Origin of the sequence: Pseudomonas sp. 5P_3.1_Bac2, assembly GCF_025465995.1 — a bacterium.
Lineage (GTDB): Bacteria > Pseudomonadota > Gammaproteobacteria > Pseudomonadales > Pseudomonadaceae > Aquipseudomonas.
In genome coordinates this window covers 229,965-287,635 of the sequence record NZ_JANLNY010000002.1, presented here as the reverse complement: position 1 = coordinate 287,635, position 57,671 = coordinate 229,965, and the positions used below count along the sequence as shown (strand labels likewise).

Below are 57,671 nucleotides of genomic sequence, written 5' to 3'. Positions count from 1 at the left end.
TTGGCCTGTTGGCCGAGCGCCTAAAAGCTGAAATCGGCGGCCTCGATGTACTGATCAATAACGCCGGCTACGGCGCCATGGGACCGCTGCTCGATGGTGGCGTGGAGGCCATGCGCAAGCAGTTCGAGACCAACGTGTTTTCCCTGATTGGCGTCACTCGCGCGATGTTCCCCTTGCTGCGCCAGAACCGAGGCTTGGTGGTGAATATCGGCAGTATCTCCTCCCTGCTGCATACTCCGTTCGCCGGCACCTACTGCGCTTCCAAAGCGGCGGTGGATGCCTTGAGCAATGCCCTGCGGATGGAGTTAGCGCCGTTCGGCATCGAGGTTATGCAGGTGCAGCCAGGGGCGATTCAATCCAGCTTCGGCGCCAACGCCAGCCAGCAGGCGGAACAGTTGATCGATGAAGCCTCGCCCTGGTGGCCCATTCGCGACGGCATCCGCGCCCGCGCCATGGCCTCGCAAGACAACCCGACCCCGGCCACGGAGTTTGCCGCCAAACTGCTGCGCGCCATTCAGGCTAAACCGCGCGCGCTTAGTGCGCATCGGCCATGGCAGCCGCAGCTTGCCCTGGCTGGTACGTCTGGTGCCTACCGGCTTGCTGCAAGCCATTATGAAAAAACGCTTCGGATTAAACCGCAGCCTGTAATTGAGAAACCATGAAGTCAGTCAATTCCAACCCCGTCGCCATCCGCTCCCTGGCCTTCGGCGCCGTGCTGGCGGTGATGCTGCTTAACCTGCTGCTGCGTACCGTCGGCAAACTCAGTGGCCTGGTCGCCACCTTGGCCGTGGCAGCCTTAACCGGCGTCGGCATACGCCTGTGGGTGCGCCTGCGTTATCAACGCAATCTGTACAGCAGTGAACGCTGGCGTGTGCTGGGGCTGTACAGCGCTGTACTAGCCTTGCTGTATCTGGGCTTGTTGCTCAGCATGGCGCTGCAGAATGACCCTAGTCCCATGGCGGTGCTGATCTTCGGCCTGCATTACTTCTGCTACCCGCTGCTGGCCTGGCTGATCACTCAGCCGACCTTGCCTCACGCCTAAATAAAAGTCACCGCGCGGTACTCGCGGGGTGGCTTTTATCGCTCAGGCGCGCTACCTGCCAAGGCGTTTACTGCGGCTCTGCGACGCCCGTGGTGTCACTGATCAGCGACTGCGCCTGAAGCACTGGCGGCTTAGGCGGCACATGGGGCAGCTCACGCAACTTGGCCACGGCGCTGGCCGTCACCGCGTCAGCCTGATTACCCCAACTGCCGCGGATAAAACTCACCACATCGGCCACTTGCTGATCATTCAGGCGCCAGGCAAAACCGGGCATGGTGAAGGTCGATGGCGCCGTGTGAGTGGCCGGCAACGTGCCGCCAGCCAGCACGATATGAATCAGCGAAGTGGCATCCTCACTCTGCACCACCGGGTTGCCGGCCAGTGCAGGAAACACCCGGCTATAGCCCTGACCATCGGTGCGGTGACAGGCGCCGCAGTTATCCACATACAGCGCGGCCCCCGTTTGACTGTCGTTGCCCTGCCACAGCGCCTTGGCCACTTGCTCGTCCACTTTAAACGGCTGATCGTGCGCGTTACTCGCCGGTAAACTCTTCAGGTAACGGGCAATGGCGGTGAGGTCGGTATCATTTAAATACTGCAGGCTGTGCACCACCACATCGCTCATACCGCCAAACACGGCGGAACGCTCACTGCGCCCGGTCTTCATAAAGGCCACCAGTTGCGCCTCAGACCAACTGCCCAAGCCGTCCTTGTGGTCGCCGCGCAGACTCTTGGCGATCCAACCTTCCAGCGGTGCGCTGCCGGATAAGAACTCCGCGCCATCGGCCTCACTCAGCGCCTGCTCCTGCATGGTCAGGGCCCGTGGTGTATGGCAAGCGCCGCAGTGACCAAGGCCTTCCACCAAATAGGCGCCACGCGCCAGTACCGGGTCTTGAGTGCTGGCCGCCACCGCCTGCACCTCTGGAGCGAACAGGCCGCGCCAAATCGCCAACGGCCAACGCATGCTTAACGGCCAGGGAATATCGCTGGGCTGATTGCTCTGCTGCACCGGCGTCACGCCGTGCATGAAGTAGGCGTACAACGCCTGCATATCGGCATCGCTGACCTTGGCATAGGACGGATAAGGCATGGCCGGATACAGGCTGCTGCCATCCTTGCCGATGCCCTGGCGCACCGCCCGTTCAAAGTCTTCGTAACTGTATTGGCCAATGCCCGTGTCATCGGGGGTGATATTGGTCGAATACAAGGTGCCGATAGGGGTTTCCATGGGCAGGCCACCGGCAAATGGCTGACCGCCTTTCGCCGTGTGACAGGCCACGCAGTCGCCGGCGCGGGCGAGGTATTCGCCTTGCTCGATCAGCTTCTTATCAGGGCCATCGGCGGCATGCAGCACGCTGCTGGCGAGCAGGCCGAGGGCGGCAATTAACGTCTTGTTCATGCGCACGCTCCTTATGCCTGCACCAGTGGGCCGGGGTTCTTCAGGTACTGCTCGCGGATCGCCCGCGCCGACCAATAGGTCAGCGCTGCCAGCAAACCGGTAGGGTTATAACCCAAGCCCTGAGGGAACGCCGAAGCACCGGGCACGAACACGTTGTGCACATCCCAGCTCTGCAAATAACGGTTCAGCGCGCTGGTTTTCGGGTCGCTGCCCATGATCGCGCCGCCGTTTAAATGGGTGGTCTGGTAGCTGTTGGCATCGAAATGGCCGCCGTTGACCTTGCTCGCTGCGCTGATCACTTTAGGCCCCATGGCCTCGGCGATTTTTTGCAGGCGCTCGAGCATAAAGCGGTTCATCTTGACGTCGTTGTCCTGCCAGTCGAAGGTCATGCGTAGCAGTGGCAGGCCGTAGCTATCGGTGTACTGCGGGTCGAGATCAAGGTAGTTGTCGCGATAGGACTGATGGGCGCCGTGGGCGTCCATGGCCAGGCTATGCGAGTAACTTTCGGCCACCGCTGCCTTCCAGGCGCTGCCCCACTTCGGCGTGCCCGGCGGTACTTTCAGTCCGGCGATGGGTTTGCTGCCGGCCTGGTTGACCCAAAACGGCGAGCCACCGACAAAACCGTGGGGACCGTGATCGAAGTTATCGGCGTTGAAATCATCGATGGCGATGCCATTGCCGCCCGCGCCAATAAAGGGATTGGTGAAGTGCTGGGAGGGCTTAAAGAAAGCACTGACGGTGGACATATTCTGGTAGGCGAAATTACGCCCCACCACGCCCTCGTTGCTCACCGGATCGTATGGTTTGCCAATGCCAGAAAGCAGCATCAGGCGCACGTTATTGAACTGGAAGGCCGACAAAATCACCAAGTCCGCCGGCTGCTCAATCTGCCGCCCCTGGCTGTCGACATAGGTCACGCCGGTGGCCTGGGTTTTCGCGTCGTCGAGATTGACCCGCAGCACATGGGCGTTGTTGCGCAGCTCAAAATTCTTCAGGCCACGCAGCGCCGGCAAGATGTTCACATTGGGTGACGCCTTGGAATACATGTAGCAGGCATAGCCGCTGCAATAACCACAGAAGTTACACGGCCCCATTTGCGCGCCGTAGGGGTTGGTATACGGCCCTGAGGTGTTGGCCGAAGGCAGGTTGTAGGGGTGATAGCCCAGCTCGCTGGCGGCCTTGCCGAATAGCTGCGCCGACACCGTATTCTTCTGCGCCACCAGCGGAAAATCGTTAGAGCGATCCGCCGCGAAGGGATTACCGCCCTTATCGCGACCGACTACTTCGCCCTTGATCGACCATGCCGTGCCGGAGGTGCCGAAGACCTTCTCGGCAAAATCAAAATACGGCTCCAGCTCTTCATAGCTGACGCCAAAATCCTGAATGCTCATGCCTTCAGGGATAAAGTTTTTGCCGTAACGCTCTTCGTAGTGACTGCGCATGCGCAGCTCCACGGGATCGACCCGAAAGTGCACGCCGGACCAATGCAGCCCCGCGCCGCCGGTGCCCGTACCGGGCAAAAAGGCGCCGAACTGGCGGTACGGTACGGCCACGTCATTACGGGTATGGCGCAAGGTCACGGTCTCGCGGGAGATGTCCATAAACAGCTTTTTGCGCGAGTTATAGGTCAGCTCATCCATGGTCTGCGGATACACCCCATCGGGGTAGGTATCGCGCGCCGGGCCACGCTCCAGCGCCAGCACCTGTAAGCCGGCCTCAGTCAACTCCTTGGCCATGATGGCCCCGGCCCAGCCGAAACCGACGATCACTGCATCGACTTTTTTCATTACCCGCATGACTTAACCTCGCTCGCCGCTGATGGACACCGGCGGGTAGGCATAGCGCTCGTCGCGCTCGACCCAATCCATAAAATCTGCACGGGCTCCGGGGAAGCCAATCAGCTTCCAACCGGCCAGCCCTTGGTTGCCACCGTGAATGGGGTCGCTGAAAAAACCTTCGCAGGTATTGCTCCACAGCATGGCGAAAAAGGTCGGCGCAGGGACGTCCTCGAAGCTCGCCTTGCCACTGTCGAGGTCCTGTAACACCTGCTCCTGCTGCTCTGCCGCAAGCTCGGTAAAGGGCTTGCCCCATTGCAGTTGGCAATAGGCATTACTCGCCTCGATGCCTAGGCGGTAGATCTCCTGCGGGCTGAGCTTGAGCTGGTAACCCAACTCCTTAGGCGCGTCGGGCTGAAACGGCCCCTGCATAAACCACAGGCCACCGCTGCCATAGCGGGTGTTGAGTTGACGGTCGATAAACTCCGCCACGCCGCTATCCGCAGCGCCTGGGCCTAAGTTATCGGTGGGAATCAAACGGGCCACCGCGGCGTTGATAAAGGCCAGCTCTTCTTGAGTAAAAAAACTTGGGCTGTAGGCCCGTGCTTGCGCAGGCTCGGCCGTGACGGCCGCCGCGCTAGGGCTGGACTGGCTGAGCAGCGCAGTACCGACGCCGGTACTGGCAATGGCCGCGACCGGAATCAGGCCGAGGGACTGGCGTAAAAATTCACGGCGCGCAGGTATCGCGTGCCCAGGTTGGTCCTTAGACATGGCCGGTGCTTCTCCTTGCAACAAGCTCAATCAGGTCAATGCAGTATGGCCCCATTTTTCCGAGGGGCTTGGCCGATAGACAGAAATCGTGGGCGGCTGTTCCTCACCTATAACCGAGGAGCAGCCGCAGGCTGGGTTAAATGCCGCTGCGACGCGGCCAGGCTGATGGGTTGACCAGATTGGCCGGACGCTCCCCAGCCAGGCCGGCCAAAAGATTGTCCACGGCGCAGCGGGCCATGGCTTCGCGGGTTTCCAAAGTGGCCGAACCGATATGCGGAGTCAGCACTAAGTTGTCCAGCTGCAACAGCGGCGAATCCTGCGGCAGCGGCTCTTGCACCATCACATCCAAACCTGCCCCGCGAATGCGCTGGTGCTGCAGGGCGTCAATCAGCGCCGCTTCATCCAACACCTTGCCGCGGGCGATATTGATCAGAATGGCTGAAGGCTTCATCAGAGCCAGTTGCTCATGGCTGATCAGATTCTCCGTGGCCGGACTCAGGGGCACCGTCAGGCAGACGAAGTCAGACTGCTGCAACAGCTCGCTCAGGCTGCGGTAGCCGGCGCCATAGCGCTGCTCCACCTCAGGTCGCGGGTTACGACTGTGATACAGCACCTGCATGCCAAAGCCGGCGGCGGCACGGCGGGCCAAGGCCTCGCCGATACGCCCCATGCCGACGATGCCCAAGGTTTTGCCCTGCACATCGCAACCAAAATGGCTCGGACCAATTGCCGCTTGCCAGTGCCCGGCACGAATCCAACGATCCAGCTCGACCACCCGCCGCGCCGCCGCAAGGATCAGGGCAAAGCCGGTATCGGCAGTGGTTTCGGTGAGCACATCCGGCGTATTGGTGAGCAGTACGCCGCGCTGGTTAAAGGCCTCGATGGCGTAGTTATCCACCCCCACCGACACACTGGAGACTACCTCGAGTTGCGGTGCCAGGCTAAGCAAGGCGTCGTCCACCTTTAAGCTGGCGCCGAGCAAACCCTGGGCCTTAGGCAAGGCGTCATGCAGCTGCGCCAACCCCGCCGCAGTGGACGGATCAATCAACTGCACCTCGACCTGCTCGTGCAGGCGCGCCATCAGCTCAGCGGACAGGCGTTTATACAAAACCACAGACTTCTTCATCACAGATACCTAGTGAGTGGGGGCCAGACGCTGCTGGCGCGTTGGCTGTAAAGGGTTGAGCACAGCGGTCAGGGCCACGGCCACCAGCAGCGCCGCCGACATAAATAAATAGGAGGCACCAGGCCCGCCGGTGGAGCCATTGAGGTAACCAACGAGCCACGAGCCGGAGAACGAACCCAATGCGCCCATGCTGTTGATCAGCGCCATGGCGCCGCCGGAAACGTTAATTGGCAACAGCTCGGGCACGATGGCGAAAAACGGTCCATAGGGCGCGTACATACAAGCACCAGCCACCACCAGTAAGGCATAGGACCACCAGAAGTGCTGCGTGCCCAAGACATAGGAGCCATAAAACGCCAACGCGGCGATCAACAGTGGCGGCCAGACAAAACGCTTGCGCTTCTGGATGCGATCCGACGCCCAGGACACGCCAAACATAGCCAGCACCGCGCACAGATAAGGCAGCGCCGACAGCCAACCGGCAGTGATCATATCCAGCCCCGCCGCTTGCTTGAGAATCGACGGCAACCACAGCACAAAACCGTACACCCCGATGCTCCAGCAAAAGTATTGCAGCGCCAGAATGATCACCGTCGGCGAGCGGAACGCCTCACGGTAGTTCTTCACCGGTTTGATCGCCTGCTGCTCGGCCTCCAGTGCCGCACTTAAGGCTTGCTGCTCAGGCGCAGTCAGCCACTTGGCCTGGGATGGACGATCATCGGCCAAACGCCACCAAATAAAGGCCCAGATAATGGCCGGCGCCCCTTCGATGATAAACATCCAGCGCCAGCTGAATTGCTCGATCAGATAGCCCGACAGCACCGACATCCAGAGGATGGTGACCGGGTTACCCAAGAGCAAAAAGGTGTTGGCGCGCGAGCGCTCGGCGCGGGTAAACCAGTGGCACAGGTAGATCAGCATGGCCGGCATCACCGCGGCCTCGACCACCCCCAAGAAAAAACGAATCAACACCAGCCAATAGACCTGATGCACCACCCCAGTCAGGGTGGCTAAGCTGCCCCAGAGAATCAGGCTGTAAAAGATCAGGGTTTTAACACTGCGTTTTTCCGCATAGATCGCCCCCGGCACCTGGCAGAAGAAATAGCCGAGAAAGAACAACGCGCCGAGCAGCGACGATAAACCGGGAGTGATCTGCAGGTCTTCGGCCATACCCGAGGCCGCCGCAAAGCCGTAGTTAGCCCGATCCAGGTAGGCCAGGCTGTAAGTGATAAAGACGATAGGCAGGATGTACCACCAGCGCCGAGGAGCAAGTCGTTCGTTGTGCATGGGAAATCTCCTGAATTGTTCTTGTAGTTGCATCAGGGGCCGGCGCACCGGTCGTTTGGTAAACCAGCGCATTAGGCCTGGAGTGAAAGTGTTGCCTGGTACTGATCCAGTTCTGCGCGCAGGGGCAGGCCGTCCATATCGCCGCGATACTGCACCGCCCGGCTGCCGCACCAGTTACCGCGCGCCACGGCCACGCCCAGCGGCAAACGTTCGAGCAAGGCGCTGAGCACGCCCACGGCAAAGGCATCGCCGGCACCGACGGTGTCCACCACCTGCGCCACTGGCTGGCCCGGCACATAACCTTGCTGGCCCATGGCGTCTTGCCAATAAGCGCCTTGGGCGCCGAGCTTGATCGCCACGCACTGTACGCCCCGCTCCAGGTAGTACTCGGCAACGCCCTCGGGGCTATCGCGACCAGTCAGCAGGCGCCCCTCCTCTATGCCCGGCAGCAGCCAGTCAGCCTTAAAGGCCAGGGCGTTGACTTCACGAATCATGGTGGCGTGGTCGGGCCACAAACGCGGGCGCAAATTCGGATCGAACGACACCGTGCCCCCGGCGCTGCGTATGGCATTGAGCAACTGATGGGACAGCTCGCGGCAACTGGCCGAGAGCGCCGGGGGAATGCCCGTGGCATGTACATGGCGCACTTGCAGCAGCTCATTGTTGAGCTGCAAGGTGGACATGCGGCTGGCCGCCGAACCCCGGCGAAAGTACTCCACCTGCGGATCACTGCCGTCGTCGCAGCGCTGCTTCAATTGCCAGCCCGTGGGGAACACCGGATCGACCTGCACTTGGCTGCAGTCCAAGCCCTCTTCGCGCAAGCTGTGCAAGACAAATTCACCGAGCGAGTCATTGCCCACCCGGCTTAGCCAATTAACCCGTAAACCTAAGCGCCGCAAACCAATCGCCACATTGCTGTCGGCCCCGGCAATGGCTTTGCTAAAGCTTTTAACCTGAGCCAAAGGGCCAGGCTGCTCGGCCACAAACATGGCCATGGTTTCGCCAAAACACAGTACGTCGTGCTTAAGCATGGCGCACCTGAGCTTCAAGCTGAGCCAGCTGGGCAACATGACGCCGGGTTAGCCCGGGCAGGTCATTAGCGATCAATGGAAACTCGATGGCACGCGGCACATTAGGCTCGAAATAACGGAGCAGCTCTCGCCATTGCTCAAGGTCAGTGTCCTGCGGCGGCAGCGCCTGCAAGCGGCCATCGGCGCGGCGCTGCACCGCCTTGCAGTGCACATAACGCACCCACGGCCCCAACTGCTGCGCGGCCTGTAAGGGCGACTGCTGTTGCCAATGCCAGTTGCCGACATCGAACGTCATGCCCGGCGCCACGCCTTGTGATGTGGCCGCCTCGAAGAAGTTGAGCAAAATCGGTAAGCGTCCGCCCTCGACGGTCTGGTCGTTCTCGATATACAGCGCTGGCCCCTGCTCAAACAGCGGGTGCAGCGCGCACAAATTCAACCCGGGCTGCCAGTGCCCGAGAGACACCTTCAGCGCCACCGCGCCAATCTCCCGCGCCAGTTGCAGACGCTCCATCACGGCAGGTTCCAGCTGGCCGTCCGCCCGCCAGAGTCCCAGCGGCGCTGAGTACAGTTGTTCGAGGCCGTGATCAGCCGCCGCCTGAGCCAACTCAGCGGGCTCAGGCAGTTTGTTAAACAGCTCCTCACGCCACTCCACCCGCCGCGCACCACTGGCCGCTAACAGGGGCAGATAACTGACTTGGCCCAGATTACGTACGGAATCGGCACCAAAACTGGAGAGGCTGATGGCAACGCTGGGTGAAGGCATGGAAACGTCCTTATTATCCGAATGAAATCGGTTTCATTTAACGACAAAGCACAGTTCGAGCGACGTAGCGCAGTTAGACCTGTCGGTAACTAGAGCCTCGGCGGATCAACTGCGCGGGCAGGTCCAGACGACGCGCCGGCAAGCGGCTGCCCTGTAAACGCTCAAGCAGGCAGGCAAAGGCCGCCGCGCCAATCTCGCCAGTAGGTTGGGCCAAGGCACTGATGCCGCTGCCCACCAAGGGATACCAATCCAGTTCGTCGATGGCCAATAGGCCCAACTCAGTGAACAGGGGTTCTGGGCGGATATTCAGCACACGCATGGCTTCCAGGGTGGCCACGCCGTTGCAGGTCAACAGCGCTTTCGGGCCATGGCCCTTATCCGCGACAAATCTATCCAGCTGCTGGGCCAGTCGTGGATTCACTTCCAGCACTTGGCCCCTTAAGCCCGGGCGCTTAGCCACGGCGGCAGTAAACGCGCTGACCCGCTCATGGCGGGAGCTGGTGCCATCCAAGGGCTCGCTGATGCATAAGAGATCTTGATAGCCACTGTCCTGTAGGTGGTCCAGGGCTTGCTCTATGGCTTGCAGGTTATCGAGGCCGACCATATCCACTTCCAGGCCCTGCACCTGACGGTCGATTAACACCATCGGCAGCTCTTGAGCCAGATCCGCCAGAGTGCGCGCCTGATGGCCCAAGGTGTGGACAATCAGACCATCGACGTTATACGACTGCAGCGCCTGCAATTGCGCGTGTTCCAGATCGTCGTCATAGGCGGTGTTGCACACCACTAGGCTATAGCCGTGCTGGCGGCAGGCGGTTTCGACGCCATGCATCACGGCCACTGAATAGGGATTGCGGATATCGGCCAGCAGCAAGCCGATCAAGCCGGTACGGCCATGCTTGAGGGCGCTGGCCATGCGATTGGGCCGGTAGCCCAAGCGCTGCACCACTTCCTCGATGCGCCGGGCCGTGGCATCGGCCAGCAATTGCCGGTCGGCGCCCATGTAGCGTGATACGGTGGCCTTGGACACACCGGCGGCCTTGGCCACCTCGCTAATGGTGACGCGACCACGGGCAGAATAATGAGTGGAGTTCACCCTTGATCCTTTTTTCTTATCGGGCTTTGGGTTGGTGCGTTTAAACGCACTCTCTGACTAACACGGGCAATTGAAACCGGTTTCAATCAAACCGCTTAGCACTCAGCTCGTCAAGCCCCCCTCCGTCGGGCAAATCGCCGAAGGCTCTAATTAGGGTGTTGAGCGAAGCGGACAAGCGCCAACGTCGCAAATCTGCCTGTAAGACAACTAACTGCAGCACGCAGACAACGTGCGCCAAGCACAGGCTGGCGCACGCCCAAGGACTACTTGCGTTTGATGGTTTTCAGCAGGTCTTCGGGGCTGATATAGGCCACTGCCCCGCCCGAGCTTTGCAGGCTGCCGGGCTGGGCCTGGTTGAGGATATGGCCCTTCATCTTGCCGATGATGTGCATCTCGCACGGCTTGCAGTCGAACTTAAGGGTCAGCACTTCGTCCTGGTGGATCAACTGCATCGGCGCCACTTTAGTCCGTACGCCTGTAACGCCCTTGGCCTGTTTCGGACACAGGTTGAAGGAGAAACGCAGGCAGTGCTTGGTGATCATCACCGGCACTTCGCCCGCCTCTTCGTGGGCCTCGTAAGCTGCGTCGATCAACTGCACGCCATAACGGTGATAAAACGCCCGGGCCTTCTCGTTGTAGACGTTAGCCAAGAAGGTCAGGTGCGATTCCGGATACACCGGCGCAGGCTCGCTGACCGGTTTGCGAAAACCATGGGGATGGGCCGCGATGCGCGCCTGAGTCAGCGCCTCAATCGCCTCACGGCGCAAAGCTTTAAGCTGCGAGCCGGGAATAAACGGCACAGCCTGAGCATCAATCTGCACATCCGTGGCGTAGTAGATGGTGGTACCCAGCTTGCCCAGGGTGTCGCTTAACTGCTCGCGGGCCTGCTCGGCGTCTTTAGCTTCGGCAAACGGTCCGGCCAGGCTCACCGCGACTTCCACGTTATCGTCACTGCGCAGGTTCAGTTGCAGTTGCTGCTCAGCCACCTGCACTTGCCAGGTCACGCCGATACGGCGCTCGGCCGAAGTTTTCAGCAGCGCCTGCTGCCAGTTGTGGTCGAGGTTACGGTTAAGCGGGTGTAGCGGGCGCAAACGCGAAAGCGCCGCCGGCATTTCGTTGGGTTCCACTCGATAGCGATAGCGCGGCTGGCCGTCTTCCTCGAACTGCTCCTTAAGCTCGGCGATATTGGCGCGAAAACCCACCACTTCGCGCTTAACCAACACATTAAGGCCGTCACCATTGGACAGCGGTGTATCGGTCACAGCGATCAGGTCGCGCTTGTTCACCTTCTCCACCTGCCCCACGGCCAAACCGGTAAAGGTCGGCGAGTCGAAGGCGCCGATATCGATCTTACGGTCGCTGACAAAATAGTCCGTGCTGCCACGGTGGAAGGTTTTATCGGTGTCGGGAGTGAAGAAGTGCTCGGTACGCCCGCTGGAGGCGCGGGCCAGATGGGGACGCTGCTCGAGGATGGCGTCCAGCTCTTGGCGGTAGTGAGCGGTGATGTTCTTCACATAGCTCATGTCCTTGTAGCGCCCTTCGATCTTGAACGAGCGCACGCCGGCATCGACCAGATGGATCAGGTTGGCGGTCTGGTTGTTGTCCTTCATCGACAGCAAATGCTTGTCGAAGGCCACCACCCGTCCCTGGTCATCCTTCAAGGTGTATGGCAGGCGGCAGGCTTGCGAGCAGTCGCCGCGGTTGGCGCTGCGCCCGGTCTGCGCGTGGGAGATATTGCACTGGCCAGAGAAGGCCACGCACAGGGCGCCGTGGATAAAGAACTCGACGGCCGAATCGACGTTGTCGCAGATGTTGCGGATTTCCTGCAGGTTCAGCTCGCGCGCCAACACCAGCTGGGAGAAGCCGGCATTGGCGAGAAACTTGGCCTTATCCAGCGTGCGGATATCGCACTGGGTGCTGGCGTGGATCTCAAGTGGCGGCAGGTCCATTTCCATCACGCCCATGTCCTGCACGATTACCGCATCCACCCCGGCCTCGTACAGTTGCCACAGCAGTTGGCGCGCCGGCTCTACTTCATCGTCATGCAGGATGGTGTTGAGGGTGACAAACACCCGCGCATGGAACAGATGGGCAAACTCCACCAAACCGGCAATATCGGCCAGGCTGTTGCTCGCGTTATGCCGCGCACCAAAGCTGGGGCCACCGATGTATACGGCGTCGGCACCGTGCAGGATGGCCTCCTTGGCAATGGCGGCATCACGGGCCGGGCTCAACAGTTCAAGGTGGTGCTTGGGCAGGGACATGGCGGACTAATCTGTGCGGGAAATCGAACCGCGCATTTTACCCGCAATTACGCATTTGTCTGTGCCCATCGAGCGCGAAATAGCGGCAACCGAAATACTGTATAGGCATCCAGCCTGCGAACCACGTAGAATCCCCCCATCAACACCCATGGAATCCAGCCAGTGGCGTTACAACAGGGCTTTCTACTGACTCGGCACTGGCGCGACACGCCCCAGGGCACCCAAGTGGAATTCTGGCTGGCCACCGACGAGGGTCCACGGCATCTCCGCCTGCCCTATCAGCCGTCGGTAGCCTTTATGCCGGCGGAGCAACAGGGCGCGGCGCAAAAGCTAGTCGAGCAATTCACTGGCGCCAGCCTTAAGCCCTTAGAACTTAAAGACTTCCGCCAGCGCCCGGTGCTGGGCCTGTACTGTCAGCAGTATCAGCATGTGCTGGACCTGGACCGACAGCTGCAACGTATCGGCGTCGACCTCTACGAAGCCGATATCCGCCCGCCCGAGCGCTACCTGATGGAACGCTTTATCAACGCCCAGGTGCTGTTCGATGGCGAAGCGGACGCCACAGGCCTCTTGCACAATGCCGTGCTGAAAACCGGCGACGACTACCGCCCAGCGCTCAAGCTGTGCTCGCTGGATATCGAAACCACCGAGTACGGCGAGCTGTATTGCATCGGCCTGCACGGCTGCGGCCAGCGCCAGGTGTATATGCTCGGCAAGCCCAAGGCCGATGACACACCGGTGGATTTTCAGCTGGAGTACTGCGACAGCCGCGCCGAGCTATTGCAGCGACTCAACCAATGGATCGTCACCTATGATCCCGACGCCATCATCGGCTGGAACGTGGTGCAGTTCGACCTCAAGGTGTTGCAGCGCCACTCCCGCGAACTGGGCATCCCGCTGCTGCTGGGCCGCGACGGCAGCGAAATGCTCTGGCGCCAGCACGGCAGCGGCGCCAACCACTACTTCGCCTCGGCGGCCGGGCGCTTGTTTATAGATGGCATCGAGGCACTGCGCGAAGCGACATGGTCGTTCAGCTCCTTTAGCCTGGAAAACGTCGCCCAAACCCTGCTCGGCACCGGCAAGGACATCTCCACGCCCTACCAGCGCATGGATGAAATCAACCGCCTGTTCGCCGAGGACAAACCGGCGCTGGCCCGCTACAACCTGCGCGACTGCGAACTAGTGACGGAGATATTTGCCCACACCAAGATCCTCGACTTCCTCCTCGAGCGCGCCAGTGTCACCGGCCTGCCGGCTGATCGCATGGGCGGCTCGGTGGCGGCGTTCGAGCATCTGTATATGCCGCTGATGCACCGCTTGGGTTTTGTCGCGCCGAACTTGCGCGATAAAGCTCCCCACGCCAGCCCTGGCGGCTTTGTCATGGAGTCCCAGCCGGGGCTGTATGAGTCGGTGTTGGTGCTCGACTACAAGAGCCTGTACCCGTCAATTATTCGCAGTTTTCTGATCGACCCGGTGGGCCTGATTGAAGGCCTGCGCCTGGCGGATGCTGAGCACTCGGTGCCGGGCTTTCGCGGTGCGCGCTTCTCCCGTACCGAACACGCCCTGCCGGCGATCGTCGAGCGGGTGTGGCAAGGTCGCGAGGCCGCCAAACGGGAAAAAAACGCGCCGCTGTCGCAGGCGTTAAAAATCATCATGAACGCCTTCTACGGCGTACTTGGTTCCAGCGGCTGCCGCTTTTTTGATACGCGCCTGGCCTCGTCCATCACCCTGCGCGGCCACGAAATCATGGGCCGCACCCGCGCCCTGATCGAAGCCGAAGGCTACACCGTGATCTACGGCGACACCGACTCCACCTTCGTCTGGCTTAAAAGCAAACACAGCGAAGCAGACGCCGCACGCATCGGCCACGCCTTGGTGGCCAAAGTTAACCAGTGGTGGCTGGCCCATCTGCGTGACGAATTCGGTCTCACCAGCGCCTTGGAACTGCAATACGAAACCCACTATCAGCGCTTCCTGATGCCGACCATTCGTGGCGCCGAAGAAGGCAGCAAAAAACGCTATGCAGGGCTTGTGCAACGCTCTAGCGGCGAGCTGGAGATGGTCTACAAGGGCCTGGAAACCGTACGCAGCGACTGGTCGCCGCTGGCCCAACGCTTTCAGCGCGAGCTGTACGAACGCATCTTTAAACACCAGGGCTATCAGGCCTATGTGCGCGACTATGTACAACGCACCTTGGCTGGCGAGTTCGACGACCTGTTGGTCTACCGCAAACGCCTGCGCCGCAGCCTTAGCGACTACCAACGCAACGTGCCGCCGCAAGTACGCGCCGCGCGCCTGGCCGACGACTACAACGCCGCCCACGGCCGCCCCCAGCAATACCAGAACGGCGGCTGGATCAACTACGTCATCACCCAACACGGCCCCCAACCGCTGGAAGCCATCAGCGCACCGATGGATTACGAGCACTATCTAAGCAAACAACTGCAACCGGTGGCCGATGCGATATTGCCGTTTGTGGATGATGACTTTGGAACGTTGATTGGTGGGCAATTGGGGTTGTTTTGAACCTAGCCCCCACACCAATTTCCCGTAAAGCATCGCATAGCACCTCAGTGCCCGTAGACATCTGCGCACCTGTATTAACTACTACGGTACTACGAATCGCCTACAACCAGATCAATTAAAAACTCAGAGAAAAATAAAAGCTAAAATAAAACTGATAGTCTCATCACATCAAAAAAATCGATGAGACTATCGGATGAACAACCATCAATGTATCAGGCGAAAAAACCAATATCTATCAGATACAACAGCCTAATTGCTCGTTTTATTTACGCTCAAAAAACACTGCAGTAGCATTAGGCACAATTGGAAATCCAGCCATAAAATTAGAGTAAAACCTAACCTCAAGCATATTAGGAAAACCTGGTGCATTCAGATCAATACGTAAGCAATTTGGATATTTCGGGTCCTTATTAAAGTAAGAGCAACCCTTGATGGACGCCATGCTATCTAGCCCCAAATACATATTCTGCTCATCAATATATTGTTTCGACTGGGTAGTCAACGGATATCTAAAACCGCCCCCTTGATCAAATATCATATTAAATACAAAAGTCACACCAACCTGCCAATCATGCATCAGTGCTTCTTCACTAAACTCCACATAAACTGTGCTCATATCAACCCAAGTTACATTCTTCACATAACCGGCACAATTGTTAGCTACTTCCATATTTCACCCATTTATTTTGGACAATAAAAAACCGCCTTACGGCGGTTTGCTTAGGTTCCAAGGGTGTGGCCATGCGCTTAAACACAGGGCAGCCGCCAACTATTAAAGCTGGAGGCTATTCATTTCTATTTAAGCACGGACAAAGACTCTTGGAGAACTCACAACTAAGTGAGATTAGGTATGTGGTTTACAATAGAACCAACCACTGCAGCTGAAATATTCCATAGCATGCCCGGACAGTCAAGCTATTTAATCCGCAATCTCTTGTCATGTCCGGCCAGATAAAACTCCCCCGCACACAACATCTGCTCGGCCGCTGTTTTACCGATGGCAAACTCCTCAGCCAAGCACCTAATAGACAGCCCTCTTAGATTCTTCTCAATATATAAACTCACTGCGCTTTTTGCTGAATCACATACAACAGGATTTTTCTTAAACTCCACTATCAATTGCCTAACTTACTCCGCCTCATAATCACTGATGGTACAGCGTGTATGCAGCCTGGTCTTAGCCGAGCTTTTATTATTTTCACTTATCAGCCGATGCAGACAATTGGTTCGTAAATCATCCGGCTGATGACCGCCCTGCATAAGAGAGGTCTGAGTATATATTCCGTATTGCCTAACCCACTCGCCGAGAGAATGCTTTGACCAATCCATTGACACTCCATAACACACGTATATCTATTGATTTTTAGCCTGATCAACTAACAACCGGCCAAAGCCCTGCCAGCCCACTTGAGTGAGAAAGGCCCCAGCACACAATAAATTTGCCTACGCAGACCTGTGCCCCGCCATAAGAGCAAGCTTGCGCCCCCTCTCCATTGCCCAGATGCACGAGGCTACCGCTTAGCAAACCGCTAAGCAGGGCTTCACAAGAGCGGACAGAGAGCGATGGCAAGTCCAGCCTAGAGCGGGCAATCGCTGAAAAAAATCGGACGTGTCCAATAAGCGCAGAACGCGGATGCCAATACTCAACCTTTCGCCGCCCACCCCGGCAGAAACGGCCATGCCGACGGGCAAACACAGTAAAGGAGATGTTGGCAAAGATTCGCGACGCCGAAGAAGGCAGCAAAAAACGCTATGCAGGGCTTGTGCAACGGCCTAATTGCCGTGTGCGGGGGATGATTTTTGGGGCATTAATTGGGGTTTAGGGTGTTCTAAGCACACGGCCACTTGCTCATGCGCAGACATCTTGCCAACAGCTCACGCCCGGCCACACCTCAAACGGCTAATCCAGGTTACGGAACTATTTCACAAAGGCTGCGACGGGACTGCCATTCCCCATACATTTAAGGTAAAAGCCTGTCCATATACATATCAGCTCAAAAAATTCAGTGCTATTTTTCAACTGAATAACCGCAGAGTAATAAGGTCTCGCCACCTACAAAAAACCCAGAAGTCAGTACTAACAATATATCCGCACTAACGCTGACCAACGAACCCAACTCTAAACAAAAATAAAACCTTAAATTTCTGGAGCAAAAAAAACATGATATTTACCGCATCAGATAAATACATCCGTAGCCAAAAAAGAAAATCAAAATTCTCTTTACTAGCGGTTATCGCATTAGTCGTAGCGCTTTCAGCAATGCTAATAAGCAGCGAAAGCCTCACACAAAAATCAATAGCAGCACTTACATTACTCCTACTAATCAGGCACTTGATAAGAGCATACAAAACCTTAAAAACTCATACTTCATCCTACCTAACTGTAGAGATTTCTGAGCCAGCAGAGAGAATTGAAATATCAAACCAGGGCACTGTCATCAGCATACCGCTATCAGATATTGAACACTTGAGAATACAGCGTACCAAAGGCAATATTAAATCTCTTTTACTTACCACTAAATCCTTCGCCAACGTACGCTTTGAAGGATATGAAAACTTATCGCTAATGGCCGATCTTCTTAAAAAATATACGCCAGAAGGCAAAGTCAAAACATCCACTTGGTATCACAGATAAATAACTGATAAAACACCAGCCAGCGTCCCCAAACCAAATATTTAGCGCAAAATTGTAAGCCTGCAGCGCCTAAAAAACCCTCAATACGGATACCCAAGGATTACGCCGCCAGGCAGCTAATCCAGGCTACGTCACTGATGGGGCTTTGGCGATGTTCGCACAATCGTGGACAATCCAAGGTTTTTAAAACCGCTAATGACGCAACAGTGGATCAGCCTTCGGCCGCATGTTCGTACAGCAAAAACCTGGAAATCCACAACGACTAAGAACACCACCAATTGCCCCTTCAGGAAGGGGCTCGGAATTACCGTGGAAGAGGATGCCGCGAAAGCAGCGATGGACCATCTACGGCCTTTCGCTGAGGGCCTCTGGAGCAGTGATTCCGGACACGAGCCCGCAGCGCAGGACCGGATGCTGGGGCAAACGGTTTTGGATATTTTTTCCAAGAAAAAAGTAGCTCGCCCGTTAAGGGTGAAACCCTTTCTAAAGTCGATCTATTGTGCAGGCAACAACACATCCCTACTTAAACCAACCGCACCTCACGCCACCTCCAACTCAACCTTCGGCTTAGGCTTCCTAAACACCAACACATTGCCCAGCATCACCAGGGCCAAACCTACCAGCGCCACCGCCGTCCACTGATAGCCTTCAACAAACACCGAGATATTCAGCGCCACCAGTGGGAATAACACAGTGCAGTAAGCCGCACGCTCCGGGCCCATGCGCCCGACCAAAGTCAGGTACGCGGTAAAGCCGATCACTGAGCCGGGGATAGCGAGGTATAGCAGGCTGCCCACATAGCGCGTGCTCCACTCAAAATCGAACGGTGTACCTGTCACTAAGCACAGTGCGACCAACATCAAGGTGCCGTAAAGCATGCTCCAGGCGTTGGTGGTCAGCGGTTTAAAACCGGCTTTTTGCTGCATGCTGGAGAGCATATTGCCGAACGAGAAAGACAGGGTGCCGAGCATGGCCAGGCCGATGCCCCACAGGCTTTCTTGGCTGGTTTGGTGGCCGGCCAGTTCAGGCCAGAACAAAAAACCCAAACCCAATAAGCCACAGAGCCCGCCAAGCAGCACATTGGCCGTGGCTTTTTGCTTGAAGAACAGCCACGCGTTCAGCGAATTCCATAGCGTGGCCATGGAGAAGATCACCGCGACTAACCCGCTGGGGATAAAGCGGCTGGCGTTGTAGAAGCAGATAAAGTTGAAGCAGAACAAACATAAGCCCTGCAATAAGCAGAAGGTTTGTCCACGCCGATCCAAACGCTGCAGGCGCCCGCTCAACAGCAAAAAAGCGAACAACACCAGTGCGGCCAAGCCAAAGCGATAGGCAATCGAGGCCGTCACGGCCACCTCGCCCAACTGCATCTTCAAGGCAATCCAGGTGGAGCCCCAGATCAATACGGTTAACACATACAACGCAATACTCATCACAACCTCCTTATCACCACCAGCAGCCTGCCAGAGCTAAGTGGAATAAGGGGTGCGTAATCTTGCGCTTTTAAGCGCCGCTTAGGCGCCGCGCGGGGCGAACATAATGATTGCCATGCCAACTAAAGCGACGCCGGCACCGACTAGATCCCAAGAGGTGGGGCGAATGCCGTCGACCAACCACAGCCAGACAATTGCCATGGCCACATAGACGCCGCCATAGGCCGCGTATACCCGCCCGGCAGCGGTGGGATGCAAGGTCAGCAGCCAAGCGAACAGCATCAAGGACAAGGCCGCCGGCACCAGCAGCCAGATGCTTTTGCCTTGCTTTAACCAGAGATAAGGCAAGTAGCAGCCGAGAATTTCTGCCAGCGCGGTCAACGCGTACAGACCCAGAGTGTTGAGCATGGTGACCTCAGAGAAAAACCAATCAGCCGCGACACTACCCAGTGTTAGTCGCGCTGTCAGCTACTAGCGGGGGCTCATAAAGACTTGTGCGCAGGGCTCACAGTCGAATCACTCAACGCTGGATGAGCACTGCGCAGCGGTTTTCAACGACGCACCAATACTTCCCGGACATCGATCTAGATCGAGCGCTGATTGACCCGTTTAGACAGTGCCTCAGCCGACTCTTTACGCTCGGAGTAACGGTTGACCAGTTCCGGATGGTCGCGCAGCAGCAAGGTAAAACGCACCAGCTCCTCCATCACATCCACCACACGGTCGAAATAAGCCGAGGGCAGCATGCGCCCCGCCTCATCGAACTCATTAAAGGCCTTGGCCACCGAGGACTGATTGGGGATGGTGAACATGCGCATCCAGCGCCCCAGCACTCGCATCTGATTGAGCGCATTAAACGACTGCGAGCCGCCACACACCTGCATCAGCGCTAGGGTTTTGCCCTGGGTCGGACGGATCGCGCCCATGCTGAGAGGGATCCAGTCGATCTGGGTTTTAAACACCCCAGTCATGGCGCCGTGGCGCTCCGGCGAACACCAGACCATGCCCTCACTCCACAGCACCAAGTCGCGCAGTTCCTGGACCTTGGGATGATCCTCCGGCGCATCATCGGCCAGAGGCAAACCGCTGGGGTTGAAGATCCGCGTGTGCGCGCCGAAGGCGTTAAGCAAACGCGCGGCCTCCTCCGTAAGCAAACGGCTATAGGATCGCTCGCGGGTGGAGCCATACAGCAGAAGGAAGCGTGGCTTGCGCTCGGCGGGCTGCGCGACAGAGAACAACTGCGGATCGACCTGGGGTAAATCACTCAGCATAACGGCTCCTAAAGTTCGCCAATTTGCGCCAGCACGGCTTGCTGCTGGTCGCGGCTTAAGGTCCAAGGCTGGGCGGCCAACCAAGCATCCAGACGCTTGCGGATATGCGCTACGCAGTCAGCGAAGGCCTGAGCCACTTGTTCGGCATCGCCCTGCACCGCCGAAGGATCAACCAACCCCCAATGGGCCTTCAGCGCTGGGCCGAAATACACCGGGCACGGCTCGCCGGCGGCTTTGTCGCAAACGCTGATCACCACATCCGGATTGAGCGCCACGTGCGCCTCATTGCCCTTGCTGGATAAGCCCGCAGTCGCAACGCCGGCGGCCTGCAAAGTCGCCAATGCTTGTTGATTGAGTTGGCCACTGGGGAAACTGCCGGCGCTATAAGCGCGCTGACCTTCCGGGGCAATATGGTTAAACAGCGCCTCGGACAAAATGCTGCGGCAGCTGTTGGCGGTGCAGATAAATAAAATCTTCATGACGACATCCTTGTACTAATCACAGGCGGTTTTGCGCTCAGGCCGACGCATCTCACGCAGGGCCTGGCAGTTGTCTTTGATCCAGGCCTCATTAGCCTCCAGGGTGATTTGCAAAATGCCCTGGACCCATGCAGCCAACTGCGGGTGCAGGCGGTAATACACCCACTGGCCTTGGCGGCGATCCAGCAGCAAACCGCAAGCACGCAGTTGCGCCAGATGGCGGGAGATTTTCGGTTGGCTGTCATCCAGCGCGGCCATCAGCTCACACACGCATAGCTCGCCTTCGGCAGCGATCAGCAAGGCGATGCGCAGACGGGTTTCGTCAGCCAAACATTTAAATAACGCTGTGGGATCAGGCAGCTCAGACACAGACACCTCAGGGGATAAAAATACGATTTGGCGAATATACAGATATCCATATATATTGCCAACCACATATCTATACACCGCCCAATCAGCCTCCCCTGGTGCCCCATGGACGACTTCTCGCAAGCAAATGCCCCACAACCCACTGCGCCTTTAGGCTTCTTTGAACGTTATCTGAGCCTTTGGGTGCTGCTGTGCATCGTGCTCGGCACCCTACTCGGCCTCTATGCCCCTAGCACCGCCCAAGCCATCGGCAAGGTACAGATCGCCCAGGTCAACTTGCCCGTGGGAGTGCTGATCTGGCTGATGATTATTCCCATGCTGATGAAGATCGACTTCAACGCCCTGCATGAGGTGTATGAACAACGCGCCGGCATGGCCGTGACGCTGGCGATCAACTGGCTGATCAAACCCTTCACCATGGCCCTATTGGCCTGGCTGTGTGTGCGCCACTTATTCGCTGACTGGTTGCCCACGGAGCAAATCGACAGTTACGTGGCCGGGCTGATCTTGCTCGGCGCGGCGCCCTGTACCGCAATGGTGTTTGTGTGGAGCAACCTGTGCCAAGGCAACGCCAACTTCACCATCAGCCAGGTGGCGATTAATGATCTGGTGATGGTGTTTGCCTTTGCCCCGATTGTCGCTTTGCTCCTCGGTGTGTCGGCGATTAGCGTGCCATGGGCGACCCTGCTGCTGTCGGTGCTGATGTACATCGTCATTCCGCTGCTGATTGCCCAATGGCTGCGCGCCCGCTTGCTGCGCCAAGGGGCAAACGCTTTGCCAGCGGCGCTGCGCCGTTTGGGGCCGTTGTCGATCAGCGCGCTGCTGGCGACGCTGCTGTTGCTGTTTGCCTTTCAAGGTCAACAGATCGTCGCCCAGCCCCTGGTAATCGCCATCCTGGCGGTGCCGATTCTGCTGCAAACCCTGTTGATCGCGGCCCTGGGCTATGGCCTGTGCCGCCAACTACGAGTACGCCATGACATTGCCGGGCCAGCCGCAATGATCGGCGCCTCGAACTTTTTTGAGCTGGCCGTGGCAGTGGCGATTGCCCTGTATGGCTTTAACTCAGGCGCGGCACTGGCCACGGTAGTGGGTGTGTTGATCGAGGTGCCGGTAATGCTTTGGCTGGTCGCAGGCATCAACCGCAGCAAGGCCTGGTATGAGGCAGGACTTAAGCGCAGCGCCTAAGCGCGAAGCATTGCCAGTGCGAACGGCGAGTATTGCCGCCCGCACTGGCCGGGTGGATTGCATAATCTTGCGCTTTTTTAACCGCGCTACTGCTGCCGCGCCAAGACTGGCGTAGCATGGCCCCACGGAGGGAGCTATGGCGCAGTTCAACGAGTTGCAGGTATTTCAGAGCATGCAGGGCTCGGCCAACGCGCGCCTGGAGCAGTCGGCCAGCCTGACTGAAGGCATGGCAGCGGCGATCTGGAACAATCACCACGATCATCGTGACTACTTAAGCCCGACTCACCACACCCTCAGTTGCTACCTCGAGGGCGGCAGGGACACCTTTCGCCGTGACCAGCCGCAGCAAACCGGCGCCCCCAATAAGCTCTGCGTCTTACCGGCTGGCCATCAGTCAAGCTGGGTGATTGGAAATTCGCTGCGCCTGATCCACCTCTATGTCAGCCCAGCACAACTGGCTCTGACCGGGGTGCAGTTACTGGATCGCGACCTGCGCGAATTTGATCTGCACGAAGGCATCTTTATTGATGATCCGCAGCAGGCCCAGCGCTTTCGCCTGCTTAGCCAACTGGATTGGCAAGAGCCCAGCCAACGCCTGCTGCTGACCAGCCTGAGCCATGAGCTGTTGTGCCACAGCCTGTTGCAACACAACCGGCGCAAAGCTTGCCTGCAGTTGCGCGGCGGCTTGGCCGCCCACCAACGCCGTCGTGTGCAGGAATATATCGACGCGCATCTCGACAGCCCCCTAAGTCTCGATGACCTCGCTCAGCTCTGCGCCCTCTCGCCCTATCACTTCGCGCGGATGTTCCAACGCAGTTGCGGCCTGCCACCGCATCGCTATGTGTTAGCGCGGCGCCTGGCCAAGGCGCGGCAACTGTTGGCCCAGCCACACCTAAGCATTGCGCAAGTGGCATTGGACTGTGGCTTTGCCAGCAGCAGTCATTTGCACCAGCGTTTTCGTCAGGCGTTCGCCGCCACGCCTGGGCAATATCGTAATGCCATGGGTTTAGGGCAACGTAGCTGAACCTAGGCTGGTATTAAGAAAAAATTCGCCACTGCCCGCTGTGCGGTCGGCCGATATCCTGCAAATCCCCGCCTGCCTATGCAAGAATCACCGGCTGTGTTTCAGAAAAGCGCTTTATGGCAGATTTCATGCTTTTACTTTTTCGGTGCCACTGATGGCGCTCGATATCCGGCAACTGCGTCAGGAAGATTGGCGCGGCGAATTTGGTGATGGTGATTTTACCCGGGGCCAGGGCTATGCCACCCAAGCACGCAGCCGTTTGCTCAGCCTGCGCGACACCACCTTGCTTGCCACCTGCCGAGGCAATGAGCGCAGCGCCTACCAACAACGCATCACCCTGCATCCCTATGGCCGTGGCTGGGGCGTAACCGGCAATTGCAGTTGCCCGGTCGGATTTAACTGCAAACACGTGGCCAGCGCTCTGCTGACCCTGCAAGCGCAACAGGAGCAAGGCGTGGATATGTCGACGCTGATCAGCGAACCCAATACCCCGCCCGAAGAACGCCTGGAACACCTCAAGCCCAGCCCGGTGCTGAGTCTGGGCAGCTTGGTCCGCGTCCACTTTGATGCCCGCAAAGGCCGCATGCAGGAGCAAACCCAACACCGCGCGGCGCTGGCTTTCGACTACCAAGGTCACTACGCCAGTGGCAAACAGGGCAAGGACTTAGTCATTCGCCAAGGCGCCGGCTACCTGCGCATCGTCCGCGACCTCAGCGCCGAAACGCAGTTGCGTAAACGCCTAGAGCAAACCGGGTTGCAAGTGGCCCTGCGGCAAAGCGATGCGCTGCCGGAAAGCGCGGGTGAAGCGTATGAACATCACGGCGAAGCCTCGTGGCTGAGCTTTATCCGCGAGCACTTGCCCAAGCTGCGCGAGGAAGGCTGGCAGATCCATATGCAGCCGGACTTCCAATACAACCTGGCGCAAGTCGATGACTGGTACGCCGAGGTTGAGGAAGACCCCGAGCAAAGCTGGTTTGATCTGGAGTTGGGGATTGAGGTCGAAGGCCAACGCATCAGCCTGCTGCCAATTCTGCTGCAAGCAATCCGCCGCACACCGTGGCTGCTCAATGGCGAAGCGTTAAGCAAACGCCAGGACGATGAACTGCTGCTGGTCAACCTGCCGCACAGCCAAAAGCGCGTGGCCCTGCCCCTGGCCCGACTCAAACCGCTACTGGCCACTTTGGGTGATCTGTTTGTCCGCGAGTCCGGCGAAACCACTCAGCGCCTGCGCCTGTCGCGCCTCGACGCCAGCCAACTGACGCAACTGCAACAAGGCCCAGCCCTGCACTGGCAAGGCGGCGCGCAGCTGCGTGAGTTCGCGCAAAAACTGCAAGAACTGGATGGCGCCAGCCTGCCGCCACCGCAAGGTTTGCAGGCACAACTGCGCACCTATCAGCAACAAGGTTTGGCCTGGATGCAGGGTCTGGCGCAACTCAAAGTCGGCGGTCTGCTGGCCGATGACATGGGCCTGGGCAAGACCCTGCAGACCCTCGGTCATATCCTCTGTGAATACAACGCCGGGCGCTTGGATCGACCCGCGCTGATCGTGATGCCGACCAGCTTGATTCCCAACTGGCAGGACGAAGCCGCACGCTTTACCCCGCAGCTCAAAGTGCTGGCCCTGCACGGGCCGAAACGCCGCAGCCTGTTTAAGCTGATCCCTGAGCAGCACATCATCCTCACCACCTATGCGTTGCTGCCGCGCGACCTTAAAGCCCTAGGCGCCCATCGCTATCGCTTGCTGATTTTGGATGAAGCGCAAAACATCAAAAACCCGCGCAGCAAGGCCGCCTCCGCCGCCGGTCAGTTGCTGGCTGATCAGCGCCTGTGCCTGACGGGAACGCCGCTGGAAAATAACCTGGGCGAGCTGTGGTCGCTGTTTAACTTCCTGATGCCCGGCTGGCTCGGCGACAGCAAAAGTTTTAACCGCGACTACCGCACGCCCATTGAGAAGAACGCCAACGAGCAGCGTCTGGCCCACCTCAATGGCCGCCTTAAGCCGTTTATCCTGCGCCGCACCAAGGAGCAGGTGGCCACTGAATTGCCGCCAAAAACCGAGATCACCCACTGGGTCGAACTCACCGCCGCCCAGCGCGATCGCTATGAAACCCTGCGCTTGGCCATGGACCAGAAAGTCCGCGCCGAAATTGCCCGCCAAGGGTTGGCCCGCAGCCAGATCGTCATCCTCGAAGCCCTGTTGCGCCTGCGCCAAGCCTGTTGCGACCTGCGCCTGCTGGAGCCGGATAACGCGCAACTGAACATGCTCGACTCCGGCAAGTTAAGCGCGCTGATGGAGATGCTCGAATCGATGTTCAGCCAGGGCCGCCGCGTCCTGCTGTTCTCCCAGTTCACCAGCATGCTGGCGTTGATTGAGGCCGAGTTACAGGCACGCCGTATCGACTACGCTAAACTCACCGGCAGCACCCAAGACCGCCGCACGCCCGTGGCGCAGTTCCAGGCCGGCGAGTTACCGATCTTCCTGATCAGCCTCAAAGCCGGTGGCGCTGGGCTCAACCTCACCGCCGCCGATACGGTGATCCACTTCGACCCCTGGTGGAACCCCGCCGCCGAAGCCCAGGCCAGCGACCGCGCCTACCGCATCGGTCAGGACAAACCGGTGTTCGTCTACAAGCTGATCGCCCGCGGCAGTGTTGAGGAGAAAATCCAACAATTGCAGCAAGCCAAGGCCAACCTGGCCAAAGGCGTGCTGTCCGGCGGCAGCCAAAGCCAATTGGCACTCAGCGAAGAAGACCTGCAGGCGCTGTTTGCGCCACTGGCCGACTAGCCCCGCCTGACGCAGCAACCGTCAGCCGCGGGCCAGCGCCAAGCTTTATCTATCGACCTCATCGCCAACGGCTTCACCCGATGCATCAAGGGCCTTCGTCGAAGGGAATTTGTACGAGGCAAAACGTACGGCCAACACCGAAAGCGATAAGAGGAATATGCCACCACACAAATACAGCATGCCGATGCTGGGGGCATTGTGATGCGACACATCGCCGATCAAATAACGGGTTAACGCCGTGATGGCGATATAGAGCAGAAAGCGGATCGGCAAATGGTTAGTTTTAAAATAAATCCCCACCATCGCGCCCAGCTCTAGGTAAATAAAGAGCAGCAGGATGTCATCAATACTCGCCTGGCCCTTCTCGATCATGCCCATAAAAGCCATGACCGAAGCCCAAGCTGTCGCCGCGCCAATGGCAAACAAACCCAAATAGTGGAAACCCTCAACCATCAGGTTACCCATCGAGTTCGCGCTGTCATGCATACGCTTGCGGCTGGTATCTGCCCACTTCATGCTCTGTTACCTCGATTCAAAAACAATTATTGCCGGGCCTTGGCGCCGGTAGAACGTAGCGAACGAAGCCTCGACGCCCCCCAAGCCCCGTCTTAGTGCATGCCCCCCACAGAGCAGCCGCGACCCAGGCCCATCCGCCGTCTTGCCAGCAACCTGGCACAAACTTCAAACTGCACAAGCAACGAACAGGCCAGTGTCCTATGACGATTGTGCATACAGTCTAATGACATTACGCCATGTTTAATGAGGCTTGCGGCATCTCGCCGCGCCCCAGTCTTGCGCTCCAGAGCCCCGAAGCTGAGCTAGGGTTATGGCAGGCGCGCAATTGTGACTGTTCAAATCCTGGCAAGTGATCTATGCTCGCCATCACTGTATAAAAAACCAGCATAAACCCATTAGTGTGAAGGCGTAGAGGTGATGAATGGCCGTCGAAGTGGTGTATCGCAGCAGCCGGGATTTGGAGCGTTTATTTATGGATAAAGCCGAAGCCGACCGTCATGACAAGATGCTCGAACTGGCCGAACTGCTCACAGACGTGCTGCAAAAAGCCGTGCCTTCGCTCAGCGAAGAGCAAGGTGAAGAGCTGGGTATTTACATGGCGAAGAACCGCGACGTATTTGCCAAAGCCTTTAAAAATCAACCGGATGCTTTGAGCGAGCTGGGTAACCCTAGCGAAGAGTAAGAGCACCACAGCACTGTACAGCTAAGCCCTAGCCGACAGGGCTTAGCCGCATCACTCACGCCTACTCCCCCCTCAAGTGCAAGACTAAGCTGGCGCCAGTTAGATGCTTGGGCCGACTAAATACTGGACGCCATCCCCCGGCTTGGTTAAAAAGCTTGAGTCACCGGGAGATCGCCATGAATCCACGCGCGGCTTGTTTGGCTTGTGTACAGCAACAACCACCGGCACTGCTTGAGGCAGCGCTGTGGGTCGCGGCGGAACATCATCCCGGGCTTGAGCCTGAGCAGTGGCTTAGCCACTTCCGGCATTTGCAGCAGCAAATCAGCCATGGCCTGCCCATCCTGCCTGCCCACGAACTGGCGCAGCCGCTGCTGCGGCGCTTGAGTGAGCTGGATTTTCATGAAGAAGATGAGTGGCCGATGCGCCCGCAGGTCGCCCTGCTGCATGAGGTGCTCAGACGCCGCCGTGGGCAGCCATTATCGCTCGCCTTGATCGCCCTGGAAGCCGCTAAGGGCTTGGGCATTCCCCTGCAGGGCGTAGCTTTTCCCGGACATTTTTTGCTGCGCGTGCCCGGTGCCGACCACTTGCTCGACCCGTGCAGCGGCCGCCGCTTATACACCCGCGAATGCCGTGAGCTGCTGCAGCGACAACTGGGTAGCGACGCCGAGTTAAGCGCCAGCCATCTGCTCAGCTGCGATGCCCATAGCATGCTGCAGCGGCTATCGCGCAACCTGCGGCAACTGCATCTGCACGCCGATAACCCGCTGGCGGCGCTGCTCGACGCAGAGCGCGTGCTGCAACTCGGCCCGCCGAATACGGCCGATCATCTGGCGCGGGCGGATATCTATGAGCTACTCGATTGCCCGCAAGGCTCGCGTTTTGATCTGCAACATGCCCTGCTGCTATGCGATGACCCGGCGCAAAGCCTGCAACTGAGCCAGCGCCTGCGCCAGTTGGAACAACATGTGCCGTTGCACTGAGCTACAACACGCCTAATTCCTTGGCCTTGGCCACGGCCTGCGTGCGCCGGGCCACGCCCAACTTGCCGTTAATGCGCCGCGCATGGGTTTTTACCGTGTGCAGGGAAATAAACAGTTGCTCGGCGACCTCCTGATTGGACAGACCCTGGGCGATCAAGCGCAGCACCGCCAGCTCACGCCCGCTGAGGCCATGCTCATCAGTCCCCGGCGTCTGACTATGCTCAGCCGGCTCTACGCCACCCAAGCTAAACCATAAACAGACATAACCCAGGCGCTCGCGCAGAGCCTCGCCAGTCGCCTGGGCTTGCTCGGCGTTATGGCTGTCACCTTGAGCCGCGCATGCCCTCCCCAGCAATAACCACAGCTCGCAGGCTAAGGCCTGGCGCCCCTGACTGAGCACTTGGTTTAACAGCTGCTGCACACCCTCGCGCACGTCCACGCCCTGCAGCAAATCGAGCTGCAGCAAGAGCATCTCCAGGCGCGGAATCAGCTCAGGGAAATTCGGTGTCGGCAGGATCGCTTTGACCTTTTGCTTGTAGCTCAGCACCCGCGTCGCGGCTTCGCGCGCCCGCGCATAATGGCCCTGACTGATCCACAGATGGCTGCTGGCCAACAACAAGGTGCCACGGTACAGCGGCTCGCACACGTGCTGGCGCTGCATCAGACGCTCGGCCTCAGCCAAGCAGGCAAAGGCCGCGCCGATATCGCCCTGGACCATGGCCAGCTCGGCCTGCCCCAAATAACCGTGGAAGGCCATCGGATCACCAAAACTCAGGGCGCCCGCCAGACCAATGCGCAGTTGCTCTGCGGCTTCGGCACAGCGCCCCTGGCGCAACTGCAAACGGCCTAAACGCAGTTGCACCCGGGCCAATGCCGGTATGTTCGCCAGCGCTCCAGAACTGCTATCGAGCACCCGCAGCAGCAGTGCTTCGGCCCGCGCAAATTCGCCCCGGCATTCCAATAACAAGGCGTGATCCAGCTCCAGCAGGGCCTCAAACACCGCATTGCTATACCCGCGGGCTTGGCGCAGGGCTTCGTAGCTGAGCTTTTGCGCCTGCTCCAGATTGCCCTCGCCAATGGCCACCAGGGTTAAGACCGAGCGGCACATCAGCGCTTGCGCCCAAGCGCTCGGCGGTAGATTTTGCAGCGCTTCGAGCAGGTGGCTGCGGGTGTCGGCAGCGCACACCCGGCCAAAGGCGATGATGCCCTGCACCGCCTGCCAGTGGGCGAACAGCTCGCGGGTGCGGGGCGCATCGCTACGTGGCTGGAAGCGCGCCAGTTGATCAATGCACTGCTGCGCTTCATCCAATCGCCCCAGCAGCAACAGCACCCAGGCACTTTGCAGAATCAAGCGCGGCGTGCTGTACAGCAAGCTCTGCGGCAGCTCACTGCGCCAGCGCAAAATCAGCGGCAGGCTCTGCCCTTCCAGCACCTGCGCTTCGGTAAAACGTTCGAGGAAACTGCCGGCCACTTCCGGCTGACCGGCCAATAGCGCATGTTCCAAGGCATTGCGCAGATCACCCTGGCTGGCAAACCATTGGCTGGCGTACACATGCAAGGTGCTGCTGGTTTTGTGGTGCTGCTGGAGCAACGTGGCCAGCGGTCTAAACAGCTGCAACCAGCCTTTGCTGCCGTCTATTTCTTGGATAAAGACGCCGCGCTCGAGCAATTCGCGCAGCCACTGCGCGCCCTCACCGACACCGAATAAGTGCTCACACAAAAGCGGATTAAATTGCGTTAACTGCGCCAGCTGACACAGCACAGAGCGCAGCTCCTGCGGCAGGTTATGCAACACCTCACGCTCGACATACTCCAGCAGCAGGTGCTCATGCTCAGCCTCTACGCCCTCGCTCTGCGCCGCCAGCCACTTAAGCCGCAACGCGGCGGGCCAGCCCTGAGTTTGCTGATACAAGCGGCTGGCCCAGGCTGGGTTCGCGGTCTGTAACTGCGCCAGCCAGAGCCCCACTTCCGCCTCAATAAAGGCCAAGTCACTGGCCCCCATCTCGAGCAAATCACCCTCTAGCAACAAGCGCGACAGGTTGCACAGCGGCCGCCGCCGACTGCCCAGCCACCAACCCAGCGCATCGCTGCTGTGGCTCAGCAACTGCTCCAAATAGTGATCCACGGCCTGATTCGGCTGGGCCGGATAGTCATTGAGGAAGATCCACCAGCGCCGCGTTTCTTGCGCCACTTGCGCCAGCAGCTGATCCGCGTCAGTGCTGACATAGCCCAATGCGCCGGCTAATTGCTGGGCCAGTTGCTCGCGCGTTAAACCGGCGCCGTTCAGCCACAGCACATTGCAGCCCGCCGGGGCATGACGGGCGCAGTCGGCCAGCAGCACGGTCTTACCAAACCCGGCTGGGGCAATTAATAAGCGCAGACGGCAATCAGCCGCGAGCAACCGCTGTTGCAGGGCGGATCGGCCAATATGCCCCGGTGGTGGGCGTTGAATGGCGGCGTTGACGGGCCCATGGGCCGTTAACTGAGCAGACGGGAAAGCATTCATAACGGCTCGTTCTGATAGTTTTTGTGCGGAACCGAATACCCCTAGGCTACCCCTCAAGTAAGTTATGGCGCAACGCTATTGCCGCAACTGATTGCGGCCCATAAAAAAAGCGGCCCGTAGGCCGCTCAAATCACGATGCAAGGGATTGCTCGTTACGCCCTCAGCGCACGCCGGTGTTACGCAGCGCGGCTGGGGTGTAGTCGACGCTACTGGCCTTGAAACCGAAGTTATAGGCCGAGCGTTCTTCGTTCTTCATCCCCAGCGCCAGATAGCGGCCAGCGACCAAGTCATACAGGGCTTCCAAGGTGTAGCCCGGCACTTTGTGGTTGAAGTACTGCTGGGCGTGCCCTTCCGCCACGCGCCAGAGTTGACCGCGCCCATCGTAGTGATCGACCAACGACAGCTGCCAGGTATCCTCATCGAAATACATATGCCGCTTGGCGTAGATATGCCGCTCACCTTTCTTCAAGGTGGCAACCACTTCCCACACCCGGTGCAGCTCATAGCGAGTGTGGTCTTGGTTGATATGGCCGGCGCGGATGATGTCGTCGTACTTCAGGTTGGGTGAGTCGAGCTTGAAGCTGTTGTACGGGATGTACAGCTCCTTCTTGCCGATCAACTGCCAGTCGTAACGATCCGGCGCCCCAGAGAACATGTCGAAGTTATCGGCGGTGCGCATGCCATCGGCAGCAGTGCCTGGACCGTCATAGGCCACCTGCGGTGCACGACGCACACGGCGCTGGCCAGCGTTGTAGATCCACGCCAAGCGCGGTTCCTTCACCTGGTCGATGGTTTCGTGCACCAGCAGCACGTTACCGGCCAGACGCGACGGCGCTGTCACTCGCTGCTTGAAGTACAGCAGCACGTTCTCGCCTTTGCCGGGCTCACGATCGCTCATCTCGGCCGGATAGGCCACCTCGTCTTCAAACCGCACCAAGCTGTACGAGCCGTTCACCTGCGGCGTGGCCTGGGCCACGGTGCGCCGGGTGTTACCGCCGTGATAGCGAGTGATGTGGTTCCACACCACCTCGATGCCATCCTTAGGAATGGGGAAGGCGTAATAGCGGCTGTCGTTAAAGTTACGCAGGCCGTTACCGCCATCCACTGCGGAGGTTTTCAGTGCGCTGGTTTTCGCAGCAGCGTAGATCGCATCAGGCACAGCGGCCGTGCGATGGCTCGGATACACAGGGATTTTGTAGCTCTCTGGATAACGCTTAAACAGCGCCACTTGGCCCGGCGACAGCTTGCTTTGGTACTGCTCAAGGTTGGCAGCGGTGATGGTGAACAGCGGCTGCTCGGCGGCGAACGGATCGGCCAGGAAGCCTTTGCTGTCGACTGCCGCGGCCGTGGTGCTGAGGCCGCCGGTCCAGGCTGGGATGCTGCCATCAGCATTGCCCGCCATCTCGGCGCCCAGCGGGGTCAGGGTGACGCCCAATTGCGCGGCTTCTTGCTCGCTGACGGCCGCCATCACGCTACCCGCCAACAGACTCAGGGACAGCGCTGCCGCTTGCAGGATGTTTGTGTTTTTCATACTGGAAAAATCCTTTAGCACTGCGTTGATCAGAAGTTCACACCGAAGCTCAGCGCCACGAAGTCACGGTCGACGCTGGTGTTGTAGTCACCGCCAAAAAAGTCGGTGTAGCTGAGGCTGGCGCTGTAGGTGTTTTTGTAGTCCGCGTTAAGACCCAGGCTGATGGCCTTGCTGCCTTCGGTGAAGTTCGGCCCGTAACCGTCAACGTCGTGCGACCAGGCCACACTTGGGCTTAGGTTGATGCCGGCAAACACGTTGTTGTAGTCCAGGTTGGCGCGCGCGCGATAACCCCAGGAGCTGCTGGTGTAGAAGCCATGGGAGTTACATTCCGACGGTTTGGCCGCGTTCAAACTGCCAGTACAGATGCTCGCCGGCACCGGCAACTCACCCATGCCATACACCGCATCGCGGCCAAAGCGCAGGTCGCCGAGGTCGTTACTGATACCGCTGATGTGGTTGTAGCCCACCTCACCGACCAAGGTCAGACGGCTGGCACCGAGAACCCGATCGAAAAACTTCACCGCCGAGATTTGCCCTTGGGTGACCGGTTTGCGCTCGTAACCTTTGATATAGGCACCGGGTACGTTTTGCGCGGAGCCACTGGTGAACACCGGCGAGAACGGCAGGCCCAAGGAGCCGAAGGTCAGGTCGGTGGAGTTAAGCGACAGCGGCATATTCGGCCGATAACTCAGCTCACCGGCCACGGCCACGCCTTCGATATTGGTCTGGAAGCTCAAGCCATACAGACGAATATCCTCTGGGTATTCGAGGAAGTAACTGGCGTAAGGGGCACCGGGAATAAAGCTCGCCGAAGGCCGGGTGCTGACGCTAAAGCTGCCGCTCGGCATGCGGCTGTGGTAGTTCATGGCGTACAGGCCGAACTCGGTGTCATTCAGCGACTCGGCAAACCAGCGCAGGGCCACGCCGAACTGACCGCTGTCACGGGCATCACGATCGCCGGCACGGGGGACATAGATCGGGTTGCCCGGCGCGCCGGTATTGTTCGAAAGCCCAGGCGCCACATCGGCACCAAACACCGCGAGACGATCATCACAGCCATCGGCAGCGGTGTCGGAGCCGGCGAAGAACGTACCGCAGTTATCCACCACGGTCTGATCCCACTCCAACTGGTAGAAGGCTTCCATGCTCAGGCTGTCGGTCAGGCTTTGCGAGACATAGAGCATGTTGACCGGAATCAAACCCTCTTTAATTTCCGCGCCAGGACGGCGGAAAGCGGCCACGTCGATGGGGTTGATGGTGTTGATTGAGTTGCCGATAAAGGTGCTCTCGCCCCAGCTCACCACCTGTTTACCGACGCGCACACTGCCGGGCAAACCAGCGATGCTGTAGTTGTGATAGACGAAGGCATCGAGGATTTCCGCACCCGAGGATTGCGCGGCGGTTTTGCGGTTGTGATCGTCGATGTCATAGAGCAGACGACTTTCGTCTTTGGTTTCGAAGTCGTACCAGTATTTACCGCGGATAAATACGCCGCTGTCGCCGTACTTCAGCTCCAGGTCGTGGATACCCTTAAAGATCTTGGAAAAGGTTTCACCCTTTTTGAAGTTCAGCCGGCCATCGTCACTGGTTTGCGAAGAGGCCTTGCCGCCGTTGCGGGTGCCGACCAAGTCCGGGTCTGCCCCACGCAGCCCCCAACTAGCGCCCACGGACAGTGCGGAGTCGAACTGCACTTCGACCTCACCCAGATTGAATTGAACGGCCTGGACAGGCGCAGCGCAGATCAGCGAAATGGCGAACGCCAATACGCTGGGCTGCAAGGTGGCATGTCTTTTTGTTGTTGTCATGCGGCACTCCTGGAGAGCGTGGTTTCGTGTTGAAAGGCCAAACTAACCACGACGCGCCAGAGGGTTAAGCGCCCGAAAGAGGTATTTGCGCTTCATTCCAAAGAGTGAATCAGGCTCTACAGCGGCCCACGGCGGGGGCTGCATGGGTCAAAGCAATAATGCTTTATGGCTGTGATGAATAAGCCCTACCTCACCCAAAACAGGATTTATGACCATAACGCCATCACTCGTATCATTTTCAATACACCGTATCGAAAGCGACACAAAGCATTCAACCCGCGACCTCTGCGCCTTTGCCTGACGACCTCAAGTCCAACCCTACCCAAGCGTATCGAAATCGTTACGAAGCGCACTGAGTAAGTAACCGCAAAACAAAGCTAAACCATTGATTTTTCTGGGACAAAGCATAATGGCACCTACCTTGCTAAGGGTATTGGATTCGTTGTCCGCCACATTGACCGGACATCAGCACACCGCCTGGCCAACTGGGCGAGCCACTACTAAGGAACTGCTATGAGCGAATTGCGTTTTACTGTTGAGCACGAATGGCTGCGCGCCGATGCCGATGGTCTGGTTACCGTGGGCATCACTGCTTACGCCCAAGAGGCCTTGGGTGACGTAGTGTTTGTGCAACTGCCAGAAACGCAGAGCTATGGCGCCGGCGATGAAGTCGCCGTGCTGGAATCGGTCAAAGCTGCTAGCAACATCACCATGCCGCTGGACGGTGAAGTGGTAGAAATCAACCCTGAGCTGGAAGCCAGCCCCGAGCTGGTCAATGCGGATCCACTGGGTAAAGGCTGGTTCTTCCGCTTCCGCCCAACCGAGGCCAGCGCTATCGACGGCCTGCTCGACCAAGCCGGTTACGACCGCCTGTTAAACGCCAACGCCGACGCCTGAGACCCAGTCATGACCAAGCTGACCACCCATAACGAATTTATCGCCCGGCACATCGGCCCGCGTGCTGCGGACACCGCCGCCATGCTTGAGCTGCTGGGTTTCTCCAGCATCGACGCACTGACCGATAAGGTCATCCCGGACAGCATCAAGGGCAGCAGCGTGCTGGGCAACCAGCCTGGCCTGTCGGAAGCCGAGGCGCTGGCCACCATCAAAGGTATCGCCAGCCTCAATAAGCAGTTCAAAAGCTATATCGGCCAAGGCTACTACGGCACCCTGACACCGAGCCCAATCCTGCGTAACCTGCTGGAAAACCCAGCCTGGTACACCGCTTACACGCCGTATCAGCCAGAGATTTCCCAAGGCCGCCTGGAAGCGCTGCTGAACTTCCAAACCCTGATCAGCGACCTTACTGGCATGCAGATCGCCAACGCCTCGCTGCTCGACGAAGCCACCGCCGCTGCCGAAGCCATGACCTTCTGCAAACGCCTGTCGAAAAACAAAGCCAGCCAGCAATTCTTCGCCTCCCAACATTGCCACCCGCAAACCCTCGACGTGCTGCGCACCCGTGCCGAGCCGCTGGGCATTGAAGTGGTGGTTGGCGATGAAGCGACGCTGAGCGATGTCAGCGCCTACTTCGGCGCCCTGCTGCAATACCCAGCCAGCAATGGCGACATCTTCGATTACCGCGAGCTGGTCGAGCGCTTCCACGGCGTCGGCGCCTTGGTCGCCGTGGCCGCTGACCTGCTGTCCCTGACCCTGCTGACTCCGCCGGGCGAATTCGGTGCCGACGTGGCCCTGGGCAGCGCCCAGCGCTTTGGCGTGCCACTGGGCTTCGGTGGCCCGCACGCGGCCTACTTCGCCACTCGCGATGCGTTCAAGCGCGATATGCCGGGCCGCCTGGTCGGCATGTCGATCGACCGTTTCGGCAAGCCGGCGCTGCGTTTGGCCATGCAAACCCGCGAACAGCACATCCGCCGCGAGAAGGCCACCAGTAACATCTGTACCGCCCAAGTGCTGCTGGCCAACATCGCCAGCATGTACGCGGTGTACCACGGCCCCAAAGGTCTGGTGCAGATCGCCGAGCGCATCCATGCCTTCACCGCCATCACTGCCCGCGGCCTCAAGGCCCTGGGCTACAGCGTTGAGCAAAGCCACTTCTTCGACACCCTGAGCATCGCCACCGGCAGCCGTACTGCGCAGCTGCACGAGCAAGCCCGCGCAGCGGGCATCAACCTGCGCCAGATCGATGGCGAGCGTCTGGGCCTGTCCCTCGACGAAACTACCGATCAAGCGGCGGTTGAAGGCCTGCTCGCGCTGTTCGCCGACGGCAAAGCCGCACCGGCCTTTGAGAGTTTGGCGGCGGCTAACACCCGCCAACTGCCACAAGCCCTGCTACGGCAATCGGCGATTCTTGAACACCAGGTGTTCAACCGTTACCACAGCGAAACCGAGCTGATGCGCTACCTGCGCAAGCTGGCCGACAAAGACCTGGCGCTGGATCGCAGCATGATTCCGCTGGGCTCGTGCACCATGAAGCTCAACGCCGCCAGCGAAATGCTGCCGATCACCTGGCCCGAGTTTGGCAACCTGCACCCCTTCGCTCCGGCGGAACAAAGCCAGGGCTACAGCCAACTGACCCGCGAGCTGGAAGCCATGCTCTGCGCAGCCACCGGTTACGACGGCATCTCCCTGCAGCCCAACGCCGGCTCCCAAGGTGAGTACGCAGGCCTGCTGGCCATCCGCGGCTACCACCTCAGCCGTGGCGACGATCAGCGCGATATCTGCCTGATCCCGCAATCGGCCCACGGCACCAACCCTGCCACCGCCAGCATGGCCGGTATGCGGGTGGTGGTGACGGCCTGTGACAGCAAAGGCAACGTCGACATCGCCGACCTCAAGGCCAAGGCCGAAGAGCACCGCGAGCGTCTGGCTGCGCTGATGATCACCTACCCGTCGACCCACGGCGTGTTTGAAGAAGGCATCCGCGAAATCTGTCAGATCATTCACGACAACGGCGGCCAGGTGTACATCGACGGCGCCAACATGAACGCCATGGTCGGCCTGTGCGCCCCAGGCCAGTTTGGCGGCGACGTCTCGCACCTCAACCTGCACAAAACCTTCTGCATCCCCCACGGCGGTGGCGGCCCAGGCGTCGGCCCAATCGGCGTCAAGGAACACCTGATTCCGTTCCTGCCCGGCCATGGCAACATGGCCCGTAAGGAAGGGGCGGTCAGCGCCGCGCCGTTCGGCAGCGCCAGCATCCTGCCGATCACCTGGATGTACATCAGCATGATGGGCGGCGAAGGCCTGAAGCGCGCCTCGCAAATGGCCATTCTCAACGCCAACTACATCGCCCGCCGTCTGGAAGAACACTACCCAGTGCTCTACTCCGGCAGCAACGGTCTGGTGGCCCACGAATGCATCCTGGATATTCGCCCGATCAAAGACACAAGCGGCATCAGCGTCGATGACGTGGCCAAGCGCCTGATCGACTTCGGCTTCCACGCCCCGACCATGTCCTTCCCAGTGGCCGGCACGCTGATGATCGAGCCAACCGAAAGCGAATCCAAGGAAGAACTGGACCGCTTCTGCGACGCCATGATCGCCATCCGCAACGAGATTCGTGCAGTGGAAAGCGGCGCCCTGGATGCCACCGACAATCCGCTGAAAAACGCCCCGCACACCGCGCTGGAGCTGACCGGCGAGTGGACTCACCCCTACAGCCGCGAACAGGCGGTGTACCCCGTGGCGAGCCTGATCGACGGTAAGTACTGGCCGCCCGTGGGCCGCGTGGACAACGTGTTTGGCGACCGCAACCTGGTCTGCGCCTGCCCGTCCATCGAGGCCTATCAGGACGCCTAAGGCCTGCGCGAGCTAACCACTTAGGTGCGGCTTGCCCAACCGGCTGGCCCGCCTAAGCGGGTATCACCCCAGAATTTTGACTCACCCCTCAACGGGGCGGGTCCGCCGTATCCGCCCGAATAACCCATGAGGGAGCGACCTATGTTCAGCAAGCACGATCAACTGCAAGGTTACGACGACGCCCTGCTCGCCGCGATTAACGCCGAAGAGCTGCGTCAGGAAGACCATATCGAGCTGATTGCCTCGGAAAACTATTGCAGCCAGCGCGTCATGCAAGCGCAAGGCAGCGGCCTGACCAACAAGTACGCCGAAGGCTATCCGGGCAAGCGTTACTACGGTGGCTGCGAGCATGTGGATAAGGTCGAACAGCTGGCCATCGAGCGCGCCAAGCAGTTGTTCGGCGCTGACTACGCCAACGTCCAGCCGCACTCCGGCTCCTCGGCCAACAGCGCGGTGTACCTGGCCCTGCTCAATGCCGGCGACACCATTCTCGGTATGAGCCTGGCCCACGGCGGCCACCTGACCCACGGCGCCAAGGTGTCGTCCTCGGGCAAGCTGTACCACGCGGTGCAATACGGCATCGACGAGCAAGGTTTGATCGACTACGACGAAGTTGAGCGCTTGGCCGTTGAGCATCAGCCGAAGATGATCGTCGCCGGCTTCTCGGCCTACTCGCGCACCCTCGACTTCGCGCGTTTCCGCGCCATTACCGATAAAGTCGGCGCGCTGCTGTTTGTCGATATGGCCCACGTCGCGGGCTTGGTGGCAGCCGGTCTGTACCCCAACCCGATTCCCTTCGCTGATGTGGTCACCACCACCACCCACAAAACCCTGCGCGGTCCACGGGGTGGTCTGATCCTGGCCAAGGCCAACGAAGAGATCGAGAAGAAGCTCAACTCGGCGGTATTCCCCGGTGCCCAAGGCGGTCCGCTGATGCACGTGATCGCCGGCAAAGCCGTGTGCTTTAAAGAGGCACTGGAGCCCAGCTTCAAAACCTATCAACAGCAGGTGATCAACAACGCCCGCGCCATGGCCGAGGTGTTTGTCGGGCGCGGCTACGACGTGGTTTCCGGTGGCACTGACAACCACCTGATGCTGATCAGTCTGGTTAAGCAGGGCCTCACCGGCAAGGCTGCTGACGCGGCGTTGGGCGACGCCCATATCACCGTCAACAAGAACGCCGTGCCGAATGACCCGCAGTCCCCCTTCGTCACCTCGGGCATCCGCATCGGTACTCCGGCGGTGACCACTCGCGGTTTTAAAGAAGGCGAATGCCGCGAGCTGGCCGGCTGGATCTGCGACATTCTCGATGAAATCGACAACCCGGAAGTGATCAGCCGTGTACGCGGTCAGGTCAGCGATCTGTGCCGCACCTTCCCGGTTTACGCCGCCTGAGTCAGACCTTGTTATCGCGCGCCGGCGGTTATCCACTGCCCCGCGTCAGGCCGGCCCATAAGGCCGGCCGCTTATGGAGTCCAATATGTCCTTGAGTGTGTTTGATCTGTTCAAAATCGGCATTGGCCCCTCCAGCTCCCACACTGTAGGCCCGATGCGCGCCGCTGCGCGGTTTGTCGAAGGCCTGCGCCGCGAAAATCTGCTGGCCGCCACCCACAGCATCAAAGCCGAACTCTATGGCTCCCTAGGCGCCACCGGTAAAGGTCACGGCAGCGATAAGGCGGTATTGCTCGGGCTCGAAGGCGCGCATCCCGATAGCGTCGACACCAGCACTATCGAGGCGCGCTTGGCGGCGATTCGCGCCAATAAAAGCCTGAACCTGCTGGGTGAAAAAACCATTCGCTTTGTCGAAAAAGAACACCTGGCGATGATTCGTAAAGCCTTGCCCTATCACCCCAACGGCATGATTTTTCGCGCCTTTGATCAAGCCGGTCTGCAAGTGCGCAGCCGCGAGTATTACTCGGTGGGCGGCGGCTTTGTGGTGGATGACGAAGCGGCCGGCGCCGACCGCATCGTCGAAGACCAAACGCCGCTGACCTATCCTTTCACCACCGGCAAACAACTGCTGGAACACTGCCAGCAGCACAACCTGAGCATCAGCCAACTGATGCTGGCCAACGAAGCCGCGTGGCGCCCGGAAGCCGAAACCCGCGCCGGTCTCTTGCGCATCTGGCAAGTGATGCAGGACTGCGTCGAGGCTGGCTGTCGAAACGAGGGCATCATGCCCGGCGGGCTCAAGGTCAAACGCCGCGCCGCCGCCCTGCACCGGCAGCTGTGCAAGAACCCCGAAGCCAGTTTGCGTGATGCCTTAAGCGTGCTCGATTGGGTCAACCTCTACGCCCTGGCAGTCAATGAAGAAAACGCCAGCGGCGGCCGCGTGGTCACTGCGCCCACCAACGGCGCCGCCGGGATCGTGCCGGCGGTGCTGCATTACTACAGCCGCTTTATCCCTGGCGCCAATGACGATGGCGTGGTGCGCTTTCTGCTCACCGCCGCGGCCATCGGCATTCTGTACAAAGAAAACGCCTCGATCTCCGGCGCCGAAGTCGGCTGCCAGGGTGAAGTCGGGGTGGCCTGCTCGATGGCCGCCGGTGCCCTGTGTGAAGTCTTAGGCGGCAGCGTGGCGCAGGTCGAGAACGCCGCCGAGATCGGCATGGAACATAACCTGGGGCTGACCTGCGACCCCATCGGCGGCCTCGTACAGGTGCCCTGCATCGAGCGCAATGCCATGGGCTCGATCAAGGCCATCAACGCCGCACGCATGGCCCTGCGTGGCGACGGTCAGCACTTCGTATCGCTGGATAAAGTCATCCGCACCATGCGCCAGACCGGCGCCGACATGAATAACAAATACAAAGAAACCGCCCGCGGCGGCCTGGCCGTCAACATCATCGAATGCTGATCGCGGTTTCCATCCACAACCCTTGCCGCACGCGTCAGTTGCGTGCGGCGCAAGCTAATCACTCAGCACTTTGGAGAAGCGCATGACCACCGAAAACCTGGCGAAAACCCCGCTGCATGCCCTGCACCTAGAACTCGGCGCACGCATGGTGCCTTTCGCCGGCTACGACATGCCAGTGCAGTACCCCCTGGGCGTGATGAAAGAACACCTGCACAGCCGCGAGCAAGCCGGCCTGTTCGACGTGTCGCACATGGGCCAGATCGTGCTGCGTGGTGCAGGCGCAGCCAAGGCCCTGGAAACCCTGGTGCCGGTCGACATCCTCGACCTGCCCGTGGGCATGCAGCGCTACGCCATGTTCACCGATGCCCAGGGCGGCATCCTCGATGACCTGATGGTCGCCAACCTGGGCAACGACACCCTGTTCTTGGTGGTCAACGCCGCCTGTAAAGATCAGGACCTGGCTCACCTGCAACAACACATCGGCGACCAGTGCCAGATCGAAAGCCTGTTCGAGAGCCGCGCCCTGCTCGCCCTGCAAGGCCCGCAAGCGGTGACCGTGCTCAGCCGCCTGGCACCTGAAGTGGCCAAAATGACCTTCATGCAGTTCGCCCCCGTGCGCCTGCTGGATGTGGACTGCTACGTCAGCCGCTCGGGTTACACCGGCGAAGATGGTTTTGAAATCTCCGTGCCTAACGCGCAAGCCGAAACCCTGGCCCGCCGCCTGCTGGCCGAACCCGAAGTGCAGGCCATTGGCCTTGGCGCGCGGGACTCGCTGCGCCTGGAAGCCGGTCTGTGCCTCTATGGCCACGACATGAGCAGCAGCACCACACCGATCGAAGCCAGCCTGCTGTGGGCCATCTCCAAGGCGCGTCGCGCGGATGGCGCCCGTGCCGGCGGCTTCCCCGGCGCCGAGCAGATCTTCGCCCAGCAACAACAAGGCGTGGCCAGCAAGCGCGTGGGCCTGCTGCCGCAAGAGCGGGTGCCGGTGCGTGAAGGTGCCGAAATTGTCGATGCCGACGGCCAGGTGATTGGCGTCGTGACCAGCGGTGGCTTTGGCCCAACCCTCGGCGCCCCCGTGGCCATGGGCTATGTGCAAACCGCCCATAACGCGCTGGACAGCGACGTGTGGGCCATCGTGCGCGGCAAGCGCGTAGCGATGAAAGTGGCAAAAAGCCCATTTGTGCCGCAGCGTTACTATCGCGGCTAAGCCGGCCTGTTAGGCACTGCGCCGCTGTTTAAGCGGCGCAGTGTTTTATCGGAGCATTCGGCTCAGTCGCGCAACTGACCGACCATCACAGCCAATACGCTAAGCACATCCTGCCCCAACTGTTTCGAGCGCGCACCGCTCCAGCCGGTCTTCGGATTGGGTCGGTCATCGTGATCCTTAAATGGCATCTCGATGGTCAACGCCAAGCAATCAAACTCTAAGCCCACCGCATTGGCCGCCAGACTGGTATTGGCCTCGCCAAACTGATTCGGCGTATAACCAAACAGGGTTTGAAACTCGGCGCCTTGATCCACCAACAAACGCTGAAAATCACTCTCAAGCTTGGCTAAGCGCGGACTAAAGCCTGGGTTGCCCGAGCAACCGGCGGTAAACACATGGGGGATTTCTTCGTCACCATGGATATCCAGAAACAGGTCAACGCCCACCGCGCGCATCTGCTGCTGAACGAAGTACACCTCAGGGCTGCGCTCAGGGCTGGCAGTCTGCCAAGCACGGTTAAGGTCCTGGCCGGCCATGTTGGTCCGTAGATGGCCATGGAACGCACCATCGGGGTTCATATTCGGTACCAGATAAAAATCCGCTTGCTCAAGCAAAGCATGCAGCTCGTCATCCCCCTCTAACTGCAAGCGCTCGAGCAAACCCTGCATAAACCATTCGGCCATGTGTTCGCCGGGGTGCTGCTGGGCCGTGATCCAAATTTTGCGCTGCGCCTGCGCATTGCGGCTGATGCGCAGCAGCTCAATATCACGGCCTTCAATACTTTTACCGACGGCAAACAACTCAGCACCAGCCAGGGTGCGCGCATCCTCGATCAGGTTTTGGTGGCGGGCACGGCTGTAGGGTTCAAAGTAGGCAAAGCAGATTTGCTCATGCTCAGGCGCAATGGCAAAGCTCAGTACGCCGTCATTGAACTGGCTGGGCACACGAAACCAGTTCTGCTGATCATAGGACGCCACCGCATGATAATCCTGCCAGCCAGCGGGATAGGAAGACTGCCCGGCATTGGTCAAACTAAAGCCATACTGTTGGCCGACCTTGAGCCCCGCGACCTTAAAGTGAAACCACTGAAAGTGGCCACTGTGACTATCCGGACGGATGGCCAAACGCACATCTTGCGGGTTGCTGCTGTCGAGGACGTTGATATTGCCACTGTCAAAATCTGCGCTGATTTGCATGCTGCGCCCTACCACCTAAATAAAGTATCAAGGCTTAGAATCGCAGCTCTGCGCAGGCAGTTAAATGCTAAATGCGACAAACTGCTATGCATTCAGCCCTGGTCTAGAGCGGCGCAGCGCCGCACCTGAATAAATAAGGCAACTTGCCGGCCGTAATAGAGTCTGTGGCTATTACAACGCTTTAACTTTGCCTAAGGAACACTCTGCCCATGCGTTTAATTCATTCATTAACTCTGCCCATTTTGCTCAGCGGTGCCGTGCTCCTCAGCGCCTGTAGCAGCAACCCTGAGCACCCGGCGACAGAGCCCACGGCGACAGCGAATGCTGAGCAAACCCAAACCCAGCAAAACATCCCCCCTGCCCTGCTACAACAAGCGCAACAGGGCGACCTCGACAGCCAATTCCAGTTAGGCAGCCTGTACTTTTCCGGCAAGCCGCAAAAAGATCTCAAACAAGCGGAGTACTGGTGGAAACAAGCGGCTGACAAAGGCCACTCCATGGCGGCTGTAAGCCTGGCCTACCTCTATACCGGCCGCGATAACCCCGAGCTCAGCAATTCCGTGCTGATGCTCAAATACCTCAACCAGTCCGCCTCGGCCGGTAACCCAATGGCCCAGCATATTCTCGGCACCCTCTACCTGCGTGGCGAACAAGGCGTACCGCAGGACAGCGCCCAGGCCAGGCGCTTGTTCCAAAGCGCCTGTCAACAAAACTATCCGGCCAGCTGCAAAGCCCTAGGCGACCAGCCGCAGTAATCCCATCCACTATTGGCTGCCCATAAGCTTGAGCAGCCAATAGTTAGACCTAAGCCCAATCAGCGCCACTCCCGCCCGCTTGCCTTGATTCTATTGCCCGCATTATCTGCAGCCACGCCAATGGCGCTGCGCCGGGCTGCTAGTGCACGGAAAATAAAAATATCCTGCAAATGTTTTGGAACCTTGGTACAACATCAACTCCAAGCGCCTGACCAACCAACGCCAACACATTGAACGCCCAGCGCTGGGTTGGAATTTACGCCACCCAAGATGCGGCCTTAGATGTTAAGGATTGAGCCGTGTCGTTGTGTAGCAGACTGTTAGTCCTCTACCTGATGCTCGCCCCAAGCGCTGGGGCGGCCACAGCGCTGCACTTTGTGACGGAGGAATTTCCGCCCTTCAGCTACTCCCGAGGCACTCAAGCCAGCGGCGCTTTATCCGAAATCGTCAACCTCACCTGCTTTACCTTGCAGTGGCAATGCAGCATTGAAGTATGGCCCTGGCGACGCGCACTACAAATGGCTGAGAACGGAGAAGTTGATGGCATTTTTACAGTTATTGATTCTCATCAACGGCGTGACGCATTTAATATCACACCGATGTTAGTGCAGAGTGGTTATGACTTTTACACCACCCGCGCTAGTAGTTTTCTTTATCAAAGTCCGAGTGATTTACAAGGTCATATAGTGGGGGTTTACGGCCCCTCGGGGACCTCCTTGGTACTTCAGGACAAACTGCGTAATGTGCCTAATGTTGATATTCAACTGATCACCAACAATCAGCGTTTATTACTCATGTTGCATGCTGGCCGTTTTGGCACTAAAGGCGTAGTGGTATTAAACCAAGACGTTGCCAGGCACCTGATTGAGCACGAGCAGCTGTACGCTCTACGACATGCCGGGCATCTCTCAGGAATCGCCTACGGCATAGGATTTTCAAGGCTTAGAGTACCTAAAGAGGTGTTTGAAAGGTTCACCCAGCAGCTCCTGATACTGCGCCAAAACGGGCAAATAGAGACCATTGTCAAGCGCTATGGACTGCAAATGGCACACTAAGTAATTGGCAGTTTTCCAACTAGTGAGCCATAATTAGCGGGGCGTGCTTGAGCAGCTTGGTCACAGTGCTAAGTATCTTGCTCAAACCTGCTAAAAACAGCCCAACTTATAAGCGCAGGGTAGCTTTCAGAATTCTCCGAGTTACCCGCACCATATAAGTGCAAAGCTGAGTAGTGAATAAGCAAACAACCTTTTCGGTTATTCGTGGTGGCCTAATAACACTTGGCCTAGTAACCAACACAAGTTCAAACAGGTAATTAAGTGAATAAAGACGAACTGCGCGCCGAATTAGAGCGCCAGGCGCAGCGCTTTCAAGACGTTTACGGTGGCGAAGTAGTGACTTATGCCGCGCAACCCGATCCCGAACGCAAGCCTTGGCGCAAGAAGTCCACGGTCATGGATCAGGTCTTCGCCAAAGAGCTGGTCAAGATCGAAAAAGAGCTGCAAGAAAAACACGCCGACGATCAAGACTAAGCCTAGGCCCGTTGCGGGCCCAGCACTGTAGCTGCACGGTTTAAGCCGAGCCAGGCTGCAACAAGCACCATAGCGGTGCATCTTGCAGCCTCAGAGCCCTCCTAGCGACCTTTGCTCTTACCGCCGAGCAGGGAACCCAGCAAGCCACGCACGAGTTGCCGACCAATCTGGTTGGCGGCTTGTCGTACTGCTGTTTTCATCATTTGGCTGGCCAGACCACCCAGCAGTTCACCGGCCATATCGCCAATGCCGCCACTGTCCTGCTCTTTGCTCTTAGTCACCGCACCTGGCTTCTCGGCCGGCGCCTGCGGTTCCACCCGCGCGGTGAGAATCTCGTACGCGGATTCACGGTCGATCGGTTTGTCATAGCGCCCCTGCAAGGGCGACTGACGGATCAAGTTGGCGCGTTCGCCTTCGCTTAATGGGCCAATGCGCGACTGTGGTGGCGCGACTGCCACGCGCTGGACCATGGCGGGCGTGCCCTTGGCCTCGAGGGTGCCGACCAAGGCCTCACCGATGCCCAGCTCCGTCAGCACCGTCAATGTGTCGATGCTGGGGTTCGGTCGAAAACCATCGGCGACCGCACGCAGCGACTTCTGCTCTTTAGCGGTAAAGGCACGCAAGCCGTGCTGAATACGCAGGCCCAGCTGCGCCAGAATGTCATCCGGCAAATCGCCAGGGGACTGGGTAACGAAGTACACCCCAACGCCTTTCGAGCGAATCAAGCGCACCACTTGCTCTAAACGCTCTTGCAAGGCCTTAGGCGTATCGGCGAAGAGCAAATGGGCCTCGTCAAAAAACAGTGCCAACACTGGCTTATCGGCATCGCCGCGCTCAGGCAGTTGCTCAAACAGTTCAGCCAACAGCCACAGCAAGAAGGTGGCGTAAACCTTCGGCGCCTCGTGCACCAAGCGGGTGGCATCGAGCAGATGAACCCGGCCGCGACCATCGGCCTGCGGCTGCAAAATATCCTCCAACTGCAACGCTGGCTCTCCGAATAACGCTTCAGCGCCTTGCTGCTCAAGGCCCGCTAACTTGCGCAGCAGCGCTTGCGCGGAGGTCGGATTGAACAGCGCACTGTCTTCGCCGAGCACTTCAGGATGATTCTTCAGGTGTCCGAGTAAGGCTTTTAAGTCTTTTAAATCCAGTAGCAGCAAGCCTTCACGGTCAGCCACTTTAAAGGCGGCATACAGCGCCGCTTGCTGACTGTCGGTCAGCTCCAGCAATGCGCCCAGCAACAGCGGGCCCATTTCACTTAGGGTGGTGCGCAGCGGATGGCCGCTCTGTCCATAAACGTCCCACAAGCTGACCGGGTAAGCCTGCGGCTGATGATTGAGCCAAGGCATCTCGGCGATGCGCTCGGCAATCTTGCCTTCTGGCGCACCAGCCGCCCCCAGGCCGCACAGATCACCCTTTACGTCGGCGGCAAACACGGCCACGCCGGCGTCACTGAAGGTTTCGATCAAACGCTGCAAGGTCACGGTCTTGCCGGTCCCCGTGGCGCCAGCAATCAAGCCGTGCCGGTTGGCCAAACGTAGCGCCTGCCCTACTGGTTGTCCTTGCCCATCGGCACCAATAACGAATTGATCGGTTACTGCCATATTGTTATCTCCATAGTTAAAGCTTTACTTCAGTAGGGTCGATATAGACAGCACTGCCGACGTTTTCCGTTCGGCAAAGATTGTCTTATGTCTCAACAAGACTGATGCCAGAACCTAGCGGACGCAAGAAGCTATGACCAATAACCTGAAGTTCAGTCACAAGATCCTGCTTGCAGCATCTCTGGTGGTGATCGCAGCCTTTTCGCTATTCACCCTGTACAACGACTACCTGCAGCGCAATGCGATCCGTGATGACTTAGAAAGTTACCTGCACGAGATGGGTGACCTGACAGCCAGCAACATATCCAATTGGCTCTCGGGGCGGATCTTATTAATCGAGGGCGCGGCCCAGACCCTGACACGCGATCATTCTGAAGCCGCGCTGACGGGCCTGCTTGAACAGAAAAACCTCACCTCTACCTTCAGCTACACCTATTTAGGGGCGGCCGACGGCAGTTTCACCATGCGCCCCGATGACCCAATGCCCGACGACTACGATCCCCGTCAACGGCCTTGGTATCAGGACGCGGTCAATGCCGGCGGCAGTACCCTGACCGAGCCTTACTTGGATGCCGGGACCAAAGAGCTGGTCATCACCATTGCCACACCTGCCCAAACGGCCGGCGTGGTGGGGGGGGATCTGAGCCTGCAAACCTTGGTCAAAATCATCAACTCGCTGGACTTCGGCGGCATGGGCTATGCCTTCTTGGTCAGCGCCGACGGCAAGGTCTTGGTCCATCCGGACGCCGCCCAGGTGATGAAGAACCTCAGCGACATCTACCCGCAGAACACCCCGAAAATCAGCCCTGACTTCAGCGAAGCAGAGCTCAACGGCAAACCGCGCATCCTCACCTTCAGCCCGGTCAAAGGCTTGCCTTCAGTTAACTGGCATGTCGGCATCTCGGTGGATAAAGACGCCGCCTACGCCATGCTGAGCAAATTCCGCACGTCGGCGGTGATTGCGGTGCTGATTGCCTTGGCTCTGATCATTTTCCTCCTGAGCCTGCTGATTAATGCGCTGATGCGGCCGCTGCGCACCATGGGCGAGGCCATGGATGACATCGCCCAAGGCGAAGGCGACTTAACCATGCGCCTGCGCATCCAAAACAACGATGAGTTTGGCCGCCTGGCCAGCGCCTTTAACCGCTTTGTCGAGCGCATCCATGGCTCAATCCGCGAGGTGTCTTCGGCCACCAGCCAGGTCAATGAGGTCGCCAAGCTGGTGGTCGGCGCCTCTAACTCCTCGATGATTAACTCCGACGAGCAGGCCAACCGGACCAACAGCGTGGCCGCCGCAATCAACCAACTGGGCGCCACCGCCCAAGAGATTGCGCGCAATGCCGCGGACGCCTCCAACCAAGCCTCGGACGCGCGTAATTTGGCCGAAGACGGGCGTCAGGTGGTGGAGCAAACCATCCAGGCGATGAATCAGCTGTCGAATAAAATCAGCACCTCGTGCAGCAATATAGAGACGCTCAACAGCAAGACGGTGAACATCGGGCAGATTCTCGAAGTGATTAAGAGCATCTCCCAGCAGACCAACTTGCTCGCGCTCAATGCCGCCATCGAAGCCGCCCGCGCGGGTGAAGCCGGCCGCGGCTTTGCCGTGGTCGCTGATGAGGTGCGCAGCCTGGCCCACCGTACCCAAGAGTCGGCGCAAGAAATTGAGCAGATGATTGAAGAGCTGCAAGTCGGTTCGCGCGAATCGGTCACCACCATGACCGAAAGCCAGCGCTACAGCGAAGAAAGCGTAGAGATCGCCAACCAAGCGGGCACCCGCTTAACCAGCGTCACCGAGCGCATCGGCGAAATCGACGGCATGAACCAGTCAGTGGCCACCGCCACCGAGGAACAAACCACGGTGATTGAGTCACTCAACGTCGATATCAACGAGATCAACACCCTCAACCAAGAAGGCGTAGAAAACCTGCAAGCGACCTTGCGCGCTTGCGCTGACCTAGAGCAACAAGCCAGCCGCCTGAAACAGCTGGTGGATAGCTTTAAGATTTAATCCCACAGCAAAAACGGGGCGCTCAATGCGCCCCGTTTTTTTGTGCCTGAATTATTCGCCTGGCGGCTCGCTGTCGTCTGCATCGGCCGGCTTGTGCTGTTGCAAGGTCTGCCACAGCTCAGCCGCTTCAGGGAACTCAGTGCCATCCTCAGGCGTTAGCTGCTGCGGATCATAGCGCTGGGTACAGCCCTCACCCACCACCTCAGGTGCGCTGGATGTTGCACGATCTAAGGGGTTAGCCATAACACCTCCGCCAAGGGATTCAGGACTTAGTTAAACACCACGGTTTTGTTGTTGCGGACCAACACGCGGTCTTCCAAGTGATAGCGCAAACCACGGGCCAGGACCATTTTTTCCACGTCCTTACCCAGGCGCACCATCTCTTCGATGCTGTCGCGGTGGCTCACGCGCACCACGTCCTGCTCAATGATCGGCCCCGCATCCAGCTCTTCAGTGACATAGTGCGAGGTTGCGCCAATCAGCTTAACTCCACGCAGCGACGCCTGATGGTAAGGCTTAGCGCCGACAAACGACGGCAGGAAGCTGTGGTGGATGTTGATGACCCGTTCGGAGTACTCGCTGCACAGCTGCGCCGGGAGAATCTGCATGTAGCGCGCCAGCACGATGACATCAGCCGCGTGCGCTTTAACCAGACGCTCGACCTCATCAAAGGCCGCCTGCTTATCTTGCGGATTAACCGGCACATGGAAGAATGGAATGCCATGCCACTCCACCATGCTGCGCAGATCATTGTGGTTGGAGATCACGCAAGGGATATCGCAATCCAGCTCATCGCTGTGCCAACGGTGCAGCAGGTCCGCCAAGCAATGTGATTCGCGGCTGGCCATCAGCACCACGCGCTTCTTCACCGCCGAATCGGTGATGCGCCACTGCATGGAAAACTCCGCAGCAATCGGCGCAAACGCCTGACGGAAGCCCTCGATGTCAAATGGCAGGGAGTCCGCCCGGATCTCGTGACGCATGAAGAACCAACCACTCTGAGGATCCGAATGATGGCTTGCCTCAGTAATCCACCCATTGTAAGTGGCCAGGAAATTACTAACCTTGGCCACGATGCCGACCCCGTCAGGGCAGGCGATGACCAATCGAAAAGTACGCATCAACGGCTCCAGCACGCAAATAAAGCCGCCATTTTAATCATTAGCGCAAAAAACTGCAGTACTCACTGGCCCGAGCTTGAGCTCGGCAGATCACCGAGCCTGCTTGCCCAGTGGAAAGTTCCGATTGGCTGGCGAAAATTTAACGGGCGCGGATAAATATGCATAACTTCAACAGCTTCATGAGTAACTATGATCGCGTTGATAGTGTCAATTAATACAAATGTTACAAATAACCTTAAAATAGTTTACTTGTCCAAAGTGCCTGTCTATTATTAACGTCACCTTTTAACCAAGCCATGATGCAGGTACAGACACATGTCGCTGATCAACCAATACCGCGCCACCGAAGAAGCTATCAAAGAGCTCCAAGAGCGCCTGAAAAATCTGTCGCAAGACGACAAGCTGAAAAAAGAACTGGAGTTCGAAGGCAAGCTGCGCGCACTGATGGGCGAGTATCAAAAGTCTCTGCGTGACATCATTGCCATGCTCGACCCAGAAGCTAAAAACAGCAAAGCTCCACGTGCAGCTACCCGTGCAACTGGTACTAAGCGTGCGCGTAAAATCAAGCAGTACAAAAACCCTAACACTGGCGAAGTTATCGAAACCAAAGGCGGCAACCACAAAGTCCTGAAAGAGTGGAAAGCCAAGTGGGGCGGTGACACCGTTGAAGGCTGGGCCACCCTGCTGGACTAAGCTCTAGCTCGCCAAGCCAAGTAAAACGCCAGCATTGCTGGCGTTTTTTATTGTCTGCGCTTTACCTATTTCCCTACTATTTATAAGCCATAAGTCACACGTAATGCCTGAACATACTCACGCCACACCGACAAAATTGCTTGCTGTTCTGCAGACCCATTGTCAAACAATTCTTCCAATGCCTGCTCAAATTGAGAAATGGTATTAGGCGCACCGTACTGCTCATCACTCAAACGCAAGCGACAAAATTGCTCCCACTGTTGTTGCTCCTGCTGATTTAAAGTGGCCGGGAAGTTACGCGCACGGTAGCGATACAATAATTCGATTAAACGATCATCAGTAAAAGACCATTGCGCCTGAGCTAACAATTGCGGATCGCTCTGACGTAATTGCTCAGACAATCTTCTATCACGTTCAGAAATAAATCCGTCATACAACTGCTGTTCAGGGTCGAGACTCGGAGCAAATCCTTCGTCACGGTATAGCTCGGCAAGTTTTTCCTGCCATTGCTCGCGATGGCTGCGTAATTGCTCAGCACGCCCCTGATACTCAGAAATATCCAATTGCAGGCGCTGTATGTCCTGTGCTCGCAACACGTTGAGCGGAGCCACTACGGGGCAGCGGTTAATGTGCAAAAGTTTAAGCGGTACCGGCAATTCGCCATCCGCTAAGTCATCACGGCGGGTATAGAGACGCTGACGCAAGGTTTCAGCGGCCTCCTCCCATAAAGGCGAGCAGTCACTGTGCAGGTCGCAAACAATTAGCGCATTGCGGTTACGCGGATGCCAGGCCAATGGCAGCACCACAGCTAAGTAGTGACGGCTGCCGGCATAACGCCCGGAGATATGCACCAAGGGCTGCAGCAGACGAATTTTCTCCTGCACCGCTGGTTTGCTGCGCAACTGGTACAGGTAGTCATACAGCTTGGGCTGTTTCTCGCGCAGCAGCCGCGCCAGGGCGATGGTCGCGCGGACATCCGCAAGGGCGTCGTGAGCCTGGCCGTGGTCGATGCCATTGGCCGCGGTGAGGCGCTCCAGTTTTAAGCTGACGCGGCCATCTTCTTCTGGCCAGACAATTCCTTCAGGACGAAGGGCGTAGGCGGTACGCACCACATCAATCAGATCCCAACGGCTATTGCCGCCCTGCCACTCCCGCGCATAGGGATCAAAGAAATTGCGGTACAGACTGTAGCGGGTCATCTCATCGTCGAAGCGCAGGTTGTTGTAACCCACGGTGCAGGTGCCCGGCTGCGCCAACTCAGCGTGGATACGCGTCATAAACTCGGCTTCACCCAAGCCTTGCTGGGCCAGCTTGTCCGGAGTGATGCCGGTGACTAAACAAGCCGCCGGATGGGGCAAGATATCTGGGCTAGGCTGGCAGAAGATATTCAGCGGCTGACCGATCTCTTCGAGCTGCTCATTGGTGCGAATGCCGGCCACTTGCAGCGGTCGATCACGGCGCGGGTCGATACCGGTGGTTTCGTAGTCATACCAAAATAGGCTGGAAGTCACGCTGTTATCCCCATATGAAGGTCGATCAGTCTAGCACTGCGACATCTGCTGACTTGTGGCACGCGTGTCAGTGCCTATAAAGTGCGGAACATCTATAACTCAAAAACAAGGATGCACAATGAGTGAAGTGAACCCCTACGCGGCCCCCAACAGCTCACTGCAACACCCTGTGAGCACGCAGCCGGTGCTCAGCATTGAGAAGGCCTTGCAGCGGGGCTACGACTTCAGCATTGACGGTCTGATCAGTGAGGCTTGGCAACTGGTTAAAGGCAGCAAGGGCATCCTGTTCGCCGGCTTTGTAGTGTTTTATCTGATCATTATTGCCATCTCCATCGCTTTAACCCTGGCTTTTGGTGGGGTCAGCGTGCTGAGTGGCAGCGCTGAGTTAGGCATCGTAGGCGAGCTGCTGACTAACCTGCTGGTATCGGCCCTGACCTACCCCTTTCTGGCCGGCATTATGATGGTCGGCATTCGCCGCGCAGCGGGCCAGCCCATCGCCTTCAATCAGCTGTTCCAGCATTTCGACAAGTTGCTGCCACTGGTGATCACCGGCGTACTCTCCACACTGCTGATCAGCATCGGCTTTATGCTGTTTGTCCTGCCCGGACTCTATCTCAGCATCGCCTATATGCTCGCCATGCCCTTGGTTGTGGAACGTGGCCTTAGCCCATGGCAAGCCTTGGAGACTTCGCGCAAAGCCATCAGCCAACACTGGTTTAAGGTGCTCGCCCTGCTCGTGGTGCTGACAATCATTGTTCTAATCAGCGCGATTCCCCTGGGCATCGGCCTGATTTGGTCCTTGCCACTGTTGATAATCGCCAGCGGTGTGCTCTATCGCACCATCTTCGGCGTGCTGCCTGCGGCACAATAACCTGATGCCAGCGTCGCCCAAGGCGGCGTTGGCGCCCTGCCCGCCAAGTGTTGACGCGGGTTTATAGGATGCTGCCGAGCTATGCCGCCAAGCCTCAGAGCCCCCCTGCACACTGCTAGCAAAACGCTGCTGGATACCCATTTGCGGGTTGAAACCCCAGAAGGCATCGACCTGCTGTTGCGTCCCGCCGGACCCACGGTACGGGCTTTGGCCTTTGCCATCGACCTGGCGATTCGCGGTGCTCTGCTGGGCGTGCTGTATGTGCTGCTCTCGCTGCTGGGCGACTTCGGTTTGGGCCTTGGGGTGATCCTGCTGTTTCTGATCAACTGGTGGTACATGGTCCTGTTTGAAGTCCTCAACCAGGGCCGCTCGCCCGGCAAACACTGGCTAGGCCTGCGGGTGATTCACGACGATGGCACGCCGATTGGCTGGGCGGCCTCCTTGACCCGTAACCTGCTGCGCGCGGTCGATATGCTGCCGGTGGGTTATGCATTCGGTCTATTCAGCTGCTTGCAACATCCGGCGTTTAAGCGAATCGGGGATATCGCCGCCGGCACCTTGGTGGTTTATCGCGAGCAACCGCTCAAGACGGTGACGCTGCCGGATGTACCTCCCATTAACCCACCAAGCGCCCTGAGCCTAGACGAACAACGTGCCCTGCTCAGCTTTGCCGAGCGCGCCGCCGAGCTGTCGCCGGCCCGCCGCCTGGAACTGGCGACCCTGATGGCGGAGCCTTTGCAGGTTCCTGTGGCACAAGCCGAACAGCAGCTGTACGGGATTGCCCGTGGCTTATTAGGGCCGACATGAAACAGAGTCAATTCGAAAGCCAAAATCAATCCGACTGGCAGCGCTTTACTGAGCAATTGGACTTGCTCGAACGCGGTAAAGCCGATGCCGACAGCAGCGCGAACTTTACCGCCCACTACCGGCGTGTGTGCCAACAACTGGCGTTGGCGCAAAGTCGTGGCTACAGCAGTCAGTTGGTCGAGCAACTGCAGCAACTGGCCCTGCGCGGCCACCAGCAGTTGTACCGCCACCGCAGCCCGCTGGCCGGACAGTTAATCGGCTTTATCCTGGCCGGCTTCCCGCGACTGGTACGCGCGCAATGGCGCTTTGTGCTGGCTGGCAGCTTGTTGTTCTTCGGCAGTTTGCTGCTGATGGGACTGCTGGTGTACGGCTTCCCCGATCTGGTCTACGCGCTGGTGCCGGTGGATCAAGTCAGTGACATGGAATCCATGTACGACCCTGCGGCCAGGCGCATTGGCCGGACAGCCGAGCGCGGCTCCAGTGAAGACTGGATGATGTTCGGCTTCTACATCATGAACAACATCGGCATCGCCTTTCAGACCTTTGCCAGCGGCGTGCTCTTTGGCTTGGGGAGCCTGTTTTTTCTGGTGTTTAACGGCTTGTATATCGGCGCCGTGGCCGGTCACCTGACCCATATTGGTTTCAGCCAGACCTTCTGGTCGTTTGTCGTGGGCCATGGCGCCTTTGAACTCACCGCCATCGCCTTGGCCGGCGCCGCAGGTTTAAAACTCGGCTGGGCCTTGCTGGTGCCGGGGCGTTACAGCCGCGGTGAAGCCCTGCGCCTGGCGGCGCAAGTCAGCGTGCGGCTGATTGGTGGGGTGACGGGCATGCTGCTGATTGCCGCCTTTATTGAGGCCTATTGGTCGTCGATGACCTGGGCCAGCCCTGGCGTTAAATATGCCGTTGGCGCGCTGCTCTGGATCTTGGTGCTGACTTATTTTGCCCGTGCTGGCCGAGGTGCGTATGCGCCTGAGTGAAGCCAGTGTAGTGATTCGTCCACGCACGCCGTGGGAGGCGATTGACCTTGGCATGCTGCTGGCCAAGCAGCACGCCGGCTTATTAATGCTCAGTTGGGCGATCATCACCCTGCCGCTGTTTGGCCTGCTCTGCCTGCTGTTATGGGACTATCCCAGCGTTGTCGTGCTGCTGTTCTGGTGGCTCAAACCGGCCTTTGAGCGCTTGCCGTTGTATATCTTAAGTAACGCATTATTTGGTGCGACGCCCAGCCTCAAACAAGCGCTCAAGGCATGGCCGGGCTTACTCAAGCCCCAGTTAATCGCCAGCCTGACTTGGCGCAGGTTCAGCTTGTCGCGCAGCTTCGCCCTGCCTATTCAGCAGCTCGAAGGGCTAAGTGGCGATGCCCGCCAACAGCGTTTTTTCAACCTTATTGACCGCAGTTCGCGCACCGACCGCTGGCTGACCATCGTGGGCAGCCACATGGAATACGTCCTGTATTTCGGTCTGCTGGGCCTGTTTTACTTGATGCTGCCAGTGCAGTTTGAAACCAATTGGCAGTGGGAAAAGCTGTTCGATGACTCTTCGCCAGAGTGGTTCTGGCTAGAGCATCTGTCCAATGCGCTGTATGTGCTGGTGCTGATTGTGTGGGAGCCGATCTACGTGGCCTGTGGATTCACCCTCTATTTAAACCGGCGCACCTCATTAGAAGCCTGGGATCTCGAACTTAAGCTGCGCCAACTGGGCCAGCGCTTAAAGGGCGTGGCAACGGTGCTGGCACTGAGCCTCGGCCTACTACTGGTGCAAGCCCCCGCTCCGCTGATGGCCGACGACAGCAAAGCGCTCCTGGCCCAAGACGCCAACGGCCCCAAAGCACCCCGCCTGCTCAAACAAGAATTGAGCAGCGAGCAAGCGCGCCAGAGCATCAACCAACTGCTCAATCAACCGCCTTTTGAAAACAAACAAAGCGTCACTCGCTGGCGTTTCGTGGATGAACCGGCCAAGTCCAAAGATGAAGAAGAATCCGACAGCGGCGCGGATTTCTTCAATGGCCTGCTCAACCTGCATAAATGGCTCAACGCGATTAATGGCCTGACCCTTGTGCTTGAGGTGCTGCTGTGGAGCAGCCTGTTTGGGCTAATCGGCTGGCTGTTATGGCGCTACCGCGAATGGCTGAAAACCTTCGTTGGCCGGGTCCAGCGCTCCACTAAAGCAGAACGGCAAAAGCCAGAACAACTGTTTGGCCTGCAAGTCAGCCCGCAGAGCTTGCCCGATGATGTGCTCGCAGAAGTACGCCGTCTGTGGAGTGAGCAGCCCCGTGAAGCCTTGGGTCTGCTCTATCGCGCGCTGCTCAGCCGACTGCTGCATGAGCAGCATCTGCCACTGAGCAGCGCTCACACTGAAAGCGAAGTCCTGCAGTTAGTCAGCACCCTTAATCAAGCCCCGCTGAGCCACTTCACCCAGCAGCTCACCCACGCCTGGCAAAACATCGCCTACGGCCACCGGCCACCGCCGGCGGAGCTACAAGAACCGTTGTGCCAAGCCTGGCAGCAGCTGGATAGCCCAGGAGTGGCGCCATGAAGCGTAGCTACAAGCTGATGCTGCTGGGCCTTCTGCTGATTATCCTGGGTGGCTTGGGTGTCGAACTATTCAATCAGCTGGAACCCTATACCGACTCCATCAAGCGCGGCCCATCGCCCGAGGCCAAGGCTAATCCGTATCTGGCCGCCGAGCACTTCCTGCGCCAGCAAGGTATCAGCGTGCAACAGGCCAATGACTTACATGGCCTGCACGACTTACCCAGCGCCGGCCACACCTTGCTGCTCTTGGGTGACCGCCGGCGGATGACGCCCAAGCAAAGCCAGCGCGTGTTGGACTGGGCCAGCAAAGGCGGGCATTTGGTGTTTGTCGCCGAAGCCATCTGGGACGAAGCCAAAGGCAAGAGCGGCGACCTGCTGCTCGATAGCCTCGGCGTCCAGCAGTTCAGCATGAGTGAGATGGCCAAGACGCTGCCGGATGACGATATGCCACCAGAAGATGCCGAGGACACGCCCACGGAGCCAAACGCGCAAGCCGCTGAAGATGCTGCGCAGGCGGAGCAAACAGACGCCGCGCCAACGCCTGAGCAGGCCAGCGCGGCCGCAGATGCAGACGCAAGCGACGAGACGGCCACAGCGGCCGAAGAGGATCGTTATCCCCTCCTAACCAAACTCTACCTGGAAAACGAACAAGCCCCGGCCTACATAGATTTTGATCCGGACTTTCACCTGTTCGACGCCCAGGACCGCGCCCATATCTGGGCCAATAGCGGCGAGGCCACCCATCTGCTGGAGATCTATCACGGCGAGGGGTTGATCACCGTGCTCAGCGACAGTTGGATCTGGACCAACAAGCGCCTTGACCGCTACGACAATGCCTGGCTGCTCTGGTACTTAAGCCAGGACAGCGCCGTGACCTTGGTGCATAACCCCGACCACGACGACCTGTTCAGCCTACTGCTGCGCTACTTCCCGCACGC

General features: G+C 58.5%; 47 protein-coding genes and 1 pseudogene (2 of these 48 cut by a window edge). 24 read left to right on the top strand and 24 right to left on the bottom strand.

The window, feature by feature from the left end; genetic code table 11:
• Positions 1-648, top strand: a pseudogene (locus NTD81_RS01245) (SDR family oxidoreductase) (it extends 181 nt beyond the left edge of the window).
• 10 nt (positions 649-658) lie between these two features.
• Complete coding sequence (locus NTD81_RS01240; protein WP_262178599.1) at positions 659-1,042, top strand: hypothetical protein; 384 nt, start codon at positions 659-661, stop codon at positions 1,040-1,042.
• Between the two features lie 67 nt (positions 1,043-1,109).
• Here NTD81_RS01240 and NTD81_RS01235 read toward each other — a convergent pair whose 3' ends face one another.
• From NTD81_RS01235 to NTD81_RS01195, 9 genes are all read right to left on the bottom strand, one after another.
• Entirely contained in the window at positions 1,110-2,441 is a 1,332-nt protein-coding gene (locus NTD81_RS01235) for a cytochrome c (protein WP_262178597.1), read from the bottom strand.
• Positions 2,442-2,452: 11 nt separating this feature from the next.
• Positions 2,453-4,237: a GMC family oxidoreductase gene (locus NTD81_RS01230; protein ID WP_410017099.1), complete on the bottom strand. Its 1,785-nt coding sequence runs from the start codon at positions 4,235-4,237 to the stop codon at positions 2,453-2,455.
• A gap of 3 nt (positions 4,238-4,240) precedes the next feature.
• On the bottom strand, positions 4,241-4,987 hold the full coding sequence (locus tag NTD81_RS01225) for a gluconate 2-dehydrogenase subunit 3 family protein (protein ID WP_262178596.1): 747 nt from the start codon (positions 4,985-4,987) through the stop codon (positions 4,241-4,243).
• 136 nt (positions 4,988-5,123) lie between these two features.
• Positions 5,124-6,113, bottom strand: coding sequence for a 2-hydroxyacid dehydrogenase (locus NTD81_RS01220; RefSeq protein ID WP_262178594.1), 990 nt, complete (start codon positions 6,111-6,113; stop codon positions 5,124-5,126).
• A 9-nt stretch (positions 6,114-6,122) separates the two neighbouring features.
• On the bottom strand, positions 6,123-7,400 hold the full coding sequence (locus tag NTD81_RS01215; protein WP_262178593.1) for an MFS transporter: 1,278 nt from the start codon (positions 7,398-7,400) through the stop codon (positions 6,123-6,125).
• 71 nt (positions 7,401-7,471) lie between these two features.
• Positions 7,472-8,431 (bottom strand): sugar kinase, encoded by a 960-nt coding sequence (locus tag NTD81_RS01210; RefSeq protein ID WP_262178592.1) that lies wholly within the window; start codon positions 8,429-8,431, stop codon positions 7,472-7,474.
• Positions 8,424-9,194, bottom strand: coding sequence for a sugar phosphate isomerase/epimerase family protein (locus NTD81_RS01205; protein WP_262178590.1), 771 nt, complete (start codon positions 9,192-9,194; stop codon positions 8,424-8,426). Before NTD81_RS01205 ends, NTD81_RS01210 begins: the two co-directional genes overlap by 8 nt.
• A 73-nt stretch (positions 9,195-9,267) precedes the next feature.
• Positions 9,268-10,290: a LacI family DNA-binding transcriptional regulator gene (locus tag NTD81_RS01200; protein WP_262178587.1), complete on the bottom strand. Its 1,023-nt coding sequence runs from the start codon at positions 10,288-10,290 to the stop codon at positions 9,268-9,270.
• A 263-nt stretch (positions 10,291-10,553) separates the two neighbouring features.
• A complete protein-coding gene (locus tag NTD81_RS01195; RefSeq protein ID WP_262178585.1) occupies positions 10,554-12,554 on the bottom strand; it encodes a peptidase U32 family protein in 2,001 nt (666 codons plus the stop codon).
• A 162-nt stretch (positions 12,555-12,716) separates the two neighbouring features.
• Between NTD81_RS01195 and NTD81_RS01190 the strand changes: the two genes are divergently transcribed.
• The gene (locus tag NTD81_RS01190) at positions 12,717-15,080 is read left to right on the top strand and encodes a DNA polymerase II (RefSeq protein WP_262178582.1); all 2,364 of its coding nucleotides are present in this window, start codon (positions 12,717-12,719) and stop codon (positions 15,078-15,080) included.
• A gap of 262 nt (positions 15,081-15,342) precedes the next feature.
• On the opposite strand, the gene NTD81_RS01185 is transcribed toward NTD81_RS01190, so the two are convergent.
• Positions 15,343-15,750, bottom strand: coding sequence for a hypothetical protein (locus NTD81_RS01185; protein ID WP_262178579.1), 408 nt, complete (start codon positions 15,748-15,750; stop codon positions 15,343-15,345).
• Between the two features lie 1,491 nt (positions 15,751-17,241).
• Between NTD81_RS01185 and NTD81_RS01180 the strand changes: the two genes are divergently transcribed.
• A complete protein-coding gene (locus NTD81_RS01180; protein WP_262178576.1) occupies positions 17,242-17,715 on the top strand; it encodes a hypothetical protein in 474 nt (157 codons plus the stop codon).
• 539 nt (positions 17,716-18,254) lie between these two features.
• Here NTD81_RS01180 and NTD81_RS01175 read toward each other — a convergent pair.
• The 5 genes from NTD81_RS01175 to NTD81_RS01155 form a co-directional block, all read right to left on the bottom strand.
• The gene (locus NTD81_RS01175) at positions 18,255-19,148 is read right to left on the bottom strand and encodes a DMT family transporter (RefSeq protein ID WP_262178573.1); all 894 of its coding nucleotides are present in this window, start codon (positions 19,146-19,148) and stop codon (positions 18,255-18,257) included.
• A gap of 81 nt (positions 19,149-19,229) precedes the next feature.
• On the bottom strand, positions 19,230-19,556 hold the full coding sequence (locus tag NTD81_RS01170) for a YnfA family protein (RefSeq protein ID WP_262178571.1): 327 nt from the start codon (positions 19,554-19,556) through the stop codon (positions 19,230-19,232).
• A 176-nt stretch (positions 19,557-19,732) separates the two neighbouring features.
• On the bottom strand, positions 19,733-20,419 hold the full coding sequence (arsH, locus tag NTD81_RS01165; RefSeq protein ID WP_262178569.1) for an arsenical resistance protein ArsH: 687 nt from the start codon (positions 20,417-20,419) through the stop codon (positions 19,733-19,735).
• An 8-nt stretch (positions 20,420-20,427) separates the two neighbouring features.
• Positions 20,428-20,898, bottom strand: a complete 471-nt coding sequence (locus tag NTD81_RS01160) for an arsenate reductase ArsC (protein ID WP_262178567.1) — start codon at positions 20,896-20,898, stop codon at positions 20,428-20,430.
• Between the two features lie 15 nt (positions 20,899-20,913).
• Positions 20,914-21,258 (bottom strand): metalloregulator ArsR/SmtB family transcription factor, encoded by a 345-nt coding sequence (locus NTD81_RS01155; RefSeq protein WP_262178638.1) that lies wholly within the window; start codon positions 21,256-21,258, stop codon positions 20,914-20,916.
• 114 nt (positions 21,259-21,372) lie between these two features.
• On the opposite strand from NTD81_RS01155, the gene arsB reads away from it, so the two are divergent.
• The 3 genes from arsB (at position 21,373) to NTD81_RS01140 (ending at position 26,261) form a co-directional block, all read left to right on the top strand.
• Positions 21,373-22,452: an ACR3 family arsenite efflux transporter gene (arsB, locus tag NTD81_RS01150; RefSeq protein WP_262178565.1), complete on the top strand. Its 1,080-nt coding sequence runs from the start codon at positions 21,373-21,375 to the stop codon at positions 22,450-22,452.
• A 136-nt stretch (positions 22,453-22,588) separates the two neighbouring features.
• Positions 22,589-23,476 carry a helix-turn-helix domain-containing protein gene (locus NTD81_RS01145; protein ID WP_262178563.1) on the top strand — a complete coding sequence of 296 codons (888 nt, stop codon included), beginning with the start codon at positions 22,589-22,591 and terminating at the stop codon, positions 23,474-23,476.
• 154 nt (positions 23,477-23,630) lie between these two features.
• Complete coding sequence (locus NTD81_RS01140) at positions 23,631-26,261, top strand: DEAD/DEAH box helicase (RefSeq protein ID WP_262178561.1); 2,631 nt, start codon at positions 23,631-23,633, stop codon at positions 26,259-26,261.
• 45 nt (positions 26,262-26,306) lie between these two features.
• Here the strand turns inward: NTD81_RS01140 and NTD81_RS01135 are convergent, their stop codons facing one another.
• Positions 26,307-26,777, bottom strand: a complete 471-nt coding sequence (locus NTD81_RS01135) for a phosphate-starvation-inducible protein PsiE (protein ID WP_262178558.1) — start codon at positions 26,775-26,777, stop codon at positions 26,307-26,309.
• Positions 26,778-27,198: 421 nt separating this feature from the next.
• Between NTD81_RS01135 and NTD81_RS01130 the strand changes: the two genes are divergently transcribed.
• Both NTD81_RS01130 and NTD81_RS01125 read left to right on the top strand, forming a co-directional pair.
• Positions 27,199-27,459, top strand: a complete 261-nt coding sequence (locus NTD81_RS01130; protein WP_262178556.1) for a YebG family protein — start codon at positions 27,199-27,201, stop codon at positions 27,457-27,459.
• A 176-nt stretch (positions 27,460-27,635) separates the two neighbouring features.
• The gene (locus NTD81_RS01125) at positions 27,636-28,439 is read left to right on the top strand and encodes a SirB1 family protein (RefSeq protein ID WP_262178554.1); all 804 of its coding nucleotides are present in this window, start codon (positions 27,636-27,638) and stop codon (positions 28,437-28,439) included.
• 1 nt (position 28,440) lies between these two features.
• Here the strand turns inward: NTD81_RS01125 and NTD81_RS01120 are convergent, their stop codons facing one another.
• From NTD81_RS01120 to NTD81_RS01110, 3 genes are all read right to left on the bottom strand, one after another.
• A complete protein-coding gene (locus NTD81_RS01120) occupies positions 28,441-30,945 on the bottom strand; it encodes a LuxR C-terminal-related transcriptional regulator (RefSeq protein ID WP_262178552.1) in 2,505 nt (834 codons plus the stop codon).
• 160 nt (positions 30,946-31,105) lie between these two features.
• A complete protein-coding gene (locus NTD81_RS01115; protein WP_262178550.1) occupies positions 31,106-32,476 on the bottom strand; it encodes a DUF1329 domain-containing protein in 1,371 nt (456 codons plus the stop codon).
• 29 nt (positions 32,477-32,505) lie between these two features.
• Positions 32,506-34,281 carry a DUF1302 domain-containing protein gene (locus tag NTD81_RS01110; RefSeq protein WP_262178548.1) on the bottom strand — a complete coding sequence of 592 codons (1,776 nt, stop codon included), beginning with the start codon at positions 34,279-34,281 and terminating at the stop codon, positions 32,506-32,508.
• 513 nt (positions 34,282-34,794) lie between these two features.
• Between NTD81_RS01110 and gcvH the strand changes: the two genes are divergently transcribed.
• From gcvH to gcvT, 5 genes are all read left to right on the top strand, one after another.
• The gene (gene gcvH / locus NTD81_RS01105) at positions 34,795-35,178 is read left to right on the top strand and encodes a glycine cleavage system protein GcvH (protein ID WP_262178546.1); all 384 of its coding nucleotides are present in this window, start codon (positions 34,795-34,797) and stop codon (positions 35,176-35,178) included.
• A 9-nt stretch (positions 35,179-35,187) separates the two neighbouring features.
• Entirely contained in the window at positions 35,188-38,040 is a 2,853-nt protein-coding gene (gene gcvP / locus NTD81_RS01100; RefSeq protein WP_262178544.1) for an aminomethyl-transferring glycine dehydrogenase, read from the top strand.
• A gap of 141 nt (positions 38,041-38,181) precedes the next feature.
• Positions 38,182-39,435 carry a serine hydroxymethyltransferase gene (gene glyA / locus NTD81_RS01095; protein WP_262178542.1) on the top strand — a complete coding sequence of 418 codons (1,254 nt, stop codon included), beginning with the start codon at positions 38,182-38,184 and terminating at the stop codon, positions 39,433-39,435.
• An 85-nt stretch (positions 39,436-39,520) separates the two neighbouring features.
• On the top strand, positions 39,521-40,897 hold the full coding sequence (locus tag NTD81_RS01090; RefSeq protein ID WP_262178540.1) for an L-serine ammonia-lyase: 1,377 nt from the start codon (positions 39,521-39,523) through the stop codon (positions 40,895-40,897).
• Positions 40,898-40,979: 82 nt separating this feature from the next.
• A complete protein-coding gene (gcvT, locus tag NTD81_RS01085; protein WP_262178538.1) occupies positions 40,980-42,104 on the top strand; it encodes a glycine cleavage system aminomethyltransferase GcvT in 1,125 nt (374 codons plus the stop codon).
• A gap of 62 nt (positions 42,105-42,166) precedes the next feature.
• Here gcvT and NTD81_RS01080 read toward each other — a convergent pair whose 3' ends face one another.
• Positions 42,167-43,300: a M14-type cytosolic carboxypeptidase gene (locus NTD81_RS01080; protein WP_262178536.1), complete on the bottom strand. Its 1,134-nt coding sequence runs from the start codon at positions 43,298-43,300 to the stop codon at positions 42,167-42,169.
• A gap of 209 nt (positions 43,301-43,509) precedes the next feature.
• On the opposite strand from NTD81_RS01080, the gene NTD81_RS01075 reads away from it, so the two are divergent.
• From NTD81_RS01075 to NTD81_RS01065, 3 genes are all read left to right on the top strand, one after another.
• Complete coding sequence (locus NTD81_RS01075) at positions 43,510-44,055, top strand: tetratricopeptide repeat protein (RefSeq protein WP_262178534.1); 546 nt, start codon at positions 43,510-43,512, stop codon at positions 44,053-44,055.
• Positions 44,056-44,354: 299 nt separating this feature from the next.
• The gene (locus tag NTD81_RS01070; protein ID WP_262178532.1) at positions 44,355-45,110 is read left to right on the top strand and encodes a substrate-binding periplasmic protein; all 756 of its coding nucleotides are present in this window, start codon (positions 44,355-44,357) and stop codon (positions 45,108-45,110) included.
• A 261-nt stretch (positions 45,111-45,371) separates the two neighbouring features.
• Complete coding sequence (locus NTD81_RS01065; protein WP_262178530.1) at positions 45,372-45,584, top strand: hypothetical protein; 213 nt, start codon at positions 45,372-45,374, stop codon at positions 45,582-45,584.
• 101 nt (positions 45,585-45,685) lie between these two features.
• Here NTD81_RS01065 and NTD81_RS01060 read toward each other — a convergent pair whose 3' ends face one another.
• The gene (locus NTD81_RS01060; protein ID WP_262178528.1) at positions 45,686-47,185 is read right to left on the bottom strand and encodes a DUF853 domain-containing protein; all 1,500 of its coding nucleotides are present in this window, start codon (positions 47,183-47,185) and stop codon (positions 45,686-45,688) included.
• Positions 47,186-47,318: 133 nt separating this feature from the next.
• Here NTD81_RS01060 and NTD81_RS01055 point away from each other — a divergent pair, with 133 nt between their 5' ends.
• Positions 47,319-49,196, top strand: a complete 1,878-nt coding sequence (locus tag NTD81_RS01055; RefSeq protein WP_262178526.1) for a methyl-accepting chemotaxis protein — start codon at positions 47,319-47,321, stop codon at positions 49,194-49,196.
• Between the two features lie 51 nt (positions 49,197-49,247).
• Here NTD81_RS01055 and NTD81_RS01050 read toward each other — a convergent pair whose 3' ends face one another.
• Positions 49,248-49,439 (bottom strand): hypothetical protein, encoded by a 192-nt coding sequence (locus NTD81_RS01050; protein ID WP_262178524.1) that lies wholly within the window; start codon positions 49,437-49,439, stop codon positions 49,248-49,250.
• Between the two features lie 26 nt (positions 49,440-49,465).
• Positions 49,466-50,317, bottom strand: coding sequence for a formyltetrahydrofolate deformylase (purU, locus tag NTD81_RS01045; protein WP_262178521.1), 852 nt, complete (start codon positions 50,315-50,317; stop codon positions 49,466-49,468).
• A 315-nt stretch (positions 50,318-50,632) separates the two neighbouring features.
• Between purU and mvaT the strand changes: the two genes are divergently transcribed.
• Positions 50,633-51,010 carry a histone-like nucleoid-structuring protein MvaT gene (gene mvaT / locus NTD81_RS01040; protein WP_262178519.1) on the top strand — a complete coding sequence of 126 codons (378 nt, stop codon included), beginning with the start codon at positions 50,633-50,635 and terminating at the stop codon, positions 51,008-51,010.
• An 80-nt stretch (positions 51,011-51,090) separates the two neighbouring features.
• On the opposite strand, the gene sbcB is transcribed toward mvaT, so the two are convergent.
• Positions 51,091-52,521, bottom strand: a complete 1,431-nt coding sequence (gene sbcB, locus NTD81_RS01035; protein ID WP_262178517.1) for an exodeoxyribonuclease I — start codon at positions 52,519-52,521, stop codon at positions 51,091-51,093.
• A 118-nt stretch (positions 52,522-52,639) separates the two neighbouring features.
• Between sbcB and NTD81_RS01030 the strand changes: the two genes are divergently transcribed.
• From NTD81_RS01030 to NTD81_RS01010, 5 genes are all read left to right on the top strand, one after another.
• Positions 52,640-53,392 carry a DUF975 family protein gene (locus NTD81_RS01030; RefSeq protein WP_262178515.1) on the top strand — a complete coding sequence of 251 codons (753 nt, stop codon included), beginning with the start codon at positions 52,640-52,642 and terminating at the stop codon, positions 53,390-53,392.
• Between the two features lie 81 nt (positions 53,393-53,473).
• A complete protein-coding gene (locus tag NTD81_RS01025) occupies positions 53,474-54,199 on the top strand; it encodes an RDD family protein (protein ID WP_262178513.1) in 726 nt (241 codons plus the stop codon).
• Entirely contained in the window at positions 54,196-55,176 is a 981-nt protein-coding gene (locus tag NTD81_RS01020) for a stage II sporulation protein M (protein ID WP_262178512.1), read from the top strand. The genes NTD81_RS01025 and NTD81_RS01020 overlap by 4 nt, the downstream gene beginning before the upstream one ends.
• The gene (locus NTD81_RS01015; RefSeq protein ID WP_262178510.1) at positions 55,163-56,734 is read left to right on the top strand and encodes a DUF4129 domain-containing protein; all 1,572 of its coding nucleotides are present in this window, start codon (positions 55,163-55,165) and stop codon (positions 56,732-56,734) included. Before NTD81_RS01020 ends, NTD81_RS01015 begins: the two co-directional genes overlap by 14 nt.
• Positions 56,731-57,671: the 5' portion of a DUF4350 domain-containing protein gene (locus NTD81_RS01010; RefSeq protein ID WP_262178508.1), read on the top strand. 382 nt of this gene lie beyond the right edge of the window; the window shows 941 of its 1,323 coding nt (coding positions 1-941); it begins with the start codon at positions 56,731-56,733; its stop codon lies off the right edge, out of view. The genes NTD81_RS01015 and NTD81_RS01010 overlap by 4 nt, the downstream gene beginning before the upstream one ends.

What these genes read in the sequence shown, in the direction of transcription:
- NTD81_RS01240 (WP_262178599.1), top strand. Translation starts at nt 659, where the DNA reads ATGAAGTCAGTCAATTCCAACCCCGTCGCCATCCGCTCCCTGGCCTTC.
- NTD81_RS01235 (WP_262178597.1), bottom strand. Translation starts at nt 2,441, where the DNA reads ATGAACAAGACGTTAATTGCCGCCCTCGGCCTGCTCGCCAGCAGCGTG.
- NTD81_RS01230 (WP_410017099.1), bottom strand. Translation starts at nt 4,237, where the DNA reads ATGCGGGTAATGAAAAAAGTCGATGCAGTGATCGTCGGTTTCGGCTGG.
- NTD81_RS01225 (WP_262178596.1), bottom strand. Translation starts at nt 4,987, where the DNA reads ATGTCTAAGGACCAACCTGGGCACGCGATACCTGCGCGCCGTGAATTT.
- NTD81_RS01220 (WP_262178594.1), bottom strand. Translation starts at nt 6,113, where the DNA reads ATGAAGAAGTCTGTGGTTTTGTATAAACGCCTGTCCGCTGAGCTGATG.
- NTD81_RS01215 (WP_262178593.1), bottom strand. Translation starts at nt 7,400, where the DNA reads ATGCACAACGAACGACTTGCTCCTCGGCGCTGGTGGTACATCCTGCCT.
- NTD81_RS01210 (WP_262178592.1), bottom strand. Translation starts at nt 8,431, where the DNA reads ATGCTTAAGCACGACGTACTGTGTTTTGGCGAAACCATGGCCATGTTT.
- NTD81_RS01205 (WP_262178590.1), bottom strand. Translation starts at nt 9,194, where the DNA reads ATGCCTTCACCCAGCGTTGCCATCAGCCTCTCCAGTTTTGGTGCCGAT.
- NTD81_RS01195 (WP_262178585.1), bottom strand. Translation starts at nt 12,554, where the DNA reads ATGTCCCTGCCCAAGCACCACCTTGAACTGTTGAGCCCGGCCCGTGAT.
- NTD81_RS01185 (WP_262178579.1), bottom strand. Translation starts at nt 15,750, where the DNA reads ATGGAAGTAGCTAACAATTGTGCCGGTTATGTGAAGAATGTAACTTGG.
- NTD81_RS01180 (WP_262178576.1), top strand. Translation starts at nt 17,242, where the DNA reads ATGATATTTACCGCATCAGATAAATACATCCGTAGCCAAAAAAGAAAA.
- NTD81_RS01175 (WP_262178573.1), bottom strand. Translation starts at nt 19,148, where the DNA reads ATGAGTATTGCGTTGTATGTGTTAACCGTATTGATCTGGGGCTCCACC.
- NTD81_RS01170 (WP_262178571.1), bottom strand. Translation starts at nt 19,556, where the DNA reads ATGCTCAACACTCTGGGTCTGTACGCGTTGACCGCGCTGGCAGAAATT.
- arsH (WP_262178569.1), bottom strand. Translation starts at nt 20,419, where the DNA reads ATGCTGAGTGATTTACCCCAGGTCGATCCGCAGTTGTTCTCTGTCGCG.
- NTD81_RS01160 (WP_262178567.1), bottom strand. Translation starts at nt 20,898, where the DNA reads ATGAAGATTTTATTTATCTGCACCGCCAACAGCTGCCGCAGCATTTTG.
- arsB (WP_262178565.1), top strand. Translation starts at nt 21,373, where the DNA reads ATGGACGACTTCTCGCAAGCAAATGCCCCACAACCCACTGCGCCTTTA.
- NTD81_RS01145 (WP_262178563.1), top strand. Translation starts at nt 22,589, where the DNA reads ATGGCGCAGTTCAACGAGTTGCAGGTATTTCAGAGCATGCAGGGCTCG.
- NTD81_RS01140 (WP_262178561.1), top strand. Translation starts at nt 23,631, where the DNA reads ATGGCGCTCGATATCCGGCAACTGCGTCAGGAAGATTGGCGCGGCGAA.
- NTD81_RS01135 (WP_262178558.1), bottom strand. Translation starts at nt 26,777, where the DNA reads ATGAAGTGGGCAGATACCAGCCGCAAGCGTATGCATGACAGCGCGAAC.
- NTD81_RS01130 (WP_262178556.1), top strand. Translation starts at nt 27,199, where the DNA reads ATGGCCGTCGAAGTGGTGTATCGCAGCAGCCGGGATTTGGAGCGTTTA.
- NTD81_RS01125 (WP_262178554.1), top strand. Translation starts at nt 27,636, where the DNA reads ATGAATCCACGCGCGGCTTGTTTGGCTTGTGTACAGCAACAACCACCG.
- NTD81_RS01120 (WP_262178552.1), bottom strand. Translation starts at nt 30,945, where the DNA reads ATGAATGCTTTCCCGTCTGCTCAGTTAACGGCCCATGGGCCCGTCAAC.
- NTD81_RS01115 (WP_262178550.1), bottom strand. Translation starts at nt 32,476, where the DNA reads ATGAAAAACACAAACATCCTGCAAGCGGCAGCGCTGTCCCTGAGTCTG.
- NTD81_RS01110 (WP_262178548.1), bottom strand. Translation starts at nt 34,281, where the DNA reads ATGACAACAACAAAAAGACATGCCACCTTGCAGCCCAGCGTATTGGCG.
- gcvH (WP_262178546.1), top strand. Translation starts at nt 34,795, where the DNA reads ATGAGCGAATTGCGTTTTACTGTTGAGCACGAATGGCTGCGCGCCGAT.
- gcvP (WP_262178544.1), top strand. Translation starts at nt 35,188, where the DNA reads ATGACCAAGCTGACCACCCATAACGAATTTATCGCCCGGCACATCGGC.
- glyA (WP_262178542.1), top strand. Translation starts at nt 38,182, where the DNA reads ATGTTCAGCAAGCACGATCAACTGCAAGGTTACGACGACGCCCTGCTC.
- NTD81_RS01090 (WP_262178540.1), top strand. Translation starts at nt 39,521, where the DNA reads ATGTCCTTGAGTGTGTTTGATCTGTTCAAAATCGGCATTGGCCCCTCC.
- gcvT (WP_262178538.1), top strand. Translation starts at nt 40,980, where the DNA reads ATGACCACCGAAAACCTGGCGAAAACCCCGCTGCATGCCCTGCACCTA.
- NTD81_RS01080 (WP_262178536.1), bottom strand. Translation starts at nt 43,300, where the DNA reads ATGCAAATCAGCGCAGATTTTGACAGTGGCAATATCAACGTCCTCGAC.
- NTD81_RS01075 (WP_262178534.1), top strand. Translation starts at nt 43,510, where the DNA reads ATGCGTTTAATTCATTCATTAACTCTGCCCATTTTGCTCAGCGGTGCC.
- NTD81_RS01060 (WP_262178528.1), bottom strand. Translation starts at nt 47,185, where the DNA reads ATGGCAGTAACCGATCAATTCGTTATTGGTGCCGATGGGCAAGGACAA.
- NTD81_RS01055 (WP_262178526.1), top strand. Translation starts at nt 47,319, where the DNA reads ATGACCAATAACCTGAAGTTCAGTCACAAGATCCTGCTTGCAGCATCT.
- NTD81_RS01050 (WP_262178524.1), bottom strand. Translation starts at nt 49,439, where the DNA reads ATGGCTAACCCCTTAGATCGTGCAACATCCAGCGCACCTGAGGTGGTG.
- purU (WP_262178521.1), bottom strand. Translation starts at nt 50,317, where the DNA reads ATGCGTACTTTTCGATTGGTCATCGCCTGCCCTGACGGGGTCGGCATC.
- mvaT (WP_262178519.1), top strand. Translation starts at nt 50,633, where the DNA reads ATGTCGCTGATCAACCAATACCGCGCCACCGAAGAAGCTATCAAAGAG.
- NTD81_RS01030 (WP_262178515.1), top strand. Translation starts at nt 52,640, where the DNA reads ATGAGTGAAGTGAACCCCTACGCGGCCCCCAACAGCTCACTGCAACAC.
- NTD81_RS01025 (WP_262178513.1), top strand. Translation starts at nt 53,474, where the DNA reads ATGCCGCCAAGCCTCAGAGCCCCCCTGCACACTGCTAGCAAAACGCTG.
- NTD81_RS01020 (WP_262178512.1), top strand. Translation starts at nt 54,196, where the DNA reads ATGAAACAGAGTCAATTCGAAAGCCAAAATCAATCCGACTGGCAGCGC.
- NTD81_RS01015 (WP_262178510.1), top strand. Translation starts at nt 55,163, where the DNA reads ATGCGCCTGAGTGAAGCCAGTGTAGTGATTCGTCCACGCACGCCGTGG.